This is a genomic window from Evansella vedderi (genome assembly GCF_030813435.1).
Taxonomy (GTDB): Bacteria; Bacillota; Bacilli; order Bacillales; family Salisediminibacteriaceae; genus Evansella; species Evansella vedderi.
In genome coordinates this window covers 115343-173013 of the sequence record NZ_JAUSUG010000002.1, presented here as the reverse complement: position 1 = coordinate 173013, position 57671 = coordinate 115343, and the positions used below count along the sequence as shown (strand labels likewise).

The following is a 57671-nucleotide window of genomic DNA, read 5'->3' as shown; positions in this document are numbered from 1 at the left end:
TCTCCTGACACCGGTACGAATACCGAAGAGAGTCATATTGATTATTGGGAAGAAGTTCTATTGAAGTCAAAAGAATTTTATAAGTTACGTCCATGGGGAAATATGGATGATGATATGATGTTTACTGTTGTGGATCCTGTTACTAATGGATGAGGAAGAGGCACGGCTAATGCTTTTGGCATTGGAGCAGACGATGGAAGTGTATAAGGAAATAACAGCTGGCCTGAAAATTCCTGATTTACTTGCTGATGAAAAAGTGTACGCCAAAATGACCATTGAAGAAATGGAGAATAGACTTCCTTTTTGAAGCTGCATGGACATAAAGTAGAGGAAGTCGGTAGGCATTTATACTTCCATTTCGTCTCGCACCTTTCAATAGAATGCATCAATTGTATACATAAGTTTGGGGAAATAAGGGGGGAGTTTAAATTGGGTAAACTTTAATCTTGTTTTGACCCTAGTTTATCCTATTGATCTAAACCCCTTTCCCAATACAATAAAAAATGGTACCTGCCCATTACTACAGTTAGGGGCAGGTACCATTTTTATATTCATCCCCTTCCAAGGGGGCTAGTGATCTTTTTACATACAGATGTTCAAAGCATTAGAATCAAATAATTTCCCGGCTGATTATTTATACATAAATTCCGCTTTTTTATGAAAGGGTTATTATTTTTATATAAAAACATTTTTTAAAACCCTTTGTGCATTGACGGTTTAACACGCTTTTTCCATGGGTTAAATTACCATATAAAAAAACTATTGATAATTATTTTTATGCATGATATTGTATATTTTATCGTTATAAAATAAAAAAAGCTATATTGAAAACACAAAAGGAGTAGGAAAAATGAAAAAAATAATAACATCTATGATCTTATTTACATTACTTTTTGTTTTAGGGGCGTGTAATGCTAGCGAAGGAAAAGAAGCTGTGGACCAAGGGGAGAAAAAAGAAACCCTTATTATGGCAACATCTCCTGACTATCCACCATTTGAATTTTATAACCTAGTTGATGGAGAGCAAGAAATAGTAGGTTTTGATATTGATATTGCGAAGTACATTGCTGAGAAGCTTGGATACGAATTGGAAATTCGTGACATGGAATTTGACGGATTAATTGGCTCCTTACAATCAGAGCGTGTTGATTTTGTTATGGCTGGGATGCAGGCAACAGAAGAACGAAAAAAATCAGTAGATTTCTCTAATGTTTATTATGGTGGAGCCCAATCGATGGTATTTAGAAAGGATAGTGGCTTCTCTGGGCCTGAGGATTTAGCTGGATTAACGATTGGTGCACAGTTAGGTACAACATCAGAGCAGATGGCCCAAGAAATAATGGAGCAGGTTGATGGGATAGAATTAAAGCCATTAGGGAAATTAAACACCATTATTATGGAAGTAAAAAATAATCGTTTAGACGCTGCGATTCTATCTGAGTCCGTTGCGAAAGCATATTTAAGTGTACATGAAGATTTAGATTATCTTCCACTTGAAGGGGAGCAAGCTGGAAATGCTATTGCCTTCCCTAAAAACTCTGATTTAGTAGATAAATTTAACGAAGTATTAGCCGAAATGGAAGAGAGCGGAAAGCTGGACGAGCTTATTAAGAAGTGGTTTGAAGAAGCGCAAGAAGAAGCAGAGTAATAATATTCGTTCATTTGTAAAAACTACCATTAAACGAATGAATAGAAATTTAGGTGAAGACGATGAACATTGATTTTTCTAGAATAGAACCTTATATTCCCTTCATGCTGGAGGGAATATGGGTTACTTTACTTTTTACATTACTATCCTTAATTTTTGGTTTGATATGGGGTACTTGTCTTACATTAATGAAGATCTCCACCATTAAACCATTAAGATGGTTTGCAGATTTTTATACATCTATTTTTCGTGGTACGCCATTATTACTGCAATTGTTTATCATTTATTTTTCCACACCTCAATTATTACAATATGATATTTCCCCGTTAATGGCAGGGGTACTTGCTTTTGGATTAAATTCCTCGGCGTATATATCTGAAATAATGAGAGCAGGAATCAATGCAATTGATAAGGGACAAAGGGAGGCAGCGATGTCTCTAGGGGTTAACTATTCTACGATGATGCTGTTTGTGATTCTTCCACAGGCATTTAAAAATATATTGCCGGCACTTGTGAATGAAATGATTACTTTATTAAAGGAATCATCCCTCGTGTCTGTTATTGGTGTTCAAGAATTATTACGACGAGCAAATATCGTTACCTCTCAAATTTATGTAACCTTTGAACCTTTGATATTTACAGGGATTATTTACTACGTTATCGTAATGATCTTAGCAATTTTGGCTCGATTACTAGAGAGAAGGATGAGAGTAAGTGAAGCCTAATAAAGCTATTGAAATAAAAAACTTAACGAAGAAATTTAAACATTTAACAGTACTGGATGGAATAGACGCTTCCATTGACCAAGGAGAAGTTATTGCTATTATTGGCCCTTCTGGATCCGGGAAATCTACCTTGCTTCGTTGTATCAATTTATTAGAAATGCCGACTAGCGGGGAAATATGGTTTAAAGAGAATGAAATTACAAGTCCTAAAGTTAATTTAACAACGGTTCGGCAAAAAATGGGAATGGTATTTCAGCACTTTCACTTGTTTCCTCATATGACTGTTCTTGCTAATTTAACGTTTGCTCCCATTAAAGCAAAGAAGCTTTCCAAAGAGGATGCAGAGGAAAAAGGCCTTGCGTTATTAAAACGAGTAGGATTAGAAGACAAGGCGAAAGTATATCCAGGAAGTTTATCAGGTGGACAAAAGCAACGGGTCGCCATTGCTAGAGCTTTAGCAATGGAGCCTGAAATTATGTTGTTCGATGAACCAACCTCTGCCCTTGATCCGGAGATGGTCAAGGAAGTACTGGATGTTATTAAGGACTTAGCAAAAACAGGAATGACGTTGGCGATCGTAACACATGAAATGAACTTTGCCCGGGAAGTGGCAGATCGCATTTGGTTTATTGACAAAGGTAAAATTGTTGAGGACACTGACCCAGCAGAGTTTTTCAAGCAGCCTAAAACAGAAAGAGCGAAGCAGTTTTTAGATAAAATATTATAAGGGAAACAAACACTGTTACCCTTGCTCTAAACTTAATAAAACAAGATTGGGGTGCTTAATCTATGTTAGAAAAACATTCGATTAGGCACTTTTTTATTTTGGATATTTTTTTATTTTTTTCGGATTAATTAAATGTGTAGGTTGTTCTACAATGAAGGAAATAAATAAACAGGAGGGGTTATTATGAAAGCGTTTTATTTCATTCCATTTCTACTTATCCTTGCCGTCACTAGTATTGGATGTTCAGGTAGTGGTTCAGAGAATGTAGATGGTGAAAGTGATGTATTAGTTGTTTATACTGCAAGAAGTGAGAGTCTAAATGAAGCAGTTATTCCTGCCTTTGAAAGAGAGACTGGAATTAGAGTACAGACAGTTACTGCTGGTACAGGTGAATTAGTTACTAGAGTTGAATCGGAACGAAATAATCCACAAGGAGATATCCTATGGGCAGCAGACGTTACGATGTTGCATGATAAAACGGATCTACTTCATGAATATGTTTCTCCAGAAGATGAGTATATGATTGAGCAGTTCAGAAATGAGACAGGGTATATCTCACCAGCATTTGCTGATCCTACCGTATTCATTGTAAACACAGAACTAGCCGGTGGAGAAGGTCAAATTACTAGTTTCCAAGACCTTCTTAATCCGGATTTAAAAGGGAGAATTGCATTTGGAGATCCAGTAAACTCCAGCTCCGCTTTTCAATCTTTAATGGCAATGCTGTATGCTGCGGGTAATGGGGATCCATTGGCAGATGAAGCATGGGAGTTTGTTGAGAAATTTATTGCAAATGTTGATGGCAGAATACAAGGAAGCTCCGGGCAAGTTCATAGAGGGGTAGCAGATGGGGAGTATGTCGTAGGTCTAACTTGGGAGGATCCCGTTATTCACTACATTATCAGTGGTGCGCCAGTCGAGGTTGTATTTCCAGATGAAGGAGCTATTTTCCCTGGGCAGGCAGTTCAAATTATAAAGGGTGCCAAAAACTTAGAAAATGCTAAGAAATTCGTTGACTTTGTCCTTTCTGAACAAGTTCAAAGTCATGCTGGGCAAGAATTAACAGTAAGACCACTTAGAAAAGGTGTGGAACTGGCAGACTATATGATTCCACAAGATGAGATTAAATTCTTTGAAGAGTACGACGAGATGTGGGTTGTTGAACATACAGATGAAATTATAGCAAGGTATGTTGATATTATTGAAAGATCGCTAGACTAATAGATTTATAAACATAACATCATACAGAGTGACTTATTTGATTTATCAATAAGTTACTCTGTATCAATTTACAATGGAGGTATACCATGAGCGTTTCTATAAATATAGACAAAGTTGTAAAACGATTTGGAAATGAAACCGTAATTAATGGATTATCCCTAAATATTAAGCCAGGCGAATTATTTACTTTGTTGGGGCCTTCTGGTTGTGGGAAAACCACCTTATTAAGAATGATTATTGGCTTTAATTCCATTGAAGATGGGAAGATTGAAATTGATAACAAGGTGGTTAATGATATACCTGTTAATAAGAGAAAAATGGGGATGGTATTTCAAAATTACGCGATTTTTCCCCATATGTCAGTAGCGGATAATATTGCATTCGGTTTAAAAGTCAATAATTTAAGTAAAGCAGAAATTAATAAGAGAATGGAAGATATTATGAAAGTGGTTCGAATTGAAGCACATAAATCAAAGAAACCAGACAAACTGTCAGGTGGTCAGCAACAAAGGGTTGCATTAGCCAGGGCATTGGTGATTCATCCGAAGGTTCTATTAATGGATGAACCCCTTTCTAATCTGGATGCCAAATTAAGAATTGAAATGAGAAATGCAATTAAAGCAATTCAACAACAGGTTGGAATTACAACCGTTTATGTAACCCACGATCAGGAGGAGGCATTGGCCATTTCAGATAGAATTGCTGTAATGAACGGTGGTGTCATTCAGCAGATAGGTAAACCTGAAGACATCTATTCTCGTCCGAGTAATTTATTCGTTGCCCAGTTTATTGGGACTTCCAATGTGATTAAAGGAAAAATAGAAACGGATGAATCTGGTGGGGTATTTGTTCGCTTAAATGAGAATTACAAAGAAAAGATGGATAATTTATCGGAAATAAAGAAAGGTCAGGAAGTTATAGTAGCTGTTAGACCACAAGAGTTTATCCTTGTTGAAGACGAAAGTTCCATTAAAGGTGTGATTGAGAGTACGATGTTTTTGGGTTTGAATACTCACTACTTTGTAAAGCTGGATACAGGTGAAAAGGTGGAGGTAATCCAGGATGCAGAAGCTAACGAAATTATGCCAGAAGGGACTCGAGTTCATTTAAAGTTAAAATCTAAAAAGATAAATCTTTTTGATTCAGCTACTGAAGAATCGTTAATTAAGGCAGGTGGATAATATGAAACAAAAAAAGTCGCTTTTTAATCTCTGGAACGCTTCATCACTTATTATCCTAGGCTTAACGATCTTGTTTATTCTCTATCCCCTTTTCTTGATTTTAAATAAGGGTATGTTTGATCCAGAAACTGGAAGATTCACCTTGCAGAACTTTTACCATTTCTTTGATAGGAAATTTTACTGGATCACATTAAGAAACAGTTTTGAGGTGACCATTGTTAGCACCGCTCTCGCTGTTATTATTGGTATACCGATGGCCTATATGTTAAGAAGGGTGAAGATATTTGGAAGTAAATTTGTTCAGATTTTAATTATTGTGTCCTATATTTCTCCGCCTTTTATTGGAGCATATGCGTGGATTCAGCTTTTAGGGAGAAGTGGTGTTGTCACTAAATTTATCAATGACACTTTTAATATGAACTTTGATGGAATATATGGATTTACTGGAATCGTATTAGTACTAACTCTACAGTCTTTTCCATTGGTGTTTATATACATTATGGGGGCACTAAAGAATTTAGACAGTTCACTCATTGAAGCAGCAGAAAGTTTAGGATATTCCAATTTTCAAAGAATGATTAAAATAGTCATTCCACTTATTTTACCTACCATTTTTGCCAGTTCATTATTAGTTTTTATGCGAGTGATTGCTGACTTTGGTACGCCAATGCTTATTGGTGAAGGCTATCGGACGATGCCAGTCCTTATCTATCAACAATTCCTAAGTGAAGTTGGTGGAGATGCAGGCTTCGCAGCTGCAATCGCAACCCTTTTTATTTTTGTAACAATCTCTCTGTTTTTATTACAGCGTATACTGTCTCGGCAATACTCCTATTCTATGTCGGCGTTAAGACCAATGGCTGTACAACAAAGTAAAGGAATAAAGAATATATTAAGCCATTTGGTGGTTTATTTTGTTACATTTCTAGCCATATTACCACAGATGGTTGTTATATTTACATCCTTCCTTGAAACTAGAGGGGGGCAAGTATATACAGGTAATTTCTCATTACAAAACTACCAGAATATTCTATTTAATCGAGACCTTTCGATGATTACGAATACCTACAAAATGGGGTTATACGCCATTGTTATTATTGTAATTCTTGGAATTTTCATTTCTTACCTAACAGTAAGAAAGAGAAATATGATAAATTCTATATTAGATACATTTTCTATGTTCCCATTTGTAATCCCGGGTTCCGTATTGGGTATAGCACTTGTTTTTGCCTTTAGTGACAGTCCGTTATTTTTGACAGGAACAGTTACGATCATGGTTGTGGCCTTCGTTATAAGGAGAATGCCATATACGATCCGTTCAAGTACAGCGATCATTGGCCAAATTCACCCGAGTATTGAAGAAGCGTCCATCAGTCTCGGGGCATCGGAAGCGAAGACGTTTTACAAAGTAGTGGTGCCAATGATGATGCCAGGGGTATTAGCAGGGGCGATTATGAGCTGGATAACCATACTAGGAGAATTAAGCGCTTCCATTATACTTTATGCAAGTAATACACAAACTTTATCCGTTTCCATTTATACAGAGGTTATTCGTGGAAACTTCGGAAACGCATCAGCTTATTCAGCGATTTTAACTGTAACATCGATTCTATCATTACTTATTTTCTTTAAATTAACAGGCAAAAAAGAGATTAGCTTATAGCATAGTGAGGTTGCCTTATTATTAATTGGGGCAGCCTTCTGTATATTATATTAATAGAATGATAATGGGGATGTAAATATGGAGCAGCGCCAAAAGATTAAGGATTATATACAGAACTCTTTTATAAAAGCCACAGTGATCATAATATCCTTCATTTTAAGTGTATATTTATTATCGTTATATATAATATTTAATCTTTCCATTGTTAATCCGAATAAGGAAGTAAATGAATATCTTACAAATAAAGTCGCTCAGGAATTCATTTACTATAAGGAAGGGGTGAAATCCCTCTCCAATGAGGAAGAAATAATCCGGGCTGTTGAAACCAATACTGCCACGAATGTAGTTAATCAACTATTATACGACTTTCAGCATGAAAGGAAAATACCTTCCAATTTTGCTTTGTTAAATAGAGACAAAGAAGTCCTCTCCAGTAGTTTATATAGGGATGAAAGAGAAAGATTGGAAAATAGCTTTTTTATTGAAAATCTAACTAATAACTTGAATAGAGATATGTACATTGAACAATCCGTTGGTAACTTATTCGAGAACTCCCATCATTCCACTTATTTTTTTTCTATCGTAATTAAAGAAGAGGAACAAGTCCTTGGCTATTTAGTATACTTTTTAGAAGATTTTGTCGTGGATTCAAGCTATGATCAAATGGTTTTTGTTACAGATCAATTTGATAACGTTATCGCTAGGACACATGATTTTAGGATAAATAATCTAGGGAAGTTAAACATAGATACAAGTACAAACTACGTTAGTATTAATGGATATTATTTCTACCTAAATTATAACACTGTAGGTTCTCAAAACATTGGCATTTTGACGATGACATCTATTAATATTTACAGGTTACTGCTCTTCTATGGTATAGCATCCATGTCCGTTAGTAGTTTAATCATTATTTTAGCCGTTTTAATTGTAACACCAAAAATACTAAAAAAAACATTACAGCCTTTCGATACGTTAGTTTCCATCATTTCTAATCAAAACAATAATCAGACACCTGTAGACGACGATAATGTTTTTGATGAATTACAGACCATACACGAAGAGTACAACAGTAAGATAAATGAAATAAAAACCCTGATCCAGATAAATAAAGAAATTATGGAAAAAAAGAGAGAGCTTGAAATTAAACATTTGGAAGCAAAGTTTAATCCCCACTTCCTTTATAATGTTCTGGAAATGATTAAGTACGAAATTACTTTGGACCCTGAAAATGCGTCTGAAATTATTGTGAAAATTGCAAAGCTAATGAGATATAACACCAATTTTGGAAATGTTACGGTACCTCTTAAAACCGATTTAGAATATCTTGAAGACTACTTTAGTTTACAAAAAATGAGATTTGGAAAAAGACTTGAATATGAGATAGATATCCCAAATGAATTATTGTATATTCATGTCCCAAAATTAATTATACAACCACTTATCGAAAACGCTATTAAACACAATATCGATAAAACAAATAAATTATCCATTAGACTTTCTGCACATAAATTTAATTCTCATCTTTTTATAGTGGTGCAGGATGACGGTGAAGGAATAGAGGCTAATAAATTGTCTGAGATTCAAAAGGTATTATCAGGTGATACCGAGATGACTGACCATAATGGTATTCGTAATACTCACAACATTATTCAACTGTTATATGGGGAAAACTACGGCCTGCAAATTGAAAGCAAAGTTAACCGTGGAACACTGGTTAGGTTATGGATTCCATTGGAAGAGGTGGATTAATATGAACCGGGTATTAATTGTGGAAGACGAACTTATTATCCAAAAGGGCTTGCAATTTAAGGTTAATTGGCTGAAAAATGATTGTATTATCGTAGGGTGTGCAGAAAATGGCGAAATTGGTATGGAGAAAATAAGAGAGTTAGAGCCGGATATTGTCTTAACGGATGTTAGGATGCCCTTTAAAGACGGTATAGAGATGTTAACGGAAAGTAAAAAAGATTTTAACTATGAAGCCATTATTTTATCTGGTTACAGTGAATTCAATTATGCAAAGCAAGCGATAAGACTTGGGGTCCATGATTATCTTCTAAAGCCAGTGGATATAAAGGAATTAGAAAGGACCCTTTCGAAGCTCGTATCTAAGATAGAGCAAAGAAAAGTACAGGAAAACCTTAAAATGAATTCATTACTATATCAGGATGTATTAAATATTAATATAAACAAAGAAACTATCTCTAACTATGTATTAGAGGTAATAGATTATATAAAAGAGCATTATCACGAAAAAGTAACATTGAAGGATGTAAGTGATGCATTACATGTTTCTTCTGTTAACCTAAATTCCAAATTTAAGGATGAAACCTCTCACAGCTTTAACGAATTTTTGACTAGGTATAGGATTATTAAGGCACTTGAAATGTTACAAAATGATAAGGTATTAATTTATGAAGTGGCAGAAGAAGTGGGTTTTAGCGACTATAAGTATTTTAGTCAAGTATTTAAAAAGTACATTGGAATGTCACCTAAACAATTTTTGAGCCGGAATTTGAAATAGAGGTCATTTAGGTGGAAGTAGCTATCCTATGTTGTTAGAAAAAGGCGTTTATCTCAAGATGTCATGGAGATAAACGCCTATTTATATGACAAATTTGGTTAAATTTCCTTTTAGAATTTTATAAAAGCATTTATTAATTCCATATTTTGTAAAATTATTCTTCATTTGTTTTTTCCGAAGTTTATTCTACAATGAATTAATATAGAAAAGTGCAGGCTACCACAACCTTAAAAATGAGAGCGTATACTAGATTCGAAAAATTAAAATAAATTATGTGTGATAAAGGAGTTTTTTATGAATCGAAACTTTATTTTATATTTAACACTAATGGTCTCTTTTATTGGTGCTTTAGGTTTTTCTTTTTATTTTTATATGAAGGCAAATTACTACGATTATCAAATTTCCGAGGCTACATCAACATACAGTTCTTTACCAAACTATCATTTTGTCTTAATTAGTGAGGAAGTTGATCATGAGTACTGGCGTTTGGTGGAAGAGGGGGCCAAGGAGGCGGAAGCTGTCTACGATGTATATGTGGAATATAAAGGACCAAGAAATTCTAATCCTGAGGAACAAGTAAGGCTATTGGACATGGCTATAGCAGCTAAGGTAGATGGAATTATTGTTCAGGCTTTAAATGATGAAATGTTTACGCCCCTCATCAATAAAGCAGTAGAAAATGGGATACCAGTTATCACTATTGATACGGATGTCCCGAATAGTTCCCGCATGACGTATATAGGAACAGATAATTATCAATCAGGGCAAATTGCAGGACAAGCACTAATAGAAGATACGAATGGAGAAGCTGTGGTTGGCATCATTGCAAATAGCTTTAGTTCTATCCATCAACAACTTCGAATCCAAGGATTTAAAGATGCAGTAGAAAATATAGAAGGGATACAGATTGTCGCCATTGAAGAATCAAATAATTCAAGAGTAAGAGCAGCGGAAAAAGCAGATAAAATATTAGGGGAACATGAAGAAATTACGGCGTTTTTTGGAACCAGTGCTTTAGATGGTCTTGGTATTTCCACCAGTATGAAAGCGTTACAGAGGCAGGATGATATTTATATCCTTGCATTCGATTCGTTAAAGGAAACCCTTGATTTATTGGAACAGGGAAAAGTAGATGCTGTCGTGGCACAAGAGCCCTTTCAAATGGGGTATCAAAGTGTGGAACGGATGTTAGCTATTATTACTGGCCAACAAGTTCAAAATGTCTACCACACGAATACAAGCATTATTCGTAAAAGTGATTTACGAGATTGGCAGACAAAAGTGGGTGTTAACCCATGATCAAAATTCGGACAAAGCTACTTATTTATTTTACGGTCATTGTTTTATTTACATTAGTAATCTCCTATGTTCAGAACCAAAGTCATGAAAGAGCCTTTGACTTGTATGAAGAAAGTTTGAATCATTTGTTCCTTAAAAATGAAATTTCCCAAAAGACAAAGGATACGTATCAATCCCTTTACACCTATGTTTTGGAACCATTGGAAGATAATCTATCTAATTATGAGGAGAATAGAAGGGAGCTCCTTTCCTTACAAGAGAGGCTGTTGAATACCGAGAGTTTTATGGGAGATGCTATTTTAATGAAAAACTACCAACATCTCATGGATAGTTTTCTAGAGCAGTCGGATAACACCATTAATGGGGTGAACGAACAAAAAGTACAAGTTTATTCCTATCATCTGAATGAAGCGGAAAAAACGCAGCAATACATACACGATACAACTCTAGACATTATTAATCGGGAGCTCACTAGCCATCAACAACTTTATCCGATAATAGAGCAAAAGGTAAACTATACTAATAAAATGGGGACGGCCATATTCATCTCTATATTATTACTAGGTATTCTATTTGCCCTCTGGTTTTCCAATGGAATAACGAAAACCATTACTCATTTGACAGATGCAGCAGAGCAAATTTCTGCGGGAAGCTTTACAGGTAAGGATGTTCAAGTGTCTACAAAGGATGAACTGTGGTTTTTAACGAAAACATTTAATCAAATGAAAGAGAATATTAATCATTCCGTAAAGGAAATTGAAGAAAAGGCGAGATTGAAGGAGCTGTTAAAGGAGACGGAGCTTCGAAGCTTGCAAAACCAAATAAACCCGCACTTTCTTTTTAATACATTAAATACTATTTCCAAAACAGCTTATATTGAAGACGCGGAACGAACCAGTGAATTAATCTCCTCCGTATCTGCTCTGCTCCGCTATAACTTAGGGGATATAGATAAAGCAATTGTTTTAGGAGACGAGGTAGAAATTGTAAAAGAATATTTCTTCATACAAAAGACTCGATTCGGAGACCGTGTTCAGTTTGAAGAGAATATTGAGGAGTCGTGTTTAACCACTCCGATTCCCTGTTTAACTCTGCAGCCTATTGTGGAGAATGCCTTTATGCATGGGGTAGAGGAGATGAAGAAAGGGGCAAAAATCCAACTGACCATTTATGAAAAGAATCATTTTGTTTTTATAGAAGTAAGGGATAATGGTGTAGGAATGGACAAGGAAACGGTGGAAAAACTCTTTCACCCGCAGGAAAGTGAAGCGTTTTCTACGACAAAAAGAACCGGTCACTCAACGGGAATAGGACTAATAAATGTTATCTCTCGCTTGCAATTGTTTGATTCACAGAATGAGGTGAGGGTTGATTCTCAACTAGGTCAGGGAACAACCGTTACGATTAAATTAGTAAAACAGGGCCATCCAATAAATAAACCAAAGGAAGGGAGGAATCGAACATGAGCGAGAGGATTAGAGTTATGCTGGTGGATGATGAACCCTTGGAGCGGGAAGGCCTTCAATTAATGTTAAGGAAGAATCGTTCCAATGTGGAGGTTGTGGCGGAGGCGCGAGACGGACAAGAGGCCATAGATCTTGCCCAAGAATGTAAGCCAGACCTAATCTTTATGGATATAAAAATGCCAGAGGTAGATGGTGTAATTGCTGTTAAAGAAATTATTACCACCCTGCCCATGACGAAGTGCATAATGGTCACTGCCTTTGATACTTTTCAATACGCCCAAGAAGTGATGAAATATGGGGTAAAAGAGTATTTATTAAAACCAAGTAAGAAAGGAAGAATCTTAGAGGCTTTTGATCGAATGGCAGCAGAAATTGAAGAGGCAAAGAAGGTGGAAGCAGAAAAAGCAGCCATTAATCATCGCCTTGAAAGAATTAGTTCGTTAGTGGAATCGGAATTTATTGTTTCGTTAATGATGGACTATGTTCACGAATTTAATATGGACGAATGGTCCGAATGGATAGAAGTGGATGGGGAGCAAGGCTTTGTTGTTGTTTTTTCCTTTGAATCTAAAAGTCTATTGCCAAACCGTCAGGAAAAAACCGAATGGTACCGAATACTAAAACAGTTTTTACAAAAACATTACCATCATTGTCTAATAGGCCCGCTTATTGGGTTTCAAGTACCCACGTTTTTCTCCCTTAAGAAGGATGGAGAGCGTAATCTTAAAGCGAAGGAAAATGTGGTTCGTACCTTCATTCACCTTTTTCAAAAACATGTACAGAATTGTCGTCTAGTTGCAGGGATAGGAAGTACAGTGTCTAAATTAAATCAGTTTGATCACTCTTATGGGGAGGCAATTTATGCTTTAGAGTCGGTTTATAATCATCCAAGTGCTTCGTATATGACTTTTCATCCAAAATTAAAGGAAAAACGAAAAGAGTTTGTTCCTTTTGAGGTGGAGAAGGAACTGTTTGAAGCAGTGAAAGGTGCCGATCTACAGAAAGGGTTACGTTTATTTGATTCGTATTTTCAAGGAATTAGTGAAGCTTCGCAGCATCAGGTACCAACGATTCAAAAAAATATGGTCCACTTCTTTCTTGTTTTGAAAAGAAAGATGAAAGAGTTAGGTATCGAGGAAGAGTTTCCGACACAATTTCATCTGTTAAGTTCAGCAACTCAAGTAAAGGAAGCAGCAAAAGTGCAGTTATCCAATATAATCGAACGAATCAGCGACTGGCGAGTAAACGATATGAAAGGGCAGCTAACTCGGGCTAGGGAGTATATTGATGCTAATTATCATAAAGCCATTTCCCTTGAAGAAGTGGCTGAACATGTTGGGTTGAGCTCCTACTATTTAAGCAAGCTCTTCAAAGATCGTTATGAACGGACTTTTATCGATTATTTGACCGATGTAAGAATGACAAAAGCAAAGGAGTATTTAAAGGATCGTAACCTTCCATTAAAAGAAATTGCCATTGACATTGGCTATAAAGATCCAAATTACTTTAGTCGTGTTTTCAAAAAAGAAACAGGAATCAGTCCAAGTGAATACAGGGGAAAACTTTAACCTGAAAAAGGAGCAACGGTGCAGAAAGCCGTTGTTTTTTTTGCTGTAGCGGAACCAAGCCATAAATTTGCAAAAAAGTCTAGACCTTAACAAGAAAGTGAAGATGAAAGCGATCTCACAAAGCAGTATCCATGATAGATTTTAATTGTTCACAAATTTGGAGTTAAAGGGAAGGGAGTTTTTACAATGAAAAAATGGATTTTAAGCCTGTTATTAGTGTTTGGTTTGATAGTATTTACCGCTTGTGGAGAGGATGCTGCAAGTAATGGAGATAGTGGTGACGGGGAATCTTCACTAAGAATTGGACTATCTGTTGCAGACTTAACACTAGAGCGTTGGCAGCATGATAGGGATATTTTTGTAGAAACAGCGGAATCTTTAGGTGCAGAAGTTATTGTTCAATCAGCCGATGGAGATGAAACAGTACAAGCAAACCAAGTGGAGAACATGTTGACACAAGGTATTGACGTATTAGTTATTATTGCCCATAACTCTGATAGTATTGGTTCTGTTGCTGCACAAGCTCAAGCAGAAGGTATACCTGTTATTGCCTATGACAGAATGATTAACAATGCGGAAATTGAAGCTTATATTTCATTTGATAATGTACGTGTTGGTGAGATGCAAGCAGAATACTTAGTAGAGCAAGTACCTACAGGTAACTACTTCTTAATGGGTGGGGCTCCTACTGACAACAATGCACACATGTTCCGTCAAGGTCAAATGAATATTCTTGAGCCGTTAATTGAAAGCGGTGATATTACCATCGTTGGTGATCAGTGGGCAGATGGTTGGTCTGCAGATGCTGCATTAGGAATTATGGAAAATGCATTAACAGCAACAAACAATGAAATTGACGTAGTAGTGGCTTCTAATGACAGTACAGCCGGTGGTGCCATTGAAGCTTTAGCAGCTCAAGGTTTAGCTGGAGAAGTAAAGATTTCCGGTCAAGATGCTGACTTAGCTGCTGTTCAGCGTATTGTGGAAGGAACGCAATCCATGACGGTATATAAGCAAATTCATTTAATTGCTTCTCAAGCAGCTGAATTGGCAGTAAAAATTGCAAATGGAGAAGAAATAGAATTTGATGACAGAATCAGTAATGGTACGATCGAAGTTCCGTCAATACTTCTAACGCCTATCTCTGTTAACGCAGATAATGTCATTGAAACGGTAATTGAAGACGGATTCCATAGTTTCGAAGATGTATATCGTAATGTACCAGAAGAGGAGCGTCCTGATTACGACGGTCAATAATAGATAGATAGTTTCGTTCTGGATTTAGGAGGGGGGAGTTTGGTATAGATGCTCCCTCCGATATTTAACATTAAATTGTAGTCCATAGGTGGTGAGTATATGTCAATCTTAGAAATGCGGGGGATCACCAAGGAGTTTCCAGGTGTTAAAGCGTTAGACAATGTAAACTTCAAAGTAAAAAAAGGGGAGATACATGCCCTTTGTGGTGAAAATGGAGCAGGGAAATCTACGCTGATGAAGGTATTAAGTGGTGTTCATCCACATGGTACTTACGATGGAAAAATCCTTATTAATGATAAAGAACAAAATTTTCAAACGATCAGAGATTCAGAGAATGCTGGTGTGACAATCATTTATCAAGAATTAGCGCTCGTAAAGGATATGACCATTGCAGAAAATATCTTTTTAGGGAATGAGCCGACATCAAATGGGTTCATAGATTGGGAGACAATGTTTTATGAAGCAAATAAATGGCTAAAAAAGGTTGGACTTTCTATTGAATCCAACTTAAAAGTCTCTAATTTGGGGATTGGTCAGCAACAACTTATTGAAATTGCCAAAGCTCTCTCTAAAAACTGTGAAATTATAATCATGGATGAGCCGACAGCAGCATTAGCTGAAGAGGAGGTTGAAATATTAATCAATATCCTTCACCAGCTCCGTGAAGATGGGATTACCGTAATCTATATTTCACACAAATTAAAGGAAGTAATGCGCATTTCTGATTCCGTAACCATTTTACGAGATGGCCAAACCATTGGTACTAAAGGGATTGATGAAATTGACGAAAGTGGTATTATCTCCATGATGGTTGGTCGTGAATTAAAAGATTTATTTCCTTATGAAAATAATAAGATCGATGAAGTCATTCTTAAATTGGACGGTTATTCCTTTTTTGAGCATAAATCCAAGAAGCCTGTTACTGATGATGTTTCGTTAACCCTTCATAAAGGTGAGGTATTAGGTATTGGTGGCTTAATGGGAGCTGGAAGAACGGAATTAGCCACAAGTTTATTTGGTGGCTATGAAGGAAAAGCAGAAGGGTCCGTTTATATTGATGGTGAGAAATATGAAGTAAAGGGACCGAAAGAAGCGATTGATAAGGGGTTAGCCTATGTTTCCGAGGACCGTAAACGGTATGGATTAGTTCTCGGAATGGATGTGGCGAAAAATACAACGATGGCTTCGTTAGGTCAAATTTCAAGTCTATCTTTTATTAATCAGGAACGAGAGATTTGGGAAACGGAAAAATACAACAAAAAAATGCGGGTAAAAACACCGTCATTAGAAACCAAGGTCGTTACTTTAAGTGGTGGAAACCAGCAAAAGGTTGTATTGAGTAAGTGGCTCATGTCAGGTCCGAAGATTTTAATTTTAGATGAACCAACTCGTGGTATTGATGTTGGTGCAAAACAAGAAATATACAAATTAATTAATGAATTAACGGCACAAGGTGTAGGGATTATTATGATTTCATCAGAACTCCCGGAGCTTTTAGGAATGTCAGACCGTGTGTTAGTCATGGCTGATAGAAAAATAATGGGAGAGTTATCGAAGGAAGAAGCAAACCAAGAAGCGATCTTAAAGCTAGCAACAGGAGGGGAGAATATTGAAGAATCGCATTAGTTTTAAACTGGATGTTCGAGCATACACGCTCATCATTGCACTCATCATGATCTTTGTTGTCTTTACCATATTAACGAACGGGGATTTTATTTCTTCCCGAAACATAACGAATCTATCAAGACAAATGACAGTTATCGGGATACTGGCTGTAGGAATGACCTTAATCATCGTAGCCGGTCATATTGATTTATCCGTTGGTTCTTTACTTGGATTAACTGGTGGTATTGCTGCTATTCTCCAAGTATGGTATGGATGGTCCACGTTCCCGGTTATTATAGTTACCATATTGGCCGGTATTTTGCTAGGGTTATGGCAAGGTTGGTGGGTTGCCTATAAAGGTGTTCCAGCCTTCATTGTCACTCTCGGTGGAATGATGATTTTCCGAGGAATATTGCTGGGGATTAGCGGTGGGCAGACGGTTGCACCAATGAATGAAAGCTTTCGAGTAATTGGGCAAGCGTATATTCCGTATGTTATTGGCTACTTACTTACTGCTGTCCTCATTGTCTTTGCCTTTATCATGGTGGCGAGAAAACGAAAACGACGTCAAAAGCTAGATTTGGCTTTGTCTCCAGTCTCTTTTGATTATGGAACCGTGATTGTATTTTCGGTTTTGATTACCTTGTTTGTTTATATGTTAAATCGTTATCATGGAATTCCAGTACCACTCCTTATTTTATTGGTGATTGCAGGTATTTTTATATTCGTGTCAAAAAATACGACGTTTGGTCGTCACATTTATGCTATCGGTGGTAACCCTGAAGCGGCAAAACTATCAGGTATTAATATTAAGCGAAACATCTTGTCGGTCTTTGTTATCATGGGTGCTTTATCCGCAGTTGCCGGTATGGTACTTACAAGTAGATTGAATGCCGGTACGGTAAGTGCAGGTCAAATGTATGAGCTAGATGCCATTGCTGCAGTAGTTATTGGTGGAACGAGCTTAATGGGTGGTGTAGGAACCATTGTTGGTTCCATACTAGGTGCCCTCATTATGGCAAGTATAGATAATGGGATGAGTATGATGAACGTTCCACCGTTCTGGCAGTATATCGTAAAAGGTATGATTCTTATTCTAGCAGTTTGGTTAGATATTTCTTCGAAGAAAAAGACAGCATCATAAACAATCGTTTTTCTAGAGCAAGGGACTTATCATGGTTCCTTGTTTTCTTCATGTTTTCGAAAAGTAGGTGGCTGAGGAGAGTATGGAACAGGTACAACAATAGGTGCTTTAAAAGGACCCTCAACCAATTTGGTAAGGGTCCTTTTCCTTATAGTAAACTTTAAGGTCTTGCTCGGTTAATACGTCTTGAAATGAAATGCCATTTTACTGTTTTTCATAGTGAAAATACGCAAAGTCCACATATCCACCAATTTGCGTGGTTGCATAATTAAATAGACCAATACGATAGCCCATAAAATGGTCTAAAGTGTACTTCATTTTCAAAGGCTTACCAATTCCTAGCCAATCTTCTCCATTCGAAGAATAGTAAAATTTCGCGATGTCGATACTGTCCTCAAAGTTAAATTCTATTTTTAAATGAATATGCTTCTCCTGAATTGGCTTCTTTTCTACTATTTCTTCACTGCCATCACCACGGTTCACACACATGGTTATGTAGTTTTCACCGTTCTCAGTAACTTGAATACCAACGGTCCCGAATGTATTTTGGAGAGCAACTAATCCAGCATGGTCACCAGGTTTCATGTTTGTTATGTCCATCAAGGTAGTTCCTGTACAGGTTGGACCTTCTGTTCTTTGTGTTAAGGTATTACGAGCCTGTAAAATACTATTGGTTAAATGTCCGGTTTCTAGTCGTAGATATCCTGGCCGTTTCACGAATGACCAAAGATTATTGTCTGGATTATGATTCCACTGCCAATTCAATGCTAATTTGTTTTCTTTATGGTCAAATTCATCGCTTATGACTAATGGAGAATGGGAAGATGCAGGCATAGTAGTTTCAAATTCTTTCGGTGCTTTACCATCGACTCCAATCATTGGCCATGCCTCTTCCCAGTTTACAGGTAAAATATAAGGAATCCGGCCAACGGCATCATGGTCTTGGAAAAGCATCGCATACCATTCGTTGTCAGGCGTATCAAAAATTGCCCCTTGTGCAATTCCTTTATTGTGGTATCCCATGTCATCATCAAAAATTATTTTTCGCTCATATTCACCTAAAAGTTCCCTTGAACGATAAGCTATTTGTCTTCTGCGCTGATTTCCACCAGTCGGCCACTCGATGAATAATAAATAATAGTAACCGTTCAGTTTATATGCATGGCACCCTTCACATCGCAAGCCTATACCCTCTTTTGGAGTTTCCAACAATAACTGATTAACGCCTCCTGGTTTTACAGCTGTTAAATCTTCCGTTAATTCTGTAATGCGAACATCTCCACAACCATAGATAACAAAAACCCTATCTTCGTCAAACAGTAAAGCAGGATCGTGATAAATTCCTTCAATAGTAGAGCGCTTCCAATTTCCATTTTCAATATCCTGTGTTTGAAATACATAGAACTGATTCATATCATTACTTGAAAAACAAACATAAAAGGTATCATTATGATAACGTAAACTTGTAGCCCATTGGCCTTGTCCATAAATACCTTTTTCATCTAATAGGTTATGGGCGGCATTATCCTCTAACGTATCATACACATAGCCGATAATTTCCCAGTCTACTAAATTTTCCGACTTCATAATCGGACATCCTGGTACAGTATGCATACTCGTACTAACCATATAATAAGCAGCACCAACTCTTATTACATCTACATCTGGAATATCCGACCAAAAAATTGGATTGGTTACAATAGCATTACTCATTAACCATTTCCTCCCCTTTTTCTCTTAGTTTTAGATAACTTTACTATAAAGCCCCTATAATATCTAGTTCGATCCTGTAACCAAACGTATTTTTGGGTGAATGAGTAATGATGGAGGTGTACCCATTGACTAATAATTTTCATTTTGACTAGAATGATAGTTCATAATAATATCTAAATACGAACAATAAAAAAATGACAGGGGATTTGCTATACCTGGGTTTCCGTGATAATAATATTCAATTTATCGATGAAGTTTCATTTTTAAAGGGGAAAATGAACTTTGATTTTGAAAGTACGAAAGAGAAAAGAAGTGAACTAGCCGTTACTCGGTTAAAGGCTTTAAAAGAGAGGCAATTACACGTAGCTGGTAGCAACAGGTTGGTTTACCATACAGACGCATCTAAAGGGGTTGTCCCTCTTCTCATTGTTGTTAACATCATAATGAGCAGAAGCCTGTTTTTTAGAATTGAAAATCAAGATTCTAAAAATAAAATAATTTTTTTAGAAGAGGTTTTTCAAATTTATGTAAAATATATTTTTTAACGATAGTTCACAATTGAAACTACAGATCAAAACTACTTTAAGTTTTCGGGTTGAATTTATTATTAAATAAAGAGACTCATTTTTTGTGTTTATTTTTTTTAAAATAGCATTTTATTATAAAAATAAATCTATATAAGTACATTTTCTCATACACTTTGTATGGCCAAAAAACTTTTCAGAATTTATTGACAAATGAATCCGCTTTCTTTAAGATGTTTCTTAGATACAACTTAGATCTAACATATATCTAAAAAAAGTCTCAAATGGATATTATTGATATTTTTATATTACCATCACAATTGAAATTTAATAATTCTTTATTCGTATATTTTAGTACCTCTTGGAAAATAAGGGACAGGGAGGTGGATCGATGAAAGAAAGACTATTATTAGCTTTTTATGGTGATGACTTTACAGGATCTACAGACGCAATGGAAGCCCTATCTTCTAAGGGGTTGCGTACAGTTCTGTTTTTAGCAGTCCCAGATGAAAGGATGTTAAAACAATTTAACGATATTCAGTGTTTTGGTATAGCTGGGACAGCTAGGGCAAAAACGAAAAAAGAGATACAACATGAGATTACTCCAATTTACAAACAACTCCAAGAAATTAACCCTTACTTCATACATTACAAGACTTGTTCAACATTTGACTCCTCACCTGAGATTGGCAGTATTGGTTTTGCAATTGATTTGGCAAAAAAATTTTTTAAGAATCAACTTTATCCAGTATTGGCAGCAGCACCACAACTTGGGCGTTACACGGTTTTGGGTCAACATTTCGCAAGAATGGGAGAAACTGTTTACCGATTAGACCGACATCCAGTAATGTCTCAACACCCTATAACTCCAATGTTAGAATCTGATTTATCCTTACATTTATCAAAACAAACAGAAAGTACCATATCACCTATTACATTACTTGATATTCAACAGGGAGAGGCTAGAATATCTCAATTATTAACTGAATATTCCGAAAAATGTCGAGAGTTAGTCTTATTTGATTCACTACAAGACAAAGATATTTACACCATTGCCAATGTATTGTGGAACAGAAGAAAGAGAGAGGCACAATTCATAGTAGGCTCCTCAGGCGTTGAATATGCATTTGCAGGAATTTGGGGAGAGATGGGTTTGAGTAAGAAGCCAATCCAGAATAATGCTCACTATCCTGTTGATGAACTTTTAGTTGTTTCTGGAAGCGCATCAGAAATTACAAGTCAACAGATGAAAAGAGCCGTAGCTAACGGCTTCCATGCTGAGAAAATTCCCCACCAATTATTTTACGAAGATGATTATCCTTACGAATTTTTAAATAAAGTAAAGGCGCTTATGAAGGAAAAGAAAAGGGTGATTATCTATACAGCAGATGGCCCTACAGATAACTCTCTTAAAGAAACTCGTAACTATTTTGCGCAGCGGGGAATAGACAACAGTGAAGTTGGAAAGAAAATAGGAAAAGATTTAGGTAAATGGGTAAGAACTTTTTTAGAATCCTATCCACTTAAAAGATTAATAGTATCAGGTGGAGATACTTCCGGATTTGTAACAAAAGAATTAGATATATATGCATTAGAAAATATATCAAGTATCGCACCTGGAGCTCCACTGTGTCTCGCATATTCGGAAAATAGCATGTTCGATAGATTAGAAATTGCTTTAAAGGGTGGCCAGTTAGGGGGAATAGATTTCTATGAACGGGTAATGTCATGTTGAGGGGGGAAAATATTGAAAACAAAAACGGGATCAAACGTGCTGTTAAGGGAAGTAGCATATGAAAAGATAAAAGAAGGTATTTTAGAGGAAAAATATCCTCCGGGTTCCTTCCTATCAGAGAAAGAGTTAATTGAGGATTTGAAAATGAGTAAAACACCTATAAAGTCTGCCATTGTTAAACTCGAAGCAGAAGGGTTTGTAACAGTATCCTCGAAGAGAGGGATCGTAATAAATGATCTTACATTAGATGTGATAATGGATATTTATAACTTAAGGATTGCTCTTGAGGCCTTTAATTGTGAGCAAATAGCAAAGCGAAATAGTAATCATGCGTTTCAAGAATTAGAAAAGATAACAGAAGAAATGGAAGTTGCTGTTTCAGAATTGGATGTTAAGAGATTTGCGGAAAAGGATCGTACTTTTCATATGTTGTTAAGCAAGTTAGCTGGTAATAATGAAATTAACAAAATTTTAATGAATTATTATGATCAATTATTTCGAATTTCACTAAAACATTTAAATAAAGCTCCTGAACGAATGGTTAAGTTTTATGAGGATCACAAAAAAATACTTGAGCTACTTAAGAATCACGATAGCGGTAGTGCTGAGGCAATGAAATCTCATTTAGAAGATTCAAAAATATTGTTAATTCAATAAATAGTGATGGAGTGATATAGGTGAAGGCTGTAATGATTGATGACGTTGAGAGTGTATCCATTAAAGAGTTCGAAGTGCCTAATTTGAAAAGCCAAGAAGTGCTAATAAGAGTGAAAATGGCTGGGATTTGTGGATCAGATATACATACGTATAAAGGTCTTCACTCCTTTAGAAAACCTCCAGTTGTCATTGGACATGAGGTTTCAGGAAATATTGAAGCAATAGGAGAAGGTGTAACAGAATTTAATATCGGTGATAAGGTTACCGTCGTACCACAAAGTGGGTGTGGGAATTGCGAGTATTGCCAAAGGAAGCTGGAGAATTACTGTATTACGCGAGGGGCACCGGGTATAGGAGATTGGTTAGGTACAACCGCCGAATATTGCGTAGTCCCTGCATCTGCAATACTTAAGCTTCCCGATAGCATGGATCATAAAATCGGTGTTTTAACAGAACCGTTAGCAGTTGGATTCCATGCAGTTAAAAAAGCAGAAATAAAGGCCACTGATAGAATAATCATAATCGGAGCAGGGCCGATTGGATTGTTAACCCTTGCAGCAGCTATAGAACAAGGAGCAAAGGAGATTTTAATTACAGACGTACTCCAATACCCATTAGAAGTAGCCAATGAGCTAGGGGCAGCAGAATCACTAAATATATCCCAATCCTCGGACTGGAAAGAGGAAGCTATTAAAAAGATGGATGGTCACTTTGATAAGGTGTTAGTAACTGCAGGGGTAAGTAACATTCTTAATGACTCTATCCAGTTAGCTAAAAAAGGCGGAAAGATCGTTACTGTTGCCATGTTCCATGATGAACAGAAGATCGATATCGTTAACTTGCAAGGAACAGAGAAAGAAATTATCGGCTGTATGACATATAATCGGTCAGATTTTGATGACGCAATCAAGGCTTTAACAGATTTAAATATACCCATGGATAAAATCATTTCACATGTATTGCCTTATGAAGAAGCAAGCAAAGGTTTCAGAATAGTAGATAAAAAAGAAGAAAATTCAATTAAAGTCTTACTTACTTTTTAGAAGGGTGTTTTTCCCGAGGAGACTGAAGATGTTGCCCGCGGAACCAGAACGGTGACATGACGCCTGTAGCGACTCCAAGCCATATTATTTGCTTTAAAAACAAAGTTACTAAAGTGAGGGTTGATAGTGAATACACAAGAGAAAATAATGAGAGAACTTCAGAGGACAGGAAGTTTCATGATGGAAAAAGATTTAGCTTGGGGGACCGCAGGGAACATTAGTGCCAAAGTGAATGACGAACAATATCTTATTTCTGCGAGTGGTTCCTATTTAGGTTTATTACAGGATGATGATTTAGTTTTATGTCCGAAAAAGAAGTTCAATGGGAAGCGTCCATCAAAGGAAACACCCATGCATGAAGCTGTTTATTCAGAAAGAAAGGAAATAAAAGCAATTCTTCACGCTTCGCCATTCTACAGCACCGTAATAGCGTGTTCAAAGCTTGAAATTCCTTCAGATCTATTTGTTGAAACGATGTATTACTTAGAAAGGGTAACACGAGTTAGATATGAACACCCAGGAAGCTTAAAACTAGCTGAGGCAGTCAGGGAAAAAGCGAAGGATGCAAACATTTTACTTCTAGAAAACCACGGTGTTCTAGTTTATGACGTTAGTATTAAAGAAGCGTTGATGTCACTACAAACATTAGAATATGCAGCAAAAATGCTTATTACCACAATAGAAAAAGGTATTGAGATTAATAGACTACCAGGTCATGTAACAAAAGACTTCCTAAATAATGCTGGATATAAACAACGGCGGGAATGGAGTCTTTAAAGAATATTAGATTAAACGAAGCTAATTCTTCGTCTCATCCTTAAGGAAAGAACAATTATCGTTCTTTACTTATATAGTTACAAACTTACTTTAAATTTTGGAAGGAGGTATGATTAAGGTTTTTGTTAATCAAATAGTGGAATGGTAATATTTCCAATTTCTTTTAAACAAAGGGGGATGTAAAAGGATGAGTAAGCTTTTAAAACTGGGTATCTTACTATTGATTAGCTTGACTGTTCTGGCTGGATGTGGCGGAAGTGGAGGAAGTGGTGGCGAACAAACTGGCGGATCCAATGACAATGGGGGAAGTGAAGGGGAAGTAACGGAATTAACATTTTGGACATTTGTTGGTTTACACATTGAATTTTTTGAAGAAGGGGTAAGAAGTTGGAACGAAACATATCCAGACAGACAAATTAAATTAAATGCTGAGTCATTCCCTTATGATGAAATGCATAACAACCTACTACTAGCTTTACAATCAGGGGTTGGAGCACCAGATATAGTAGATATTGAAATTAACCGTTTCCCTAACTTTCTTCAAGGTGATATTCAATTAGAACCTTTAAACGACATTATTGAGCCTGTTGCAGAGGACTTTGTTCAGTCGAGGTTTGAAATTTATAGTAAGGACGGTCAATTCTATGGTGCACCTACACACGTTGGAGCTTCCGTAGCATTTTATAACACAGAAATATTTAATGCTGCTGGTGTAAGCCCTGATGATATTGATACATGGGATGATTTTGTAGAAATTGGAAAAGTAATAAAAGCTGAAACAGACACACCGATGACGGTTGCTTATACAAGTGGGTTTTGGAACTTCTACCCTATGATTAGCCAAAGGGGTTCTGATATTTTTGATAGTAATGGTGATGTAATACTAGATAACCAAGATAATATTGAAGTATTACAATTAATTCACGATATGGTATACGAGCATGAAATTTCTGTTCTTGCTCCTGGAGGAAACCATAACAATGAAGAGTTCTTTGCTTTCATGAATGGTGGAGGTGCTGCATCCTTAATAATGCCTTCTTGGTATGCGAGTCGTTTTGTAGAGCATATGCCTGACCAATCTGGAAACTTTGTTATGAAGCCTATGCCTAGATGGGAAGAAGGTGGATTCCGCTCTGCAGGAATGGGAGGAACAGGTACTGCAGTAACGAAACAATCAGAGCATATTGAACTTGCAAAAGAGTTCTTAGCACACGCTAAATTAACGGAAGAAGCTAACATCAATATCTGGAAAATCCTTGGATTCGATCCTCCAATGCATACGGTATGGGAGTCTCCAGAATTAAGAGAACCTAATAGATTTACAGAATACTTTGGTGACGGATTATTTGATATGTTACTAGAAATCAAAGATGAAATTAACCCGTTAAATATAACAAATAATACACCATTAGCAAGGGATTTAATTGAAACGAATGTATTACACAACACATTAAGAGAAAGAAGTCAAACTCCTGAGGAGGCATTGAAGCAAGCTGCTGATGAATTACGTAACCGTTAATAAATTGAAAGCATGAACTACAGCACAGGACAAACTTTTAGAGTTGTTGGCCCCTCACTTAATGGGGGCCTTCACCTCCTAGTTTTATTCATACCTACAGCCTAAAGGAGGTACAGTAATGAAACCAAATTCTCCTCCAAATTTGAATAGAAGTCCAAGCTCAAATTTGAAAATGAAAAGGAATGGAACGAAGTTAAAAAATATTTTTTACTCACAAAAAGTAGCCCCATACGTATTTGTATTACCATTCTTGCTCATTTTTACTGGATTTTACTTATACCCAGTCGTTTCAACTTTTATAATGAGCTTTCAACAAGTCTTACCAGGTCAAACAGAATTTATTGGATTGAGAAATTATGAAAGACTCTTTAATCCAACCTTCTTTCGAGCACTTTACAATACAACATTATATACGTTTTGGACCATTGTAATATTAATTCCATTACCACTGCTCTTGGCAATAATTTTAAATTCGAAGGTAACAAAATATAAAACTTTTTTTAGGGCATGTATTTTTATTCCGGCTCTTACATCTACCATTGTAGCTGGGGTAATCTTCCGATTGCTTTTTGCAGAATCGGAATCAGCCTTTGGTAACTCATTTATTATGTTCTTTGGATTTGATCCTGTTGCATGGAGACAAAATGCAGGAACACTTATGTTTCTTATGGTTGGATTGGCTGCTTGGAGATGGATGGGTGTAAATATGATTTATTTCTTAACAGGATTACAAAATATCCCTAAAGAAATGTACGAAGCCGCTGAAATTGATGGGGCCAACACTTTCAATAAGTTCAGACATATTACTCTTCCGTTTTTAAAGCCCGTAACTGTTTATGTATTAACCATTACGTTATTTGCTGGCTATAAAATGTTTGAAGAAGCGTATGTGTTTTGGGAAGTTAATTCACCGGGGAATATAGGATTAACTCTGGTAGGGTACTTATACAAAGAAGGTTTTCAATATAATCAATTAGGCTTCGGTTCTGCTGTTGGTGTAACACTATTAATTATTGTCGCAATATTAGGTTTAATCCAACTAAGGCTGACAGGTGTTTTCGGTGGAAAGGGGGATAATTAAAATGGCTAAACAACGTCGTGAGAAATGGTCGTCCATATTATTAGTAGTATTTTTGGTTATCCCTGCAGTAATTGCCGTTTTTCCATTGGCAGCATTGACATTAGCTTCACTTAAGCCTTCGACGGAACTAATGCGTTTTGGACTAAATATCTATCCTCAATTTGAACTATGGAGTTTAAACAACTACGCATATTTATTTACAGACGGGAGTATCTATTTCAGGTGGTTTAAGAACAGTATTATTATTTCTTTTTTCTCTACTATTCTAGCATTAACTTTTTCATCTATGGTCGGTTATAGTTTAGCAATGTATCGATTTAGGGGTCAGACAATCGTTTTGTTCCTAGTTTTATTAATAATGATGATTCCTTTTGAAATATTAATGCTTCCTTTATTTAGAATGATGATTGCCTTGGGAGCAGTTAATACCTATACGGGGGTAATTCTCCCTATGATTGTACATCCATTAACGATATTCTTTTTTAGGCAATTTGCTTTAGGGTTACCGAAAGATTTAATGGATGCAGCAAGGATCGATGGGTGTACAGAGTATGGAATCTTTTTTAAGATCATGGTGCCTTTAATGAAGCCAGCATACGGCGCAATGGGGATTTTATTAGCCTTATTTAGTTGGAATAACTTCTTATGGCCGTTAGTTGTACTACGAACTACAGATATGTTTACATTACCAATCGGTTTAGCTGGTTTACTCTCACCATATGGTAACAACTATGATGTTCTTATTGCTGGATCTGTTTTAACTGTATTACCAATTATTATTGTATTTATTTTTGCTCAAAAATACTTTATCTCCAGTCTTACAGCTGGTGCGGTGAAAGGATAGTTTTTGTGCAAGTTATAACCACAAAATTTTACTGAAACGGAGTGATTGTTGTCATGACATCGTTCATTAACATTAACAAAAGTGAAAAAAAAGAAGTGATAAGCAGACACATTTATGGACATTTTGCAGAGCACTTAGGCAGATGTGTTTATGAAGGGATTTGGGTAGGGGAGGATTCTCCGATCCCTAATACTCGGGGTATTCGCAATGATGTAGTTGAGGCTTTAAAGAAGCTAAATATTCCGAATTTACGCTGGCCTGGTGGGTGCTTCGCAGACGAATACCATTGGAAGGATGGCATTGGACCACGGGAATCACGTCCGAGTATCATCAATAATAACTGGGGAAAGGTAACGGAAAATAACCATTTCGGCACCCATGAATTTTTAGACTTGTGTGAGCAATTAGATACGGAGCCTTATATTTGCGGAAATGTTGGTAGTGGAACTGTTCAAGAAATGCAGGAATGGATTGAGTATATCACTCAAGAAGGTAAGTCTCCGATGGCTGATTTACGAAGAAAGAACGGCCGGGATAAGCCTTGGAAGCTTAAATATTTTGGAATAGGAAACGAAAACTGGGGATGTGGAGGGAAGATGAGAGTAGAATATTACGCTGATCTTTACCGACGATATCAAACCTTTGTAAGGGATTATACTGATACCCCAATTTACAAAATCGCTTGTGGTCCTAGTGAGGCAGATTACCACTGGACAGAAGTAATGATGCGTGAAGGTGTTAGCAGAACAGAACCTTATCCAGATAAGGTAGTAACGGATATTTGGGAGCATCATCGCCCAGAAATGGATGGCCTTGCCCTGCACTTCTATACTCGTAATCGTGCAAACTATGATTCTGCTACGGAATTTACAGAAGAAAAATGGTTTGATTACATGAAGCGAACCCTTGTGATGGAAGAATTGATTCAAAAGCATACTGCTATCATGGATAAGTATGATCCTGAGAAAAACGTAGACTTAATTGTGGATGAGTGGGGAACGTGGTTTAAAGTAGAACGCGGTACAAATCCAGGATTCCTATATCAACAAAATACATTACGTGATGCACTTGTGGCCGGTATCAACCTTAATATTTTCAATAATCACTGTGATCGTGTACACATGGCCAATGTTGCACAGATGGTAAATGTTTTACAAGCGGTAATATTAACAGAGGGTGAAAAGATGATTTTAACCCCAACCTATCATGTGTTTGAAATGTATAAGGTACACCAAGATGCAACGCTTCTTCCTGTAAGTGTAAGTACTGGCACCTATACATACGGAGAAGAAAGTGTACCGATGTTAAATGTATCAGCATCTCAAGACGATTCTGGAAAAGTTCATATTTCTATTTGTAACCTTGATCCTAATAAAGGAGAAAAGATTACTTGTAACTTAGATGAGATTACTGGTTCATCTAAAGCATCAGGTCGTATCTTGACTGCAGATGATATGACCGTTCATAACACTTTTGAAGCACCTGAAAATATTAAGCCCGATGTATTTAATGAATTCGAAGTAGAGGATGGAAAAATTACATTTACCATTCCGTCAAAATCAGTACTTGTTATTGAAATTCAATAAGCTTCATTAATATATTTTTGGAAACAGAGGGTTCTGTTTAATAGTAACAAAGAGTAAAAGGATCATGGATAAGACTCTCCTTAATTAAAATAAGGGAGAGTTTTATTTCTATCAATCTAGGAGGGATCATGTGATTTACCATCATTTGTTTCAGAATGCACCAAAAAAAGAAGTAAATGTTGCTGTCATTGGAACGGGACATTTTGGGAAAGCAATTGTAACTCAACAGCTTTATAATGAGTTTTTAAGTGTCAGAGTAATTATGGATATTGACACAGAAGCAGCTAGACAATCGTTTATTGATGCGGGAATTGATGAAGAATTAATTCATTATAGTAGAAGTGTTGAGGGAGCAAGGGTACTCTTTGATAAGGGAAAATACATTTATACTGATGAAATAGACGTTATTATGAATATTGACGCCATCGATGTTGTTTGCGAAGCTACAGGTGTACCAGAGGCAGGAGCAGTCAATGCAAAATTAGCCATAGAAAATAAAAAACATGTAGCGATGGTAAACAAAGAAACGGATTCAGCGATTGGTCCTATCCTTAAACAAATGGCCCAAGAAAATGGAGTGGTCTATACACCTGTAGACGGTGATCAACATGGACTTCTAGTTACTATGTATGAATGGGCAAAAGTGATTGGATTAACTGTTATTGCAGGAGGTAAAGCAAGGGACGGAGAATTTATATATAATGAGCAGAACCGAACTGTCACCATTGAAGCAGATGGCATTACTGTTCACGAAACGGCAACGATACAGGTGTCGGAAGAGGATGTAAAATATTTTGGGAAAATTCCAGATGGAAGGGCAAAGGAGTATGTAGCTAAACGTACAGAGATACTAAAAGGCCTACCTGGTGCAGGGGCATTTGACCTTTGTGAGTTAACGATTATGGCTAATTATACAAACCTTTCTCCTGATAAGACGGAGTTATTCAAAGCTCCTTTAAAAATAACGGAGTTACCTGTTGCCTATTGCAGTGAAGAAAATGAGGGGATTTTTAGTAAGGAAGGAATTATTGATGTAACTACTTGCTTTAGAAGAGAGGACGAAGCAGGTATGGGCGGAGGGGTTTTCCTTGTTGTCCGTTGTGATAATGCCTATTCCAACTATATCTTAACGACAAAAGGTCAAATTCCAAATTACGATCGATCAACAGCAGTCATTTACAGACCTTATCATTTATGTGGTGTAGAAACATCCACATCCATTGCAACAGCAGGACTTTTAAATATGGATACTGGTTCACTAGATTACCGTCCTCGCTATGATCTTGTAAAAAAGGCTGCAAGGGATATAAAAGCTGGAGAAGTATTAGGAAATGACCATGATTATTCTCTAGAGGCAATGATGGTTCCAGCGGTAACAATGGAAGACGAAAATCCTATACCGGGTCATATAATGAATGGAAATAAAGCGAAGGTAGATATAAAAGCAGGCGAATGGATTACTTACGCTATGGTGGAGAGACCAGAAAATTCTACGCTTTGGGAATTAAGAGAGCTACAGGATGAAAAGTTCTTAAGCTCTACAAAAGTAGAATCTAAATTATAGAGAGTTGGGAGCAATATGTTAGATGATATACTATCAAAGGTAAATCATTTAGGGGAATGGGTCGTTCGTTTAACATACTTAAATCTACTCTGGATATTGTTTAGCGTGTTAGGCTTAGTTATATTTGGGGTTTTTCCGGCCACATCTGCAATGTTTACTGTAATAAGGACTTGGTCTAAGAAAGATCAAGTACCTGTGTTCGATACGTTTCTCAAGGAGTATAAAAAAAGCTTTTTTAAAGTAAATATTTTAGCCGGCTTTCTATTAGTAATAGGGATATTTATTTATATTGATTTTATCTTTTTAGGAAGTATGGAAGGAACAGTCTTTACAGTACTTAACTACATTTTAATTGCTATTGCCTTTGTCTATATTTCTATCCTTTTCTATATTTTTCCTGTCTATGTTCACTATGATTTAAAGAATTTTGAATATATAAAGTATGCCTTTATTATGAGTATTTCCTATCCGCATCTTACGATCCTTATGCTCATAGGAAGCATTGTATTGATAGCTACCTTTATAACGTTCCCATTGTTGTTCGTTTTGTTTTTAGGGAGCTCTCACGCAGCCCTTATCATGTATATAAGTAATAGGGCTTTCCAAAAAGTAGAGAAGAAAGCACAAGCAGTCATATAGTACTAGGAGGAAGTCATATACGCCAATCAAGTTTTTTTCTAAATGAATATTTACCTGATAATATGAAGAGATTGAAGGTTACCGTCAAGGACCTTCAGTCTTTTTAAATTATCTGATATTTTAGTATAATAACAATTAACTTAATTGTCTTAAAAAATAGAGAGTAATAAATTCATAGGGGTGGTTCGTATGGCAGGGAACTTAAAGGATTCAATATTAACGATGGATGAGGCGGTACTTCCAGGGTATCAAGTTAAGGATTGGATGAATACCCCTTTTTTTCTAATGATAGAAAATCAAACAATGAAACATATATTAGAGCTAATGACGTATGGAAAGGTACAAGATTTAGTTGTCATCTCCCGTGATCATAAAGTTGTAGGATTACTATCTCAAGAAAGAGTCAACCAATTATTGCTCAGTGGAGTAAGTCTTGAGCATGAAATACAAGAAGAATGGATAGAAGTTACCGAGATAGCTTTCGTTGATGATTCTATTTTTGAAGTGTCATACGACTACAAAACAATCCCAGTAGTAAACAACGATCAGCAATTAGTAGGAGTAGTTCATGGAAGAGATATTGTCGATGCATATAGCTCTTACATGACAACATTCAAACATAATGCGGAAGTATTGGACGTTATTTTGGAAACCGCCTACGAAGGGATAGTTGTTGTAGATAAGAATGGACTTATTAAACAGATGAATAAAGCTTATCGTAGTTTTTTAGGTATCCAAACGGATGAAGAAGTGTTTGGAAAACCGGTAACTTCCGTTATTGAAAATACGAAATTACATACTACCGTAAAAACGGGGATTCCAGAAAAAGGAGAAGTACAAGTAATACAAGGGCAAAAAATGATTGTCCATCGGATTCCTATTTGGAGAGACAAAGAAGTTGTTGGGGCAATAGGAATGTTAATTTTTGAAGGAGTAACGGAATTATACCGGATATTAGAAAATGCCTCTAAAGTACAATCGCGTAATGAAGTACAACGGACAGACCGGCTTGATCACCATGATGTACAAGCTTCAACCGGTTACACTTTTGAAAAAATGGTCGGGGAAAGTCATGCATTAAATAATAGTAAAAGCATCGCACGAAAGGCTTCGAGAACGAAAGCGACAGTCCTTATAACTGGAGAAAGTGGTACAGGTAAAGAATTATTCGCTCAATCCATTCACAATTTAAGCGCAAGATGTAACGGGCCATTTATTAGTTTGAACTGTGCTGCGATTCCAGAAAATTTGTTAGAGGCTGAATTGTTTGGCTACGAAGATGGCGCTTTTACTGGAGCTAAAAAAGGGGGGAATCCAGGTAAGTTTGAGCTGGCAAATCAAGGGACGATTTTTTTAGATGAAATTGGCGATATGCCATTAGCAATGCAAGCAAAGATATTACGAGTGTTAGAGGAAGAGGAAATCGTCCCCGTCGGTGGGAATCATACAAAATCGTTAGATGTTCGTGTTATTGCAGCAACGAATTGTCATTTAATTGACAGAGTAAAATCAGGTGACTTCCGAGAAGATTTGTACTTTAGACTTAACGTTATTTTAATTGACTTGCCACCCCTGAAACGGCGAAGAGAGGATATTCCTTTATTACTTGATTTTTATTTGAAAGAATTAGCTAACAAATTTTATTTAGCACCGAAAGTGATTGATAAAGGTGCTGTGAAAGCATTGATGAACTACCATTGGCCTGGTAACATTCGTGAGTTAGTGAATGTAGTAGAGCAATTATTAACATTAGTGGATGGCGACACCATTTTATATGAGCATTTACCACTAAATATAAAACAGGCAGCTTACGATCGAACAGTGGAACAGGAAGATTCTACTTCTTTAATAAAAGAGCGAGGGAACCAAGAGAAAATGATGATTCGACGTGTATTAGCTGAAATGAATGGTAATAAGACGAAGGCAGCTAAGCGCTTAGGAATACATCGAACTACCCTCTATCAAAAAATAAGAAAGTACCAACTGTAAACATAGTGTAGCGCTATATGTGTAGGGTTTTAACTACAACTATAGCGCTACAGTGTATATATAAACCTACATTTCTCGCGATCTATTTTTAGACTTTTCTTTATTTTAGAGTCTGTTCAAAAAGGGGGTGTTTTTCCCCGTTTGAACAGACTTGATGCAATGAGCGGAGTCGCTGCAGTTCTTTAATGCTTACTAGGAGTGGGTTTCTCCTAGTAAGTGCGCAGTGAACGGAGCCATTGCAACACACTTTTTGAACACGCTCTTTTAGTGCAAATTTTAATGTTGGCATCGTTTTTGCAATGTAAATATAGTGAAAAAATAAAAGGGAGGTTGTGAGATTTATATGAATTTTTCCACAGTACATCTACCTAAAAGTATTTTTTACGGTGAAGGTAGTTTAGAGAAGGTTGGGGAAGAAGCTAAAAAGCTTGGGAGTAAAGCTTTAGTTGTAAGTGACAACATTATAAAAGAAGTAGGTTATTTAGAAAAATGCCACCACTATTTGGAACAAGCAGGAGTCAGCTATGTAGATTATTTAGAAATCGCTAGTGAACCGACAGACCACTATGTAACGGAAGCATTGAAAGTAACGAATGAAGAAGCGTGTGATGTGATCGTTGCTTTAGGCGGAGGAAGCTGCATTGATACGGCAAAAGCTGTAGCGGTATTAGCCACCAATGATGGAGAATTAAGTGAATATATGGGGGCAAAGAGGATAGCAGAAAATAAACCGTTACCTTTGTTGGCAGTTCCAACGACAGCTGGTACCGGATCTGAGGCAACAGATGTAACCGTTATCACTAACACAAAAAACGATGTCAAGATGATGATTAAGCAGCCGGCATTCATGCCTGAAATTGCTATCGTCGATCCCATATTAACGATATCTTCACCAAAAAGTATTACAGCAGCAACTGGGGTAGATGCTTTAACCCATGCATTAGAGGCTTACATATCGAGAAAAGCACATCCATTTACGGATCAGCTGGCCTTGTCTGCAATTAAATTGATTATGGAAAATCTATTAGAAGCATATAACAATGGTTCTAACGTAGAAGCCCGGGAGAAAATGATTTATGCTTCCATGTTAGGGGGCATTGCCTTTTCCAATTCAAGTGTATGCCTTGTTCATGGTATGTCGAGGCCAATTGGAGCGTTATTTCATGTTCCTCACGGTATATCCAATGCCATGCTTTTACCAACTGTGTTGGAATACTCGAAAGAAAGCTGTATCGATAGACTAGTAGAAATAGGGGAATATTTATCCCCAGGAGTGAAAGGGTTTCCAAAAGGAGAGGTTTCGGAAAATGTAGTTTCAGATATTGTAGAATTATGTGAAAAGCTAGGGATTCCTAATTTAAAATCTTGGGGGATTAATGAGGAACAGTTTGAACAAGTTCTTGAAAAAATGGCTGCAGATGCGATTGCTAGCGGAAGTCCTGGAAACAATCCCAAAATACCAACAGAAGAAGAAATTGTTGTTTTATACAAAAAAGCATTCGTATATGAGTATCCAGCAGTGAAACAAAGCTAGATTCATAGCGAAAGGGGGTGTATGTGACTTGTTAAGTTTTATAGGGTTATTTGGAGCATTGGCATTACTAATTATCTTAACCATGAGGGGTATTAACATTATCATTGCGGCACTTATTTCATCAGTGGTTCTCGCTCTGACTGGAGGATTAAATTTAAATACCGCCATGAGTGTGTATTACATGGATGGCTTTACAGGTTACTTTGCCTCCTGGTTCCTCATTTTTCTCTTAGGGGCAATTTTCGGTAAGGTGATGCAAGAAACGAGATCAGCAGAATCGATTGCTGATTTTGTAAAGCGTACAATGGGACCGCAATGGGCCGTATTCGCAGTGGTAGCAGCATGTGCGATCATGACGTATGGTGGAGTAAGTTTATTCGTTGTTGGATTTACGGTGTATCCTATTGCTGTTTCTTTATTTAGAAATGCTAATTATCCTCATAGGTTTATTCCAGCGGCGTTAGTTTTCGGGTCGATTTCCTTTACGATGACATCGCCAGGTTCACCGGAAATTCAGAATTTAATTCCGGCAGAGCACTTCGGTACAACACCGGCAGCTGGTGGCTGGGTTGGGGTGTTCACAGGTTTCTTTATCATGATTGTTGGGGGATTATGGTTAAGACACTTAGTAAGGAAAGCAGTGGCGAATGGAGAAAAATTTGAGCTGCCTCCTGCGAGTCCTTTTTTCAGTAAGTCAAAGGATGAAATTGCTGCGACAGTAGAAGAAGGGGCGGAAAGGGAATTACCACATCCATTCTTTGCTATCTTACCTTTATTAATTGTTATTGGTGTATTAAATGTATTAGCTTTTTATATGCCAACAAAAACAGCAGCCCTCATTGCATTGATTTTAGGAATTGCTGGTACATGGTTGTTTAACCTGAAATTTGTAACGGAATATTGGCATTCCATGGCGGTTGGAACACAAAATGCTTTAGTTGCGATTGCCAATACGTGTGCTGTAGTTGGTTTCGGAAGTGTTGCGGCACAAGTTTCATCCTTCCAGGTATTATTAGACAGACTCGTTAATATTCAAGGTCCTGAATTATTAGGGTTAGCTCTCGCTGTAACGATTATTTGTGGTCTTACAGGATCAGCCTCTGGTGGATTAGGTATCGCCCTTCCGCTACTTGCACCAATATATTTAGCAAAAGGTATTGATCCAGGCGCGATGCACCGTGTGTCTGCTTTAGGTTCCGGTGGTTTAGATTCGTTGCCGCATAACGGATATGTTGTTACGACGATTAGGGCTATTTGTGGGGAGACACATAAAAGAGCATACAAGCCGATTTTATTACTTAGCGTTTGCTTACCGCTTGTAGCGATGTTTATAGCTGTATTTTTGTATACGGTATTTTAAGTGATAGTAGGTAAAGAATCAAAAATTTATTAAGCAAAAAGGAGTTATTAAGATGACAGTACAAACAACAACTACGTTAAAAAACTTTATCAATGGTCAATGGGTAGAATCAAGAGCGACAGATGTGGAGATTGTTCCGAACCCAGCAACAGGAGAAGAGATTGCTAGAGTACCCGTTTCAACGAAGGAGGATGTAGATGAAGCTGTTAAAGCAGCAAGGGCAGCCTTCAAAACGTGGAGAAAAACACCTGTACCAAAACGAGCTCGCATTCTCTTTAAATATCACCAGTTACTAATGGACAACTACGAAGAATTAGCCGAATTAATTACGAAAGAAAATGGTAAATGCTACGATGATGCCTATGGCGAGGTACAGCGTGGAATTGAGTGTGTCGAGTTTGCCGCGGGTGCACCTACATTAATGATGGGGGATGTGCTTCCAGACATCGCCACAGGTATTGAGTCAGCTATGTACCGTTATCCAGTCGGAGTTGTAGGGGGGATAACCCCCTTTAACTTCCCGATGATGGTACCTTGCTGGATGTTCCCACTAGCGATTGCTTGTGGAAATACATTTGTTCTAAAGCCATCGGAAAGAACACCTTTACTTGCACAAAGATTAGTCGAATTATTTACGGAAGCAGGATTACCTGATGGTGTATTAAATATCGTTCATGGTGCCCATGATGTCGTCAACGGACTACTAGAGCATGACGATGTAGATGCGATTTCCTTTGTTGGTTCCCAGCCAGTAGCGGAGTATGTGTACAAAACTGGAGCACAATACGGCAAGCGAGTGCAAGCCTTAGCTGGAGCAAAAAATCACTCTATCGTTTTAGCTGATTGTGATATGGAAAAAACGATTCAAGGTATCGTTGGTGGGGCCTTCGGAAGTGCAGGTCAGCGTTGTATGGCAACGTCGGTTGTTGTGGTAACAGAAGATATTGCTGATGAAGTAATCAGTAAATTAACTCAAGCAGCAGATGAATTAGTACTTGGTGATGGTTGTGAACGTCATGTAAACCTTGGTCCTGTTATTCGTGATTCCCATCTGCAAAAGGTTTACCAAGCGATTGAAGATGGAGTGAAGGAAGGGGCTATCCTTGTTAGAGATGGTCGTAAGGATGTAGAAGGTCTTGAAAATGGTTATTTCATCGGAGCAACTATTTTTGATCAAGTTAAAACGGATATGACCATTTGGAAAAACGAAATTTTCGCACCGGTACTATCCATTGTTCGTGTGAAAGATTTAACGGAAGCAATTGAAATTGCGAATCAATCTGATTTTGGTAATGGTGCAGTGCTATATACATCAAGTGGTAAAGCTGTACGCCAGTTCCGTGAAGATATTGAAGTAGGTATGCTGGGGGTTAATGTGAATGTGCCAGCACCAATGGCATTCTTCCCATTCTCTGGATGGAAGAACTCCTTCTACGGAGATCTTCATGCAAACGGAAAAGATGGAATCAACTTCTTTACTCGCAGAAAAATGTTAACTTCCCGCTGGTCGTGAGTGCCTGTCACCACCCGAAGTTTGGTGCATTTTGTCGATAGAATTCGATTATCTATGAATAATTCAGGATTACACTACAACATCCTGACAAACCAAAACAGCCAAAACCCGAACAGTCATAAGGGGTTTGGCTGTTTTTTATTCATTTTAACTGCAAAAGTCAGTTTATTAAATAAATGACATTACTATTTGTAATATAAAAAACATAGAAATACCCTCCTGAATCATGGTGCATAACAATAGTACACAATGTCAGAAGGGTATTTATTCATTATCAACTGATTCATTTAATTGCTGTTCCAATTAATATTTCCCCTTTTTTAATCTCTCCAGAACATTTTTTTCCATTATAACAAATTCTTTCCGATATAAATAGAACATTCGTCGGTATATTAATATTCTTCCCACTTTTCTTCTATGAAACACTTTAGGACCTCTGGAAAGCTAGTTTGTACTTGTTAAGTTTCAAAATACTGTGGCTACAAACTATATTGTTAAGTCGGCTTAATGTCTTTAGAGGAAGTTGGCTCGGGTGTGTTGAATAGTATATTTATAGTTAGACGAAAGGTATAGGATATTTTGAAAGGGAATTTATCTGTGCCAAAACTAGTTATTTGGTAAAAGAATAGATATAATCAACCCTAAAAGGAGAGATAATGATGGAAGAACAACGAAATTGGGCTGGTAATTTTAAATACAGTGCTGCTCGGATACATAAACCTGAGAGTATGGAACAAGTACAACAATTGGTAGCTCGCTCGAACAAGGTAAAGGTACTGGGTACACGTCATTCCTTCAATGCCATTGCAGACACGACGGAGGATCATATCTCCCTTGGTAACCTTAACCGGGTGTTGGAGTTGGATCGTGAACGTAGAACGGTTACAGTAGAAGGGGGGATTCAATACAGTGACCTTTGTCAGTATCTTCACCAAAATGGATACGGACTTCCGAATATGGCTTCTTTACCGCATATTTCCGTAGCAGGAGCTTGTGCTACGGCAACCCATGGTTCCGGTGATGAAAATCATATCCTTGCTACATCCGTACGTGAAATGGAATTTGTTACTGCTAAAGGAGATGTGGTTCATTTTTCGCGAGATCATTCCCCTGAATTGATGGGTGGAGCTGCTGTCAGCCTAGGTGGACTAGGCGTAGTTACCAAACTAACTCTGGATGTCATCCCAGCCTTTCAGATGAGACAGGATGTCTATGAAAATCTGCCCCTTTCCAATGTAAAAGGTCATTTTGAGGACATCACCTCTAGTGCTTATAGTGTTAGCCTATTTACTGACTGGCGGGAAGAAACCTTTAACCAAGTGTGGCTGAAGCACAAGTTAACAGAGGGAATATCCTTCGAGGAGAAGCCTGAGTTTTTTGGTGCAACCATAGCGACGACGAAGGTAAATCCAGTACCAGGGTCTGAAGCAGTGAATTGTACGGAACAGTTGGGGGTGACAGGAGAATGGCATGAACGATTGCCTCACTTCCGTATGGATTTCACACCAAGTAGTGGAGAGGAATTACAAAGTGAGTACATTTTCCCTCGTCAACATGCGTATGATGCCCTAAGTGCAGTAGCTCAATTGGGGGAGGAAATAGCTCCCCACCTGCATGTTTCTGAGGTGCGAACCATTGCGGAGGATGATCTTTGGATGAGCTCCTGTTACAAGCAAAAGTCCGTTGCTATTCACTTTACATGGAAAGATGATTGGGATTCCGTTCAAAAGCTGTTACCGAAGATAGAAGAACAACTTTCACCTTTCCAAGCACGCCCACACTGGGGCAAGTTATTTACTATGGAACCAAAGCATCTCCAAGGGCTATATGAAAAGCTGCCGGACTTTCAACAATTACTTCAGCACTATGACCCACAAGGAAAGTTTCGCAATAAGTTTTTGGATAAATACATCTTTGGATAATACCGTAACGTATTACGAAGCGTTAATTTTTAAACATCAGGGTATTTAAGGGGCTTCCCCTAAATACCCTTCATACCCTCTTTTTCCTCCCCGTTCATTTTTATAAAAGTATCCCCTGACTGCAAATTCAACAGCAAATCGTTTCTGTGGATCATTTAATTTGTCCTGAAGTAATTCTTCTATTTTTTCTAGCCGATGGTAGAGTGTTTGTCTTACTATAAATAATTGATCCGCTGTTTCTTTTTTGGAGCCTTGGCATTCTAAATAGGATAATAATGTTTGAAGGAGCTGGCCATTATTTTTCTTGTCATATTCCATTAGGGGAGACAAATATTGTATAATCCATTCCTGCAGTAATTCACTTTGATCGAAATGGTAGAAAAGTTTATCACAGTGTAAATCATTATAGAAGATGATCCCGTCCAGTTGTTGTGTATAACATATGTCATAGGCTTCCTTTGCGTGTTTCATACTTTCTATTATTTCAGGTAAAGTTGAAAACCTACTGCCGACAGTAAAGAGATAGTCTTTCCTTTTCCACTGTTTAATGATTTTATTTATTTTGGTAGAAAAATGATTATGGTGATGATCTTTATCGATCCAAATGAGTATATAAAGGGAATACTCTTCCATAAAACACCAGATTAGTTCAAGGTTATTTTCTTCTGCAAGCAAGGATAATCGATTTAATTTAGATAAATCAAGGTTGTTTGAATAGGAGGATAATAAAGTAACATACCCTTGCCAATTCTCAATAGATTCAAACAGATATGTAAATGTTTTTACAAGGATTTCAGGGTCAATTGTATTTTCATAAAGTTTTGTAAAACAAATATTCATTTGTTTCTTATCGTTAGGAAAATGCAAAAATTCATATAAATCCTTTGTAATATCAAGAAAACGTACCTGTTTATGAAAAACGATAATTGGGAAATTTGCCTTATTTGCAATGGAAATAATTTTCTCTGGAAGGGCATTTATGTATGTATTTAGTTCAATGCACATCCCTGATGCTTCAGATTCAATAAGCTGCTCCACAAATTTCACGCCAATGTCTTCATTATTTTTCCAGCCAATTCCTGTTGTTAATATTAACTCTCCTCCATTTAAAAGGGAGCCTACTTCTGTTACTTCTAAAATATGGACCCACTTCACGTTACGATTTAGCCCTTGATGGCCTGATAGAATTTCAGCTTCTTGGAAATGAGGTCTCCTTAACAAATCTTTTACAGTGATTAATGATTGAAATGACAACCAATTCACTCCCCTTTTAGACAAAGTGTAAAACAGGATAAATTATCTTTTCATGTTTTGTCTAATGATGTGAAAGTACTTTCATTATAGTATATATTTAAAATATTCTGTATATTGAATTTAAGTTGAAATGAAAAAGAGAGCATAGTTTTTACAAAGTAAAAGAAAGATATACTCTATTTTTGGAACGAGGAGGGAAAAAGAGTGAAAGAAACGTCTGAAATGTATTTAGAAAAAGACCAACAATATATATGGCATGCAATGGGAAAAAAGAATTCGTCCTTTCGACCTTTAATTGTAGAGAAAGCAGAAGGCGTTTGGGTAGAAGATGTTGAACAGAACCGATACATTGATGCTATGAGTGGGTTGTGGTGTGTTAACATTGGGTATGGTCGTGAGGAGTTGGTGGATGCTGCAAGTGAGCAAATGAAAAAAATGGCCTACTATCCTATGTCCCATAGCCATGTTCCAGCTATTGAGTTAGGGGAACAATTAAATAACTGGCTAGATGGTGAATACGTTATTTTCTTCTCCAATAGTGGGTCAGAAGCGAATGAAGTAGCCTTTAAAATTGCTCGGCAATTTCACCACCAAAAGGGAGAGTCTGGGAGATATAAAATTTTGTCTCGATATCGTTCCTATCATGGGAATACAATGGGGGCTTTAGCGGCAACCGGTCAAGCGCAAAGGAAGTATAAGTATGAACCATTAGCCAATGGCTTTATCCATACTGTTCCCCCAGATTGCTATCACTGCCCGATGAATGAAAAGCCAGAAAGCTGTCATTTTGAATGTGCAAAAATGATCGATCAAACCCTAACTTGGGAATTGGACGAAACTGTTGCAGCAGTAATAATGGAACCGATGATTACAGGAGGAGGAGTGTTAATTCCTCCAGAAGGATATTTACAAGAAGTAGAGAAAATATGTAAGCGTCATGGTGTTCTCCTTATTATTGATGAAGTTATTTGTGGTTTCGGCAGGACGGGGGAAAAGTTTGGATTTATGCATGAAGGCATTAAGCCAGACATTATTACAATGGCGAAAGGGATAACAAGTGGGTACCTTCCCCTTGCTGCTACAGCTGTAAAAAAGGAGATTTTCGATGCTTTCTCTCGTTCAGAGCAATACGAACATTTCCGCCATATTAATACGTTTGGGGGAAATCCGGCAGCTTGTGCATTAGCGATAAAAAATTTAGAACTTCTAGAAAAGGAACAAATGGTTCAACAATCTCAAAAATCAGGAGATTATTTAGGGGAAGAAATGAAGGAGTTATATCAACATCCAAATGTAGGGGATATTCGCAGTAAGGGATTGTTAATGGGGATTGAATTTGTAGAGGATAAGTTGACTAGAAAGCCGATCGATGTTGCTTGTATCAATCAACTTATTACACATTGTAAGGAGGAAGGAGGAGTCATTATTGGGAAGAATGGTGATACGGTAGCAGGATTCAACAACGTGTTAACATTAGCTCCGCCACTTTGTATTGAGAAAGAGGAATTAAATACCATCATAAGTGCTGTAAAAAAAGCGGTTAAAGAAGTATTAATAACATAAAGGAGAGATCGAAGCTTATGAATAATCAAATTGATCAAAATGATCCGCGGTTTAAAATTGCTAATCGTGAGGCATTAATTGGTGTAGGACTTGTTATTTTTAATTTTCTTTGGTGGTTTGGGTTTGCCTACGGTTTAGGATCTGCTCCTGTGGAGGAATACAGCTATGTTTTAGGGATGCCTGCTTGGTTTTTCTACAGCTGTGTCCTTGGATTCTTCGTTATGGTTGCATTAGTCATAATCATTGTTAAAGGATTCTTTAAAGAAGTTTCATTTGACGTAGAAGATGAGGAGGAGTCTAAATGAACTGGCCAGTTGTCATACCACTAATTGTTTTCGTTGCTTCCATTTTTGTTGTTGGATTCTGGTCCTCTCGATATATAAAAGCTTCAAACAATTTTTTACAGGAATACTTCTTAGGAAGCCGGGAGCTTGGCGGGTTTATTCTCGCGATGACCATGGTTGCTACATATGGAAGTGCCAGCAGCTTTATCGGCGGCCCAGGTGTAGCTTACACACAAGGTCTAGGCTGGGTTCTCTTGGCCATGGCACAAGTTGCTACAGGTTATTTCACGTTAATGGTTCTTGGAAAAAAGTTTGCTATTTATGCCCGGAAATATAAGGCAGTTACATTGATAGATTTCTTGAGGAGTCGCTATAACAATAGTAAGTCCGTTGCATTAATCTCCGCTTTTAGTATTATTATCTTCCTTTTCTCCGCTATGGCAGCCCAATGGGTGGGGGGAGCTAGATTAATAGAATCGTTAACAGGTCTTAACTATACCTCTGCTCTATTTATTTTTGCTATAGCCGTTCTTATTTATGTTATCATCGGTGGATTTAGAGCAGTTGCCGTAACGGATACCATTCAAGGGGTTGTTATGGTTGGTGGTACGTTAATTATTTTAATTGGAACGATCATTGCCGGTGGCGGGATAGGGAATATCATGTCTGATCTCGTTGCAGAAAACCCGAACCTTGTTTCTCCCTATGGACATGATGGGGGATTAACACCAGCTTATGTATCCTCCTTTTGGATTTTAGTTGGGGTAGGGGTTGTTGCCTTGCCGCAAGTAACGGTCCGCGCCATGTCCTATAAAAACTCCCGTGCCATGCATCGAGCCCTCATTACAGGGACAATCGTTGTTGGATTCATCATGTTAGGCATGCATTTAATAGGGGTTTTTGCCCGTCCGATTATCCCAGGTATTGAAGTAGGAGACTCTGTAATGCCGTTGATTGCTATGGAAGTGCTGCCTCCTTGGCTTGCTGGGATTGTGTTAGCTGCACCGCTAGCTGCAATTATGTCAACGGTTGACTCATTGTTATTGCTTGTGAGCTCCGCAGTTGTGAAGGATGTTTATGTAAACTATATCAAGCCAAAAGCATCACAAAAACAAGTGAAGCGAGTGAGCTTTGTTGTAACAACTGTTTTAGGGATACTCGTTTTCTCTATGGCTTTAAGTCCTCCTGATTTATTAATCTGGTTAAACTTGTTCGCTTTTGGCGGGTTGCAGGCAGCCTTTATTTGGCCAGTGATTATGGGACTATATTGGCAGCGGGGAAATCAGTATGGAGCGGTTGCTTCTTCATTGGTGGGTGTCAGCTCTTATATTATCATTCACAATTACGCCCCTAATATGCTGGGGGTACATTCAGTAGTCTTCCCAATTTTATTCTCATTGATCGCTTTCGTTATTGTGAGCCTCATGACAAAACAGAATTCATATTCAAATACAAATCAGCTGCAAGCTTAACGTTAAGAGAGAGGAGATAGGCATGCCAACACAAGAAATTGATATTAAGAGAAGACAAAGAGATCGTCAAGAAGTGATTGAATTAACGCAAAAATTAGTCCGAATCCCTAGTGTTTATCGTCCAGGTGTGGAAGGGGGAAATGAAGAAAAGGTAGCCTTATTTGTTTCCCAATATTTACGAGATTTAGATATAGAAGTGCATGTTGAGGAAGTGGAGCCGGGGCGACCTAATGTTATTGGAATTATTGATTCTGGAAAACCAGGTCCTACCTTACTTTTTGAAGGGCATACAGATGTGGTAACAGAGGGAGATCACGAGGCATGGGATGATGATCCCTTTGGGGCTGTCATTAAAGACGGCCGCATGTATGGTCGAGGAACGAATGATACGAAAGGGAACTTAGCCTGCATGATCACGGCAACACACTCTTTACTAAGGGATAAGGAGGAGTGGAGCGGAAAGATTATTCTTTGTATCCCATGTGATGAAGAGGGCCTGATGATTGGGATTAAACACTTTATAAAAAATGGCTGGGCAAATAACGTGGACGGTGCGATTATTTGTGAACCAGAAGAAAATCAAGTTTGTATTGCCCAAAAGGGTGCAATGCGAATGATTATCCGGGTTTATGGAAAAATGGCACACGGGGCAATGCCATTAAGCGGTGTCAACCCCAATACACGGATGGCAAAAATCATTTGTGAACTAGATCAATATGAACAGCGGGAAAAGGAGCGGTTAGGCTGTCACCCAATGTTAGGGTGGCCAAGTATTACCCCTACGATTGTTCAATCTCCTGTGAAGGGGGAGGCGCAAATTAACGTAGTTCCAGATCAATGTATGACAGCGTTAGATATTCGAACGGTACCAGGGCAAGATCATGAAGAAATGGTGGAAGAAATTCAATATATTTTTGACCGGTTGGCAAAGAATGATTCAGATTTCAAAGCAGAGTTAGAAGTGCTTGAAGACCGTCCTTGGACAGAAACAAGTAAAGAAGAACCTGTTGTGAAAGCAATCGCAGAGGCATATAAAGAGGTGACAGGTAAGGAACCGGTTTATAATGGTGTACCTGGTGCTACAGATGGAACATTTCTCCATTTAGCTGGTGTCCCTATCGTTACAACAGGGGCAGGAGATCGGGAGGTCCCCCATCAAATTAACGAGTATGTTGATGTGGATGAGCTAGCAGAAACAACAGAAATCTATCGAACGGCAGCATTACGATTTTTAAATAAAAAGTAGTTTCATAGAGGTTGATTAAGAGGTTGGCCATTACTTTTGGCTGTATTCTAAAAATTTTTGCTTTTTGATAAGTTACAGTATATTGCTCGAATCCGTTACAGGCGGATCAATTACGCCTAAAGGCAGCCCACGTCCTGTGGGCAACGGCGTAATGTCACCGTCCTAGTTCCGCGGGCAACGCTTCAGCCTCCTCGGGAAATTCCCTGCGGTGTCTTCAGCTGCTCCTGCGATTACTCGTCGCATAAAAAGCAATGTTGCTTTTCCCGCTGGAGTCGCCGCCTTTCACTTCTTCGAGTTATTGAAAACAACAATTTATACGAAAACAGCTTTACTTTTGATCAACCTCCATATTCCATATGGTGAGCTAAATATTGTACATTAAACGAAATTGAAGGAGATATAAGTATGGCTAGTTATAAAGTTGCTGTCATTCCAGGGGATGGAATAGGCCCGGAAGTAATGAACGAGGCACTAAAAGTTCTTCGAGTCTTAAAGGATCAAGACTCCACGTTTCAATACCATGCCGATATCTTTTACTGGAACTCTGATTATTATTTGAAGCATGGGCGTATGATGCCGGAAGACGGATTAGAAATTTTAAAAAACTATGATGCAGTTTTATTCGGTGCTATAGGGGATGAAAGAGTCCCTGATGACATTACAGTTTGGGAATTAATTATGCCCATAAGAAAACAGTTTCAGCAGTATATTAATTTACGGCCAGTGAAAAAGCTGCCTGGGATAAAAACAAGATACGATGATGTAAAAAGTGACATTGACTTTGTTATCGTCCGAGAAAATGCCGAAGGGGAGTACGCGAACAGCGGAGGAAGGCTTTATAGTGGAATGGATCAAGAGATGGCCATTCAAAATACCGTGATCACTCGTAAAGGAACGGAGCGTGCTGCCTCCTTTGCTTTCGAATATGCTAAGAAACATGGGAAAACAAAGGTGACCAGTGCTACTAAGTCTAATGCTGTTGTGCATTCTATGAAGCTTTGGGATGAAGCTGTAAAGGCTGTTGCGGACTCTTATCCTGAAATAACCCTTGAACAAAACTACATAGATGCATTAGCCGCTTATTTTGTTATGAGACCAGAATCTTTTGAAGTGGTTGTAGCATCGAATTTGTTTGGTGATATTTTATCAGACTTAGGTTCTGCTTTAGTAGGGGGACTAGGAATTTCACCGTCTGCCAATTTAAATCCTACTGGAGAGTTTCCTTCCATGTTTGAACCAGTACATGGCTCTGCTCCTGATATTGCCCGAACGGGTAAGGCAAACCCGATTGCTCAAATTTGGTCTACAGCAATGATGCTGGAGCACCTTGGACGAGATGATTTATCTACAATGATTATCCGGGCTATTGAACAGGTTTTGAAAAGGGGAGAAGTGCTAACAGCGGATTTAGGAGGTTCAGCAACAACAATGGAAATGGGAGAGGCAATTATTGAAGAATTAACGGTTCATACTTCTTTGAATAAATGATGGATTAATCAACTGTTTTTTCTGAAGGGAGATAGAGAATGAGATTACAAGGGAAAACATTTATTATTACTGGTGCTGCAGGAGGGATGGGGAGCGTAACGGTAAAGCGTTTTTTAGAGGAAGGGGCTAACGTTGTGGGGAGTGATTTACATGTCTCTTCTTTGCAAGAACAGCTAGAAAACTTTCTTCCTGTCCAAGGTGACTTAACGAAGGAAGCGGATGTAGCTTTTCTTGTAAAAAAAACTTATGAAACCTTTGGTAAAATTGACGGGTTAGTGAATATAGCTGGAGTTGCCCAAAAGTTAACTCCTATTGAGGAACTAACTCTTTCAGATTGGGATCGAATGATGTCCATTAATGCTACAACTTTATTTTTAACAAATCAAGCAGTTGTCCCTTACTTAAAGAAACAGCAAGGGGTTATTGTAAATGTTGCGTCCATTTCCGCTGTTCGCCCACGCCCAGGGTTAAGTGCTTATATCGCCTCCAAGGGAGCTGCAGTATCCTTCTCCCAAGCGTTGGCAATTGAGCTGGCTGACGATCAAGTTCGAGTAAATGTGATTCACCCGGGCCCTAGTGATACAAAGATGCTCGGGCAATTTGTAGGGGATAGTACAGAACATGAGAAGGTGAAAGATGATGTATTTAAGAATAGTGTGCCACTTGGAGAATTGATACAGCCAATTGATATTGCAAATGCTGCTGTTTACCTATGTTCAGAGGAAGCGAGAATGGTCACTGGGGCAGTTCTTCATGTAGATGGAGGAAGAGGACTGTAGGCAAGGGAGAGATATAGATGGATAAGTTAAAAATGTATATCGCTGGAGAATGGAAGAAAAGTAGAACGGGTAAAAAAATGACTATTACGAATCCCGCTAATGGGGAAGCTATTGCTGAAGTTCCAGAAGGGGATGAGCAAGATATTCATGAGGCAGTAAACGCTGCAAGAACTGCTTTTGAATCAAAAACTTGGCAGCAATTTAAGCCACATGAAAGAGGCAGAATCATTTATGAGATGGCAGGAAAGATACGAGAAAGAAAAGAGGAACTAGCTCATCTAGAAACATTAGATGTAGGCAAACCGTTATCCCAGGCATATGCAGATGTAGAAGCGGCAGCGAGGTATTTCGAATACTATGCAGGAATGGCAGATAAGATCTTGGGAGAAACAATTCCAATAGAATACGGGATCTTAGACTATACTGTCCGAGAACCTGTTGGAGTAACTGCTCACATTATTCCATGGAACTACCCAATACAGATTACATCCCGAAGTGTTGCAGCGGCTATTGTTACAGGAAATGCTGTCGTCGTTAAGCCGGCAGAGGATACTCCGTTGACAGCTCTTAAACTAGCAGAAATCTTTGCAGAAACAAATCTACCAAAGGGAATTTTTAATGTTGTAACTGGCTATGGGTACGAGGTAGGAGCAGCATTAAGCTCCCACCCAGATATTAACCATATTACATTCACTGGATCAGTAGGAACGGGTACAACTGTTATGATGGCAGCGGCAAAAAATGTTGTACCAGTCACCCTCGAATTAGGAGGGAAGTCACCAAATATTGTTTTTGCTGACTGTGATCAAGATGCCGCGTTGGAGTGGGTAGTAAAATCGCTTATTCAAAATGCAGGGCAAACTTGTTCTGCAGGCTCCAGGCTGATTATCCATGAATCTATTAAAGAAGAATTTGTAGGAAAGCTTGTAGAAAAATTGGAAGGACTCACTGTAGGGCCTGGTTTGTCAGATCCTGATATAGGCCCGATTGTCTCCCAAAAACAGTTCGAGAGAATGAAGAGTTTTATAGAGCAAGCTAAGGAAGATGAGGTTGATATATTAACCGGTGGTAAGGAAATATTGGTAGAAGAAAATGAAGGTGGATTTTATTTTCTTCCCACAGTTGTAAATAAAGTAGATCCTCAAAGCTTACTTGCCCAAGAAGAAATTTTCGGTCCAGTGCTGGCTGTTTTTTCTTTTCAAACGGAAGACGAAGCAATTCAGCTGGCAAACAACACGGAATATGGTTTAGTAACTGGGATTTGGACAACCGATGTGAAGCGGGCACACCGGGTAGCAAGTAAAGTTCGTTCAGGACAAGTATTTATTAATAATTACGGAGCTGGCGGAGGAATTCAAATGCCATTCGGGGGCTACAAAAAAAGCGGTTTCGGCCGAGAAAAAGGTCTAGAAGCCCTTCGGAATTATACACAGCTTAAAAATGTGGCTTTAAAATATGATTAGGAAAAAGGTGGATGGTTTCGGCGCTGTTTTCTAAGGCTGCTACATTATCTTTATTATAGGTAAAGAAATCGTTGGATATCGCACTTCCAACAATAAATTAAGGGAAGAACTATAAAAGAAGAAAAACCTTGCTATTCATCTTATTGGAGTAGTATAGCTCCAAGAACGATGCAAGAAGCAATCTCAGAAGGAGTAAGAGTAGGAAATGAGATTGGTAGTAAAAAAACATCTAAGATAATTAGCTCATAATAATCAAGTAAGTATGCCCACAAAAGCTGTGGGCATTTTATTTTGATGAAAGCTGCTCTTTGAATACCAACTCGTAAGCGGTTGCAGATTCGAAGAACTAACTATTCTATTTAATTCTTAGGTATTGTATAATTTATTTCTATAAAGATAGTTGGTAAATAAGCCCATAGTAAGTTCAATCATATGATTGATTTTGCATTGAAATTCTTAACAATAAGGGGTGGAAAGCAGTTGGAAGGCTTACATAAACTACGTCCATTATTAAGAAGCTTTGTTGAAAAAGGCCCAGCTGGTTGTTCGTTGTCGGTTACATATCACGGAGAAAAGGTGTTTGAGGATTATGTTGGATTTGCAGATTTGGAAACGGGGAAGGAGATAGACGCCGATACGATCTATCGAATTTATTCCATGACGAAGGTCGTTACTTGTGCAGCAGCGTTGAAGCTATATGAACGGGGACTATTTCTCCTCAATGATCCGTTAGAGGAATATTTACCTGAGTTTAAAAATTCAACTGTTTTTCACAAAAATGCCAATGGGGAGATCTACACCTCTCCTGCCATAAGACCTATTCTGGTCAAAGATCTTTTTACCATGACCTCAGGTTTAACTTACCCAGGGAACGGAGACGAGACAGAGCGAGAGGTTCAAAAGGCAATGGATTCTTTGCGAAAGAAAGAAGAACAGGGAGAAAAATTTACTGTCCGGGACCTTTCGAAAAAACTAGCTTCCATTCCTCTAGTATTTGACCCAGGGTCTCAATGGCGTTATAGCTTGAGTCACGATGTATTAGGGGCCTTCATTGAAGTTGTCTCTGGGAAAGTATTTAGTGGATTTCTGAAGGAAGAAATATTTGAACCCCTTGGGATGCAGGATACATTTTTTCAAATACCAGAGGAGAAAAAACACCGCCTCTGCACATTATATGATAGAGACGAAAAGGGTAATCTGAAGAAAAATACGGTTATGGATAGTCGTTTCCAACCTAGTTTTGAGAGTGGGGGAGCGGGACTTCTATCTACACTAGGTGACTATAGTCGCTTCGCCCAAATGCTAGCTAATGGTGGACAACTGGATGGGGTTCAGATTTTAGGTAGAAAAACAGTAGAATTAATGTCCACGAATCATCTACAGTCAGAGCAGCTATCCTATTATAAATGGCCTTATCTTGCTGGATATGGATACGGCCTTGGTGTTAGAACGATGATGAATCCAGCACTAGGTGGAAGTAATAGCTCTATAGGGGAATTTGGCTGGTCTGGACTAGCCGGAACCTGGACGCTAATGGATCCAAAGGAAAAACTCTCTGCCGTATACATGCAGCAAATGATGCCCAACTTCGAAGCCTATCACCAACCAAGGTTAAGGAATGTTATCTATGGGGCACTGAATAGTTAATTAGAGTTATGTTTTGTCATATTAGTCTTTTAAGATAGCCTTGAATGGCAAAGGGCAGCACCCGTATCATCACTGTGACTGTGGGGCTGCCCCTTTTCTTAGATTTTAATAGTATAATTCAAGTTCGATTCCTTGATAATAATGTTTTAAGATTTCTTCAAAGGAAGCTCCTTTTACAGCCATACCAACAGCACCAGTTTGAGACATTCCGATACCATGTCCCCAGCCACCGCCGTAGGCTTCAAAACCAATAACCTCTTTTGTTCTTGGGTCTTGTATTGGTTCAATATAAAATAAGGTACTTAATAGAGGGCTTTCATTACCGCTTGCATTAATATATTGTAATGCCCAGCGAATCTGATCTTTCTTTTCATAGAATGTACCATTTTCCGTGACGAACTCAATTTCGTAGACTCGTCCTGAATCAGAACGTTCTAAAACATTAATTTCTAATACTTGTCCTACATCTGTGTTAAACGTATTGCTAAGCACTTGAGTAATTTCTTCTGCCGTCCAATCAATTGTCCAACGGTGATATCTGGACCAGTCAGCTTCAAAGTCTCCTTCTTTTGCTGCACGAAGGGAGGTGGCATTGGCGCTGTTTTTAAATACTTCTAATGAAGGAACGTTCTCAGCAGCTCTTCCTCTCTCCGCATCTGGAATACCGCGCAAATAAGGAACTGCTGGGGAATTCCAAATGTCTTCATTGTTAGCTGTGAATCCACCGCTTGTAGAATGGTATACAGTTGAAATTAAATCCCCTTCATATGTAGCTACAATACCACTCGTATCACGAACAGCTTCTGTAGAAATGGGATGTTCAGAGTCGTAGCCACCATATACTTGATCGGCTGTTGTTGGCAGCAGGTCAAACCCATCATTGTTGTGCTTACCTAAATTGTTTAATGCGTACGTACGTGCCGCAATGGCTTGTGCCTTTTGTGCTTCAATAGCATCCATACCGCCAAATGGGTCAGGTGGCAATTCATGAGGTACAACCCCTAGTACATAATCATCCACAGGTAGTATGTTAACTCCAGCTAAAGTACCACTACTATTAAAAACTACTTCGCCATTACCACGATAATTACTTCCATTAAATCGAACTAGATTGTTATCGGAATGGATTTTAATAGGGTTTGATGTAATGACCTCTTCATCACCACTGGAAATCCGAATCGTTGTTTCCCCATCCACCAGCGTTATTTCTCTCCAAAAAGCATCAGGACCAGCAAGTCCCTTTTCAATTACCTCTTGTCTAAATTGTTCCCTTTCCCCCCAAGAAGCATTAAGTGGAAACTCACCAATGATTAAGCGCCATCCGTTTAAATGGGGTTCAAGATAAGTAGGATAGCCATGTGATTGAGCAAGCTGTAACCAGTCTTCCACAACGGCTTGATTGGAAGACCAAGCTGTTTGTAGTCTAAAGAAAGTCTCAATTTCTGAGGTGCTTTCTAAAGCTACAGTAACATCTTCATTTGCCCCTGCAAATAATTCCATCCCTGTATTTTTATCAGAAATGGTAAAATCACCTGTACTTCCAAGTTGCATGCTTTCACTTGTTGGTATTACCCCAATACGAACTTCTGGTTCTTCCACTGATGTTTCAGCAAACCCAATGCCCGGAAGTATGGTAGCGCTTACGAGAATAAAAATTAGAAAAACCTTTTGAATTTTACTTATCTTCATCATGAAATTCCTCCTTTAAATTTTAAAATATTAAAACTATATTTTAAATAATAACATAAAATATTAAAATATTCTTTTAAATTTGTTGATAGATTTTAAATTGGTATTTTAGACCTGATTAGAAAGTTGTACATTTGACAAAGGTAGTGGCATTTCATAACAAAGATATCTATCACATTTTTTAGGTGAAAGGGGAGTCACCCTTGTAATGGTTTAATTTATTTAGAAACTGTTGCGGTTATGCTGGCTAGGTGGTTGGAGGAGTCGAAGTTTAGTCGGAAGATGAAGTTTATTTTTACGGTGGAGGAAGAGGTGTGTCTTATGATATTACGAAGGATTAGGAAGCTTGAAGCGAATAAAGAATCGTGGGGAAGGATTAGTTTTGTGAAAATGTTAGTGGTGATAAGTGTTTAAGGGTGTCTCAAAAGGAAAAAATATACCTATTGAGACACCCTCGTTTTCTTTTAAGCCCACCACATTTCTGTTGGCTGTTCTCTTATTAATACGGATTGAAGGTTGGATACTGCTCTGGTGAATCCCTCGTCAATGGACATGATTGGGTCTTCGTGTTCGATACTTACAACGTAATCGTAATTATAGGTGCGAAGTGCACTTATCATATCAGACCATTCTTGCATACTATGGCCGCATCCAACACTACGGAATGTCCATGCTCTTGTTTGGACGTTGCCATAAGGCTGCATGTCCGTTAGTCCATACATATTTACATTGTCTTGATCAATGTATGTATCCTTTGCATGGAAATGGTGGATAGCACCTGCTTTACCTAGAATCTTGATTGCAGCCACTGGATCAATACCTTGCCACCACATATGGCTAGGATCTAGGTTAGCTCCAATGGCATCGGAAGTTGCTTCCCGAAGCTTTAACATGGTATATGGTGTATGAACCAGGAATCCTCCGTGTAGCTCCAGTCCGATTTTCACATTGTGCTCTTCAGCTAACTTACCGATTTCTTTCCAGTAAGGGATTAATTTATTCTCCCATTGCCATGTTAATATGTCACCATATTCCGTTGGCCAAGGTACTACTGGCCAATTTGGCTGTTTTGCTTCATCGCTATCTCCTGGAGTTCCAGAAAAAGTATTGACTACAGGGACACCGAGGAGGGAGGCTAGTTTAATTGTTTTACGTAATACTGTATCAGATTCTTCTGCAAATGCTTTATCAGGAGTCAACGGATTTCCATGACAGCTAAAGGCACTAATCGTAAGACCTCGAGATGTGACAGCCTCTAAATAATCCTTACGTTTTTGCTCGTCTTCTAATAGCTCATCAAGAGGGCAGTGAGCATTGCCTGGATACCCCCCCGTTCCAATTTCCACAGCATCTAATCCAGATGCTTTAACATGGTCAAGCATTTCTTCAAACGACTTTTCAGAAAATAATACAGTAAAAACTCCTAATTTCATTGCCTTTACACATCCTTTCGTAATGAAATGATTTGCTTTGTTTCGTGTGAATCTAGAGCTGCTAGAATGACTTCTAGTGATTTCATCCCTTCTTCACCTGTAATAAGGGGCTCTTTATCTTCTAAAATACTTTCTACAAAATGGTCAATTACATGGGAGTTGGTTTGTCCGCCCTCTTCATTCGTTTGAATTTTATCCAGCTTGTGCTTCACAACTTCCCCATTACGATATTCTTCTATTAATGAATATTCCGGGTCCCCTTCTAATAGAAGTGTTCCTTTTTCTCCATAGATTTTGGTAGAGTTGTCACCGGCAGTTACATACGCCCAGCTGGCAGCTAATGTACCAATAACCCCATTTTCTGTACGTAAAATACAAACGGCGTCATCGTCAACAGATGTATTTTCTTTTGCATGTGTTTCTATAAATGCACCCACTTCAGTAAATTCTCCTAGCAAATAACGCATTAAATCAGCTTTATGAACCCCGAGATCTCCCATTGCACCAATAAAGGCTTGTTCTTTGTTAAAAAACCAGCTTTTCGCCCCGTCAACACTCCAGCCTTCTGGTCCAGGGTGCCCAAAAGTAGTTTTAAAGCTATAAATCTTCCCTAGCTTTCCCCTATCGATGATCTCTTTCGCTCTTTGGTGAGAGGATACAAAACGTTGGTTGTGGGCAATCATGAGCTTTTTATTAATCCTATTGGCTGCTTCAACCATTTCTTTTGCTTCTTCTTGTGAAGTGGCCATCGGTTTTTCACAAAGGACATGCTTTCCGGCATTTAATGCAGCTATAGATACAGGAGCGTGTAAATAGTTTGGTAAACAAACACTTACAGCATCCACATTATCAAGCTCTATCACTTTTTCCCATTCTGTAAAGGCTTCTGCACCATAGAGCTCCGCCATTTCAGTTGCACGCTCCTGTACAAGGTCACATACTGCCACGATGTTTACGTTTTCATTTGCGCCGTATTCAGGCAGGTGTCGATGCTTGGCAATGCTCCCGCAACCAATTACTGCTACTCTTAACTTACTCATATACAACATCCCTTCAAAAATTTTTATTAGTGCATATTAAAAAAAGTGTATTCAAGTCTGTTCAAACGGGAAAAACACCCTATGTTTTAATGTATTTCTTATATAATCTGGGTTGATTGGAGCGTAAGGCACGAGACTAATAGTTTTCATTTATCGTGGTGTTCTGTAAAAACAAGGAAGTTTTGAACAGACTTTATTAGATGAAATTTATTTCAGCTTTTCTTTTAAATAATTAATACTCATTTCTACACTTTCAAGTGGTGTTCGGCGGCTAACATCCTGCTCGACTACCCACCATTGAACGTCATTTTCTTTTCCTAACTCTAAAACGGCTTCAATATCAACGCCACCCGTTCCCAATTCTGCAAAAAACTTTTCCTCATCTGTTGTCATATCTTTTAAATGTACAATTGGTGTTCTGCCTTTATAGCGTTTTATCCACTCTACTGGTTTTTCACCGGCTTTAGTTAGCCAATATATATCCAGTTCTGTTTTTACATTCGTTTCGTCAAAAATAGCCTCTAAAGCCAATCTACCATCCCCTAGTTGCTCTAATTCAAAATCATGGTTATGGTAGCAAAGGGTTAATCCTTCTTTTTGTAAGGCTTCATTAGCTCTGTTTAAGATAGCAATTAATTCTTTATATCCATTTTCTGTCCGCTGTTCTTCCGTAATAAAAGGAACAGCAACAAATTGACAGTCTAATGATTTGTGATCCTCTATTACTTGTTCTAAATTGTTTTTAAATTGATCAAGTGGAACATGGCTGGAAGCTGCTTTTAAACCGAGGTTGTCTAAAATTTCTTTTACCTCTGTTGGAGGTAAACCATAAAAGCCAGCAAATTCCACACCATCAAAACCTAATTCTGCAACTTTTTTTAAAGTGGCGGGAAAGTCTTTAGCGCATTCATCACGCAACGTATACAGTTGTACTGCTACAGGGATTTTTTCCATTGCCGCAATCTCCTTCTTTCAACAATTTTTTTAGGTTTATTGGATTTAATGTATTACTTATTTGACTACATAATAAGATTTATAGGTTACATAGTATATAGATGATATAATGGAAACATGAACTATTTTGCTATTATCTGATTTAGTACTTGGAGGGTGCTCCGTTATGAATATTAAATTTTGCGGTTATTCCTATCACACACAACGCTTTTATAATCAATATAAGGCAGGAATACCAGGCTATCTTTTTCGGCTGCAAACAGAAGGTACCTGTAAAGTAATATTAAATGAAAAAGAGCTCCAAATTGAAAAGGGAGATCTACTGTTAATGAAGCCTGGAGATACATACGAATTATTTGTTGATGAGGGAGAAAGTAGTGGAGATTACCATTTACTTTGTGAAGGAAATTGGATTGATGTTTGGTGGAATCGTTCATCGAAACCTTCCATCAGCAGAATAGAGCTTAATGAAAATATAATAGCTGTATGGCGATTTATGATCATAGAAGACCGTCGTCCACCTTCTGAAAAAAATGAAGAGATTCTCAGTTATTTGCTTCAAACCCTGTGTACATCCTTAGAAAGAGCAGCAATGGAAACGGAGTTCATTACAAATCGTCCCTATGCAGTAACGAGAATGATGCGATATATCGAGGAAAATGCAACATCAGGAGTAAAAGTGGAAGAAGTTGCACAGTATGCAGGTTTAAGTGTTTCCCGATCTGTTCATTTATTTAAAAGCAGCGTGGGAAAGACAATCATTGAATATGCACAAGAAATTAGATTGGCCGCTGCCATAGATCGATTAAAGTATACTACTTATACATTGGAGCATATTGCGGAAGATTGTGGATTTGGTACGTACTCTTATTTTCATCGTGTATTTAAAAAGCATTTGGGGGTATCTCCCGGAAACTACCGTTCAGGTACAACATGACTAAGAAAAGAGAGGAAGGATGAGGAGACCCCCTCTTTCAACAGGGGTCTCCAGCTTCGCAAAATTTAGTGCTGTTGCCCATAAATCATAAAGTTTGTGACAGATACCGTATCTTAATTTAATGTATTTCATTATGGTTAGGAGCCATAATATTTATATTTTGCGCTTCATATTCATTGATATTTAAGAAATTTAGAATATTAATATAATTCCCCCCTAATAATGGTGCTTCTTTACCTAACTTTGAGGAGTTAATGGCGGAGTAGTTGTTCATTTTACTAAATAAACTTTCTTCAATTTTTTCAATGGTTCCGTCAATTTCGTTAGTAAACTTACTATTTATAATTACTAATTCAGGATTAAAGGAATTAATAAGGTTATTTATTCCTTG

The 57671-nt window shown here is 37.8% G+C and carries 49 protein-coding genes (2 of these 49 running past the window's edge); 42 read left to right on the top strand and 7 right to left on the bottom strand.

Annotated features, from left to right (window positions below):
- The 16 genes from J2S74_RS03170 to J2S74_RS03095 form a co-directional block, all read left to right on the top strand.
- A protein-coding gene (locus J2S74_RS03170; protein ID WP_307321728.1) for an IS1096 element passenger TnpR family protein crosses the window boundary here: on the top strand, positions 1 to 153 show its 3' end. It extends 330 nt beyond the left edge of the window; the window shows 153 of its 483 coding nt (coding positions 331–483); its start codon lies beyond the left edge, outside the window; the stop codon is at positions 151 to 153.
- Positions 146 to 307, top strand: coding sequence for a hypothetical protein (locus J2S74_RS03165; RefSeq protein WP_307321726.1), 162 nt, complete (start codon positions 146 to 148; stop codon positions 305 to 307). Before J2S74_RS03170 ends, J2S74_RS03165 begins: the two co-directional genes overlap by 8 nt.
- Before the next feature lie 543 nt (positions 308 to 850).
- On the top strand, positions 851 to 1648 hold the full coding sequence (locus tag J2S74_RS03160; protein ID WP_307321724.1) for a basic amino acid ABC transporter substrate-binding protein: 798 nt from the start codon (positions 851 to 853) through the stop codon (positions 1646 to 1648).
- 62 nt (positions 1649 to 1710) lie between these two features.
- Positions 1711 to 2373: an amino acid ABC transporter permease gene (locus tag J2S74_RS03155; protein ID WP_307321722.1), complete on the top strand. Its 663-nt coding sequence runs from the start codon at positions 1711 to 1713 to the stop codon at positions 2371 to 2373.
- Positions 2374 to 2380: 7 nt separating this feature from the next.
- Positions 2381 to 3100, top strand: coding sequence for an amino acid ABC transporter ATP-binding protein (locus J2S74_RS03150; protein WP_307322294.1), 720 nt, complete (start codon positions 2381 to 2383; stop codon positions 3098 to 3100).
- 183 nt (positions 3101 to 3283) lie between these two features.
- A complete protein-coding gene (locus J2S74_RS03145; RefSeq protein ID WP_307321720.1) occupies positions 3284 to 4321 on the top strand; it encodes an extracellular solute-binding protein in 1038 nt (345 codons plus the stop codon).
- A gap of 86 nt (positions 4322 to 4407) precedes the next feature.
- Positions 4408 to 5502, top strand: a complete 1095-nt coding sequence (locus tag J2S74_RS03140; protein ID WP_307321718.1) for an ABC transporter ATP-binding protein — start codon at positions 4408 to 4410, stop codon at positions 5500 to 5502.
- Position 5503: 1 nt separating this feature from the next.
- On the top strand, positions 5504 to 7165 hold the full coding sequence (locus J2S74_RS03135) for an ABC transporter permease (protein ID WP_307321717.1): 1662 nt from the start codon (positions 5504 to 5506) through the stop codon (positions 7163 to 7165).
- A 78-nt stretch (positions 7166 to 7243) separates the two neighbouring features.
- Positions 7244 to 8917: a sensor histidine kinase gene (locus J2S74_RS03130; protein WP_307321715.1), complete on the top strand. Its 1674-nt coding sequence runs from the start codon at positions 7244 to 7246 to the stop codon at positions 8915 to 8917.
- 1 nt (position 8918) lies between these two features.
- A complete protein-coding gene (locus J2S74_RS03125; RefSeq protein ID WP_307321713.1) occupies positions 8919 to 9692 on the top strand; it encodes a response regulator transcription factor in 774 nt (257 codons plus the stop codon).
- A 294-nt stretch (positions 9693 to 9986) separates the two neighbouring features.
- A complete protein-coding gene (locus J2S74_RS03120; RefSeq protein WP_307321711.1) occupies positions 9987 to 10991 on the top strand; it encodes a sugar-binding protein in 1005 nt (334 codons plus the stop codon).
- The gene (locus J2S74_RS03115; protein ID WP_307321709.1) at positions 10988 to 12457 is read left to right on the top strand and encodes a sensor histidine kinase; all 1470 of its coding nucleotides are present in this window, start codon (positions 10988 to 10990) and stop codon (positions 12455 to 12457) included. The genes J2S74_RS03120 and J2S74_RS03115 overlap by 4 nt, the downstream gene beginning before the upstream one ends.
- Positions 12454 to 14025 (top strand): response regulator, encoded by a 1572-nt coding sequence (locus tag J2S74_RS03110; protein WP_307321707.1) that lies wholly within the window; start codon positions 12454 to 12456, stop codon positions 14023 to 14025. The genes J2S74_RS03115 and J2S74_RS03110 overlap by 4 nt, the downstream gene beginning before the upstream one ends.
- A 186-nt stretch (positions 14026 to 14211) precedes the next feature.
- Positions 14212 to 15282 carry a D-xylose ABC transporter substrate-binding protein gene (xylF, locus tag J2S74_RS03105; RefSeq protein ID WP_307321705.1) on the top strand — a complete coding sequence of 357 codons (1071 nt, stop codon included), beginning with the start codon at positions 14212 to 14214 and terminating at the stop codon, positions 15280 to 15282.
- A 99-nt stretch (positions 15283 to 15381) separates the two neighbouring features.
- Entirely contained in the window at positions 15382 to 16908 is a 1527-nt protein-coding gene (locus J2S74_RS03100) for a xylose ABC transporter ATP-binding protein (RefSeq protein WP_307321703.1), read from the top strand.
- Complete coding sequence (locus J2S74_RS03095; protein ID WP_307321701.1) at positions 16892 to 18031, top strand: sugar ABC transporter permease; 1140 nt, start codon at positions 16892 to 16894, stop codon at positions 18029 to 18031. Before J2S74_RS03100 ends, J2S74_RS03095 begins: the two co-directional genes overlap by 17 nt.
- A 204-nt stretch (positions 18032 to 18235) precedes the next feature.
- Here J2S74_RS03095 and J2S74_RS03090 read toward each other — a convergent pair whose 3' ends face one another.
- A complete protein-coding gene (locus tag J2S74_RS03090; protein ID WP_307321699.1) occupies positions 18236 to 19744 on the bottom strand; it encodes a glycoside hydrolase family 43 protein in 1509 nt (502 codons plus the stop codon).
- Between the two features lie 275 nt (positions 19745 to 20019).
- On the opposite strand from J2S74_RS03090, the gene J2S74_RS03085 reads away from it, so the two are divergent.
- The 16 genes from J2S74_RS03085 (at position 20020) to J2S74_RS03010 (ending at position 40031) form a co-directional block, all read left to right on the top strand.
- Entirely contained in the window at positions 20020 to 20289 is a 270-nt protein-coding gene (locus J2S74_RS03085; protein ID WP_307321697.1) for a hypothetical protein, read from the top strand.
- 370 nt (positions 20290 to 20659) lie between these two features.
- A complete protein-coding gene (locus tag J2S74_RS03080) occupies positions 20660 to 22003 on the top strand; it encodes a four-carbon acid sugar kinase family protein (RefSeq protein ID WP_307321694.1) in 1344 nt (447 codons plus the stop codon).
- 12 nt (positions 22004 to 22015) lie between these two features.
- Positions 22016 to 22660 (top strand): GntR family transcriptional regulator, encoded by a 645-nt coding sequence (locus tag J2S74_RS03075; protein ID WP_307321692.1) that lies wholly within the window; start codon positions 22016 to 22018, stop codon positions 22658 to 22660.
- 20 nt (positions 22661 to 22680) lie between these two features.
- On the top strand, positions 22681 to 23703 hold the full coding sequence (locus tag J2S74_RS03070; protein ID WP_307321689.1) for a zinc-dependent alcohol dehydrogenase: 1023 nt from the start codon (positions 22681 to 22683) through the stop codon (positions 23701 to 23703).
- Positions 23704 to 23850: 147 nt separating this feature from the next.
- Positions 23851 to 24480, top strand: coding sequence for a class II aldolase/adducin family protein (locus J2S74_RS03065; protein WP_307322292.1), 630 nt, complete (start codon positions 23851 to 23853; stop codon positions 24478 to 24480).
- Between the two features lie 187 nt (positions 24481 to 24667).
- Positions 24668 to 25999, top strand: coding sequence for an ABC transporter substrate-binding protein (locus tag J2S74_RS03060; RefSeq protein ID WP_307321686.1), 1332 nt, complete (start codon positions 24668 to 24670; stop codon positions 25997 to 25999).
- 118 nt (positions 26000 to 26117) lie between these two features.
- Positions 26118 to 27080: a carbohydrate ABC transporter permease gene (locus J2S74_RS03055; RefSeq protein ID WP_307321683.1), complete on the top strand. Its 963-nt coding sequence runs from the start codon at positions 26118 to 26120 to the stop codon at positions 27078 to 27080.
- Between the two features lies 1 nt (position 27081).
- On the top strand, positions 27082 to 27924 hold the full coding sequence (locus tag J2S74_RS03050) for a carbohydrate ABC transporter permease (RefSeq protein WP_307321680.1): 843 nt from the start codon (positions 27082 to 27084) through the stop codon (positions 27922 to 27924).
- A 53-nt stretch (positions 27925 to 27977) separates the two neighbouring features.
- The gene (locus tag J2S74_RS03045; protein ID WP_307321677.1) at positions 27978 to 29510 is read left to right on the top strand and encodes an alpha-N-arabinofuranosidase; all 1533 of its coding nucleotides are present in this window, start codon (positions 27978 to 27980) and stop codon (positions 29508 to 29510) included.
- Positions 29511 to 29640: 130 nt separating this feature from the next.
- A complete protein-coding gene (locus J2S74_RS03040; RefSeq protein ID WP_307321675.1) occupies positions 29641 to 31074 on the top strand; it encodes an NAD(P)H-dependent oxidoreductase in 1434 nt (477 codons plus the stop codon).
- 15 nt (positions 31075 to 31089) lie between these two features.
- On the top strand, positions 31090 to 31713 hold the full coding sequence (locus J2S74_RS03035) for a YesL family protein (protein ID WP_307321672.1): 624 nt from the start codon (positions 31090 to 31092) through the stop codon (positions 31711 to 31713).
- Between the two features lie 189 nt (positions 31714 to 31902).
- Positions 31903 to 33702 carry a sigma-54-dependent Fis family transcriptional regulator gene (locus J2S74_RS03030; protein ID WP_307321669.1) on the top strand — a complete coding sequence of 600 codons (1800 nt, stop codon included), beginning with the start codon at positions 31903 to 31905 and terminating at the stop codon, positions 33700 to 33702.
- Between the two features lie 343 nt (positions 33703 to 34045).
- Positions 34046 to 35236 (top strand): iron-containing alcohol dehydrogenase, encoded by a 1191-nt coding sequence (locus J2S74_RS03025; protein WP_307321666.1) that lies wholly within the window; start codon positions 34046 to 34048, stop codon positions 35234 to 35236.
- 28 nt (positions 35237 to 35264) lie between these two features.
- Positions 35265 to 36596 carry a GntP family permease gene (locus tag J2S74_RS03020; protein WP_307321664.1) on the top strand — a complete coding sequence of 444 codons (1332 nt, stop codon included), beginning with the start codon at positions 35265 to 35267 and terminating at the stop codon, positions 36594 to 36596.
- Between the two features lie 52 nt (positions 36597 to 36648).
- Positions 36649 to 38109, top strand: coding sequence for a CoA-acylating methylmalonate-semialdehyde dehydrogenase (locus J2S74_RS03015; protein ID WP_307321663.1), 1461 nt, complete (start codon positions 36649 to 36651; stop codon positions 38107 to 38109).
- Between the two features lie 659 nt (positions 38110 to 38768).
- Positions 38769 to 40031, top strand: coding sequence for an FAD-binding protein (locus J2S74_RS03010; protein ID WP_307321661.1), 1263 nt, complete (start codon positions 38769 to 38771; stop codon positions 40029 to 40031).
- Between the two features lie 45 nt (positions 40032 to 40076).
- Here the strand turns inward: J2S74_RS03010 and J2S74_RS03005 are convergent, their stop codons facing one another.
- The gene (locus J2S74_RS03005; protein ID WP_307321659.1) at positions 40077 to 41285 is read right to left on the bottom strand and encodes a PucR family transcriptional regulator; all 1209 of its coding nucleotides are present in this window, start codon (positions 41283 to 41285) and stop codon (positions 40077 to 40079) included.
- Between the two features lie 222 nt (positions 41286 to 41507).
- Here J2S74_RS03005 and J2S74_RS03000 point away from each other — a divergent pair, with 222 nt between their 5' ends.
- The 8 genes from J2S74_RS03000 (at position 41508) to J2S74_RS02965 (ending at position 51227) form a co-directional block, all read left to right on the top strand.
- Entirely contained in the window at positions 41508 to 42848 is a 1341-nt protein-coding gene (locus tag J2S74_RS03000; RefSeq protein ID WP_307322290.1) for an aspartate aminotransferase family protein, read from the top strand.
- Between the two features lie 17 nt (positions 42849 to 42865).
- Positions 42866 to 43153, top strand: a complete 288-nt coding sequence (locus tag J2S74_RS02995; protein WP_307321656.1) for a YhdT family protein — start codon at positions 42866 to 42868, stop codon at positions 43151 to 43153.
- Positions 43150 to 44604 (top strand): sodium/pantothenate symporter, encoded by a 1455-nt coding sequence (gene panF / locus J2S74_RS02990; protein ID WP_307321655.1) that lies wholly within the window; start codon positions 43150 to 43152, stop codon positions 44602 to 44604. Before J2S74_RS02995 ends, panF begins: the two co-directional genes overlap by 4 nt.
- Positions 44605 to 44626: 22 nt before the next feature.
- Complete coding sequence (locus J2S74_RS02985) at positions 44627 to 45850, top strand: M20 family metallopeptidase (RefSeq protein WP_307321653.1); 1224 nt, start codon at positions 44627 to 44629, stop codon at positions 45848 to 45850.
- Positions 45851 to 46255: 405 nt separating this feature from the next.
- Positions 46256 to 47338 carry a tartrate dehydrogenase gene (locus J2S74_RS02980; protein ID WP_307321652.1) on the top strand — a complete coding sequence of 361 codons (1083 nt, stop codon included), beginning with the start codon at positions 46256 to 46258 and terminating at the stop codon, positions 47336 to 47338.
- A gap of 38 nt (positions 47339 to 47376) precedes the next feature.
- Entirely contained in the window at positions 47377 to 48117 is a 741-nt protein-coding gene (locus J2S74_RS02975; protein WP_307321650.1) for an SDR family NAD(P)-dependent oxidoreductase, read from the top strand.
- 17 nt (positions 48118 to 48134) lie between these two features.
- A complete protein-coding gene (locus tag J2S74_RS02970; RefSeq protein WP_307321648.1) occupies positions 48135 to 49580 on the top strand; it encodes an aldehyde dehydrogenase family protein in 1446 nt (481 codons plus the stop codon).
- A gap of 480 nt (positions 49581 to 50060) precedes the next feature.
- Complete coding sequence (locus tag J2S74_RS02965; RefSeq protein WP_370875952.1) at positions 50061 to 51227, top strand: serine hydrolase domain-containing protein; 1167 nt, start codon at positions 50061 to 50063, stop codon at positions 51225 to 51227.
- A gap of 105 nt (positions 51228 to 51332) precedes the next feature.
- On the opposite strand, the gene J2S74_RS02960 is transcribed toward J2S74_RS02965, so the two are convergent.
- Positions 51333 to 52916 carry a SpoIID/LytB domain-containing protein gene (locus J2S74_RS02960; protein WP_307321644.1) on the bottom strand — a complete coding sequence of 528 codons (1584 nt, stop codon included), beginning with the start codon at positions 52914 to 52916 and terminating at the stop codon, positions 51333 to 51335.
- 282 nt (positions 52917 to 53198) lie between these two features.
- Here J2S74_RS02960 and J2S74_RS02955 point away from each other — a divergent pair, with 282 nt between their 5' ends.
- Positions 53199 to 53330, top strand: a complete 132-nt coding sequence (locus tag J2S74_RS02955) for a hypothetical protein (RefSeq protein WP_307321641.1) — start codon at positions 53199 to 53201, stop codon at positions 53328 to 53330.
- Positions 53331 to 53380: 50 nt separating this feature from the next.
- Here J2S74_RS02955 and J2S74_RS02950 read toward each other — a convergent pair whose 3' ends face one another.
- The 3 genes from J2S74_RS02950 to J2S74_RS02940 form a co-directional block, all read right to left on the bottom strand.
- Positions 53381 to 54349 (bottom strand): sugar phosphate isomerase/epimerase family protein, encoded by a 969-nt coding sequence (locus tag J2S74_RS02950; protein WP_307321639.1) that lies wholly within the window; start codon positions 54347 to 54349, stop codon positions 53381 to 53383.
- Between the two features lie 5 nt (positions 54350 to 54354).
- Positions 54355 to 55389, bottom strand: a complete 1035-nt coding sequence (locus J2S74_RS02945; protein ID WP_307321637.1) for a Gfo/Idh/MocA family protein — start codon at positions 55387 to 55389, stop codon at positions 54355 to 54357.
- Positions 55390 to 55596: 207 nt separating this feature from the next.
- Positions 55597 to 56343 carry a sugar phosphate isomerase/epimerase family protein gene (locus J2S74_RS02940; RefSeq protein ID WP_307321634.1) on the bottom strand — a complete coding sequence of 249 codons (747 nt, stop codon included), beginning with the start codon at positions 56341 to 56343 and terminating at the stop codon, positions 55597 to 55599.
- A 166-nt stretch (positions 56344 to 56509) separates the two neighbouring features.
- Between J2S74_RS02940 and J2S74_RS02935 the strand changes: the two genes are divergently transcribed.
- Positions 56510 to 57280, top strand: coding sequence for an AraC family transcriptional regulator (locus J2S74_RS02935; RefSeq protein ID WP_307321632.1), 771 nt, complete (start codon positions 56510 to 56512; stop codon positions 57278 to 57280).
- 118 nt (positions 57281 to 57398) lie between these two features.
- On the opposite strand, the gene J2S74_RS02930 is transcribed toward J2S74_RS02935, so the two are convergent.
- Positions 57399 to 57671, bottom strand: the 3' end of a protein-coding gene (locus tag J2S74_RS02930; RefSeq protein WP_307321630.1) for an ROK family transcriptional regulator. Its footprint extends 909 nt past the window's final position; 273 of the gene's 1182 nt are visible here — the last part of the coding sequence; its start codon lies beyond the right edge, outside the window; its stop codon occupies positions 57399 to 57401.

What these genes read in the sequence shown, in the direction of transcription:
- J2S74_RS03165 (WP_307321726.1), top strand. Translation starts at nt 146, where the DNA reads ATGGATGAGGAAGAGGCACGGCTAATGCTTTTGGCATTGGAGCAGACG.
- J2S74_RS03160 (WP_307321724.1), top strand. Translation starts at nt 851, where the DNA reads ATGAAAAAAATAATAACATCTATGATCTTATTTACATTACTTTTTGTT.
- J2S74_RS03155 (WP_307321722.1), top strand. Translation starts at nt 1,711, where the DNA reads ATGAACATTGATTTTTCTAGAATAGAACCTTATATTCCCTTCATGCTG.
- J2S74_RS03145 (WP_307321720.1), top strand. Translation starts at nt 3,284, where the DNA reads ATGAAAGCGTTTTATTTCATTCCATTTCTACTTATCCTTGCCGTCACT.
- J2S74_RS03140 (WP_307321718.1), top strand. Translation starts at nt 4,408, where the DNA reads ATGAGCGTTTCTATAAATATAGACAAAGTTGTAAAACGATTTGGAAAT.
- J2S74_RS03135 (WP_307321717.1), top strand. Translation starts at nt 5,504, where the DNA reads ATGAAACAAAAAAAGTCGCTTTTTAATCTCTGGAACGCTTCATCACTT.
- J2S74_RS03130 (WP_307321715.1), top strand. Translation starts at nt 7,244, where the DNA reads ATGGAGCAGCGCCAAAAGATTAAGGATTATATACAGAACTCTTTTATA.
- J2S74_RS03125 (WP_307321713.1), top strand. Translation starts at nt 8,919, where the DNA reads ATGAACCGGGTATTAATTGTGGAAGACGAACTTATTATCCAAAAGGGC.
- J2S74_RS03120 (WP_307321711.1), top strand. Translation starts at nt 9,987, where the DNA reads ATGAATCGAAACTTTATTTTATATTTAACACTAATGGTCTCTTTTATT.
- J2S74_RS03115 (WP_307321709.1), top strand. Translation starts at nt 10,988, where the DNA reads ATGATCAAAATTCGGACAAAGCTACTTATTTATTTTACGGTCATTGTT.
- J2S74_RS03110 (WP_307321707.1), top strand. Translation starts at nt 12,454, where the DNA reads ATGAGCGAGAGGATTAGAGTTATGCTGGTGGATGATGAACCCTTGGAG.
- xylF (WP_307321705.1), top strand. Translation starts at nt 14,212, where the DNA reads ATGAAAAAATGGATTTTAAGCCTGTTATTAGTGTTTGGTTTGATAGTA.
- J2S74_RS03100 (WP_307321703.1), top strand. Translation starts at nt 15,382, where the DNA reads ATGTCAATCTTAGAAATGCGGGGGATCACCAAGGAGTTTCCAGGTGTT.
- J2S74_RS03090 (WP_307321699.1), bottom strand. Translation starts at nt 19,744, where the DNA reads ATGAGTAATGCTATTGTAACCAATCCAATTTTTTGGTCGGATATTCCA.
- J2S74_RS03085 (WP_307321697.1), top strand. Translation starts at nt 20,020, where the DNA reads ATGAACTTTGATTTTGAAAGTACGAAAGAGAAAAGAAGTGAACTAGCC.
- J2S74_RS03080 (WP_307321694.1), top strand. Translation starts at nt 20,660, where the DNA reads ATGAAAGAAAGACTATTATTAGCTTTTTATGGTGATGACTTTACAGGA.
- J2S74_RS03065 (WP_307322292.1), top strand. Translation starts at nt 23,851, where the DNA reads ATGAGAGAACTTCAGAGGACAGGAAGTTTCATGATGGAAAAAGATTTA.
- J2S74_RS03060 (WP_307321686.1), top strand. Translation starts at nt 24,668, where the DNA reads ATGAGTAAGCTTTTAAAACTGGGTATCTTACTATTGATTAGCTTGACT.
- J2S74_RS03055 (WP_307321683.1), top strand. Translation starts at nt 26,118, where the DNA reads ATGAAACCAAATTCTCCTCCAAATTTGAATAGAAGTCCAAGCTCAAAT.
- J2S74_RS03050 (WP_307321680.1), top strand. Translation starts at nt 27,082, where the DNA reads ATGGCTAAACAACGTCGTGAGAAATGGTCGTCCATATTATTAGTAGTA.
- J2S74_RS03045 (WP_307321677.1), top strand. Translation starts at nt 27,978, where the DNA reads ATGACATCGTTCATTAACATTAACAAAAGTGAAAAAAAAGAAGTGATA.
- J2S74_RS03035 (WP_307321672.1), top strand. Translation starts at nt 31,090, where the DNA reads ATGTTAGATGATATACTATCAAAGGTAAATCATTTAGGGGAATGGGTC.
- J2S74_RS03030 (WP_307321669.1), top strand. Translation starts at nt 31,903, where the DNA reads ATGGCAGGGAACTTAAAGGATTCAATATTAACGATGGATGAGGCGGTA.
- J2S74_RS03025 (WP_307321666.1), top strand. Translation starts at nt 34,046, where the DNA reads ATGAATTTTTCCACAGTACATCTACCTAAAAGTATTTTTTACGGTGAA.
- J2S74_RS03015 (WP_307321663.1), top strand. Translation starts at nt 36,649, where the DNA reads ATGACAGTACAAACAACAACTACGTTAAAAAACTTTATCAATGGTCAA.
- J2S74_RS03010 (WP_307321661.1), top strand. Translation starts at nt 38,769, where the DNA reads ATGGAAGAACAACGAAATTGGGCTGGTAATTTTAAATACAGTGCTGCT.
- J2S74_RS03000 (WP_307322290.1), top strand. Translation starts at nt 41,508, where the DNA reads ATGTATTTAGAAAAAGACCAACAATATATATGGCATGCAATGGGAAAA.
- J2S74_RS02995 (WP_307321656.1), top strand. Translation starts at nt 42,866, where the DNA reads ATGAATAATCAAATTGATCAAAATGATCCGCGGTTTAAAATTGCTAAT.
- panF (WP_307321655.1), top strand. Translation starts at nt 43,150, where the DNA reads ATGAACTGGCCAGTTGTCATACCACTAATTGTTTTCGTTGCTTCCATT.
- J2S74_RS02985 (WP_307321653.1), top strand. Translation starts at nt 44,627, where the DNA reads ATGCCAACACAAGAAATTGATATTAAGAGAAGACAAAGAGATCGTCAA.
- J2S74_RS02980 (WP_307321652.1), top strand. Translation starts at nt 46,256, where the DNA reads ATGGCTAGTTATAAAGTTGCTGTCATTCCAGGGGATGGAATAGGCCCG.
- J2S74_RS02975 (WP_307321650.1), top strand. Translation starts at nt 47,377, where the DNA reads ATGAGATTACAAGGGAAAACATTTATTATTACTGGTGCTGCAGGAGGG.
- J2S74_RS02970 (WP_307321648.1), top strand. Translation starts at nt 48,135, where the DNA reads ATGGATAAGTTAAAAATGTATATCGCTGGAGAATGGAAGAAAAGTAGA.
- J2S74_RS02960 (WP_307321644.1), bottom strand. Translation starts at nt 52,916, where the DNA reads ATGAAGATAAGTAAAATTCAAAAGGTTTTTCTAATTTTTATTCTCGTA.
- J2S74_RS02955 (WP_307321641.1), top strand. Translation starts at nt 53,199, where the DNA reads ATGAAGTTTATTTTTACGGTGGAGGAAGAGGTGTGTCTTATGATATTA.
- J2S74_RS02950 (WP_307321639.1), bottom strand. Translation starts at nt 54,349, where the DNA reads ATGAAATTAGGAGTTTTTACTGTATTATTTTCTGAAAAGTCGTTTGAA.
- J2S74_RS02945 (WP_307321637.1), bottom strand. Translation starts at nt 55,389, where the DNA reads ATGAGTAAGTTAAGAGTAGCAGTAATTGGTTGCGGGAGCATTGCCAAG.
- J2S74_RS02940 (WP_307321634.1), bottom strand. Translation starts at nt 56,343, where the DNA reads ATGGAAAAAATCCCTGTAGCAGTACAACTGTATACGTTGCGTGATGAA.
- J2S74_RS02935 (WP_307321632.1), top strand. Translation starts at nt 56,510, where the DNA reads ATGAATATTAAATTTTGCGGTTATTCCTATCACACACAACGCTTTTAT.